Annotated in this window: 49 protein-coding genes and 7 tRNA genes (2 of these 56 running past the window's edge); 49 read left to right on the top strand and 7 right to left on the bottom strand. The window is 32.8% G+C overall.

What is annotated here, in order from left to right:
- From BN863_RS12595 to BN863_RS12585, 3 genes are all read left to right on the top strand, one after another.
- Positions 1 to 1,889 carry the 3' portion of a tetratricopeptide repeat protein gene (locus BN863_RS12595; protein ID WP_038531145.1) on the top strand. The gene continues 1,129 nt to the left of window position 1, outside the view, so the window shows 1,889 of its 3,018 coding nt (coding positions 1,130-3,018); its start codon lies beyond the left edge, outside the window; the stop codon is at positions 1,887 to 1,889.
- Between the two features lie 29 nt (positions 1,890 to 1,918).
- Positions 1,919 to 3,655, top strand: a complete 1,737-nt coding sequence (locus tag BN863_RS12590; RefSeq protein WP_038531143.1) for a TonB-dependent receptor — start codon at positions 1,919 to 1,921, stop codon at positions 3,653 to 3,655.
- 94 nt (positions 3,656 to 3,749) lie between these two features.
- Positions 3,750 to 4,286, top strand: a complete 537-nt coding sequence (locus BN863_RS12585) for a DUF2059 domain-containing protein (protein ID WP_038531140.1) — start codon at positions 3,750 to 3,752, stop codon at positions 4,284 to 4,286.
- Here the strand turns inward: BN863_RS12585 and BN863_RS12580 are convergent.
- Positions 4,276 to 4,980 carry a class I SAM-dependent methyltransferase gene (locus tag BN863_RS12580; RefSeq protein WP_038531137.1) on the bottom strand — a complete coding sequence of 235 codons (705 nt, stop codon included), beginning with the start codon at positions 4,978 to 4,980 and terminating at the stop codon, positions 4,276 to 4,278. The genes BN863_RS12585 and BN863_RS12580 overlap by 11 nt on opposite strands.
- A gap of 69 nt (positions 4,981 to 5,049) precedes the next feature.
- On the opposite strand from BN863_RS12580, the gene BN863_RS12575 reads away from it, so the two are divergent.
- The 3 genes from BN863_RS12575 to BN863_RS12565 are packed head-to-tail and all read left to right on the top strand — an operon-like array spanning position 5,050 to position 7,292.
- Complete coding sequence (locus BN863_RS12575) at positions 5,050 to 5,541, top strand: YkgJ family cysteine cluster protein (RefSeq protein ID WP_038531135.1); 492 nt, start codon at positions 5,050 to 5,052, stop codon at positions 5,539 to 5,541.
- A gap of 3 nt (positions 5,542 to 5,544) precedes the next feature.
- A complete protein-coding gene (locus tag BN863_RS12570; protein ID WP_148304611.1) occupies positions 5,545 to 6,441 on the top strand; it encodes a hypothetical protein in 897 nt (298 codons plus the stop codon).
- Positions 6,442 to 6,443: 2 nt separating this feature from the next.
- Complete coding sequence (locus tag BN863_RS12565; protein WP_038531129.1) at positions 6,444 to 7,292, top strand: sterol desaturase family protein; 849 nt, start codon at positions 6,444 to 6,446, stop codon at positions 7,290 to 7,292.
- Positions 7,293 to 7,452: 160 nt separating this feature from the next.
- Here the strand turns inward: BN863_RS12565 and BN863_RS12560 are convergent, their stop codons facing one another.
- Positions 7,453 to 8,628, bottom strand: a complete 1,176-nt coding sequence (locus BN863_RS12560) for an exo-beta-N-acetylmuramidase NamZ family protein (protein WP_242404029.1) — start codon at positions 8,626 to 8,628, stop codon at positions 7,453 to 7,455.
- 57 nt (positions 8,629 to 8,685) lie between these two features.
- Between BN863_RS12560 and BN863_RS12555 the strand changes: the two genes are divergently transcribed.
- From BN863_RS12555 to BN863_RS12540, 4 genes are all read left to right on the top strand, one after another.
- Positions 8,686 to 9,921, top strand: coding sequence for an ABC transporter permease (locus tag BN863_RS12555; RefSeq protein WP_038531123.1), 1,236 nt, complete (start codon positions 8,686 to 8,688; stop codon positions 9,919 to 9,921).
- Positions 9,922 to 10,247: 326 nt separating this feature from the next.
- Positions 10,248 to 10,979: a GLPGLI family protein gene (locus BN863_RS12550; protein ID WP_084817542.1), complete on the top strand. Its 732-nt coding sequence runs from the start codon at positions 10,248 to 10,250 to the stop codon at positions 10,977 to 10,979.
- Positions 10,980 to 10,992: 13 nt separating this feature from the next.
- Positions 10,993 to 12,924: a carboxypeptidase-like regulatory domain-containing protein gene (locus BN863_RS12545; protein WP_038531121.1), complete on the top strand. Its 1,932-nt coding sequence runs from the start codon at positions 10,993 to 10,995 to the stop codon at positions 12,922 to 12,924.
- Positions 12,925 to 12,999: 75 nt separating this feature from the next.
- Positions 13,000 to 13,623, top strand: coding sequence for a TonB-dependent receptor (locus BN863_RS12540; RefSeq protein ID WP_148304610.1), 624 nt, complete (start codon positions 13,000 to 13,002; stop codon positions 13,621 to 13,623).
- Between the two features lie 21 nt (positions 13,624 to 13,644).
- On the opposite strand, the gene BN863_RS12535 is transcribed toward BN863_RS12540, so the two are convergent.
- Complete coding sequence (locus BN863_RS12535) at positions 13,645 to 14,040, bottom strand: DUF2721 domain-containing protein (RefSeq protein ID WP_038531116.1); 396 nt, start codon at positions 14,038 to 14,040, stop codon at positions 13,645 to 13,647.
- Positions 14,041 to 14,134: 94 nt separating this feature from the next.
- On the opposite strand from BN863_RS12535, the gene BN863_RS12530 reads away from it, so the two are divergent.
- The 25 genes from BN863_RS12530 (at position 14,135) to BN863_RS12410 (ending at position 36,751) form a co-directional block, all read left to right on the top strand.
- Positions 14,135 to 15,409, top strand: coding sequence for a DUF2851 family protein (locus BN863_RS12530; protein ID WP_038531115.1), 1,275 nt, complete (start codon positions 14,135 to 14,137; stop codon positions 15,407 to 15,409).
- 12 nt (positions 15,410 to 15,421) lie between these two features.
- On the top strand, positions 15,422 to 15,649 hold the full coding sequence (locus BN863_RS12525; RefSeq protein ID WP_038531112.1) for a PspC domain-containing protein: 228 nt from the start codon (positions 15,422 to 15,424) through the stop codon (positions 15,647 to 15,649).
- Positions 15,650 to 15,764: 115 nt separating this feature from the next.
- Positions 15,765 to 17,393, top strand: coding sequence for an alanine/glycine:cation symporter family protein (locus BN863_RS12520; protein WP_038531110.1), 1,629 nt, complete (start codon positions 15,765 to 15,767; stop codon positions 17,391 to 17,393).
- Positions 17,394 to 17,402: 9 nt separating this feature from the next.
- The gene (locus tag BN863_RS12515) at positions 17,403 to 18,281 is read left to right on the top strand and encodes a ComEA family DNA-binding protein (protein ID WP_038531108.1); all 879 of its coding nucleotides are present in this window, start codon (positions 17,403 to 17,405) and stop codon (positions 18,279 to 18,281) included.
- A 31-nt stretch (positions 18,282 to 18,312) separates the two neighbouring features.
- Positions 18,313 to 19,479 carry an acyl-CoA dehydrogenase family protein gene (locus BN863_RS12510; RefSeq protein ID WP_038531106.1) on the top strand — a complete coding sequence of 389 codons (1,167 nt, stop codon included), beginning with the start codon at positions 18,313 to 18,315 and terminating at the stop codon, positions 19,477 to 19,479.
- A gap of 50 nt (positions 19,480 to 19,529) precedes the next feature.
- On the top strand, positions 19,530 to 19,976 hold the full coding sequence (locus tag BN863_RS12505) for a DinB family protein (protein ID WP_038531104.1): 447 nt from the start codon (positions 19,530 to 19,532) through the stop codon (positions 19,974 to 19,976).
- Between the two features lie 83 nt (positions 19,977 to 20,059).
- Positions 20,060 to 21,481: a carboxypeptidase-like regulatory domain-containing protein gene (locus BN863_RS12500; RefSeq protein ID WP_038531102.1), complete on the top strand. Its 1,422-nt coding sequence runs from the start codon at positions 20,060 to 20,062 to the stop codon at positions 21,479 to 21,481.
- A 96-nt stretch (positions 21,482 to 21,577) separates the two neighbouring features.
- Positions 21,578 to 21,772, top strand: a complete 195-nt coding sequence (gene rpsU, locus BN863_RS12495) for a 30S ribosomal protein S21 (RefSeq protein ID WP_038531099.1) — start codon at positions 21,578 to 21,580, stop codon at positions 21,770 to 21,772.
- A 111-nt stretch (positions 21,773 to 21,883) separates the two neighbouring features.
- Positions 21,884 to 22,774, top strand: a complete 891-nt coding sequence (locus BN863_RS12490) for a tyrosine-type recombinase/integrase (RefSeq protein WP_038531097.1) — start codon at positions 21,884 to 21,886, stop codon at positions 22,772 to 22,774.
- 39 nt (positions 22,775 to 22,813) lie between these two features.
- Complete coding sequence (gene hpf, locus BN863_RS12485; RefSeq protein ID WP_038531094.1) at positions 22,814 to 23,116, top strand: ribosome hibernation-promoting factor, HPF/YfiA family; 303 nt, start codon at positions 22,814 to 22,816, stop codon at positions 23,114 to 23,116.
- Positions 23,117 to 23,218: 102 nt separating this feature from the next.
- Positions 23,219 to 23,292 (top strand) — tRNA-Thr (locus BN863_RS12480).
- Positions 23,293 to 23,325: 33 nt separating this feature from the next.
- Positions 23,326 to 23,407 (top strand) — tRNA-Tyr (locus BN863_RS12475).
- 65 nt (positions 23,408 to 23,472) lie between these two features.
- Positions 23,473 to 23,545, top strand: a tRNA-Gly gene (locus BN863_RS12470).
- A 9-nt stretch (positions 23,546 to 23,554) separates the two neighbouring features.
- Positions 23,555 to 23,626, top strand: a tRNA-Thr gene (locus BN863_RS12465).
- A 63-nt stretch (positions 23,627 to 23,689) separates the two neighbouring features.
- Positions 23,690 to 24,877 (top strand): elongation factor Tu, encoded by a 1,188-nt coding sequence (gene tuf, locus BN863_RS12460; RefSeq protein WP_038531091.1) that lies wholly within the window; start codon positions 23,690 to 23,692, stop codon positions 24,875 to 24,877.
- Positions 24,878 to 24,938: 61 nt separating this feature from the next.
- Positions 24,939 to 25,011 (top strand) — tRNA-Trp (locus tag BN863_RS12455).
- Positions 25,012 to 25,032: 21 nt separating this feature from the next.
- The gene (gene secE, locus BN863_RS12450) at positions 25,033 to 25,227 is read left to right on the top strand and encodes a preprotein translocase subunit SecE (protein ID WP_038531089.1); all 195 of its coding nucleotides are present in this window, start codon (positions 25,033 to 25,035) and stop codon (positions 25,225 to 25,227) included.
- 20 nt (positions 25,228 to 25,247) lie between these two features.
- Positions 25,248 to 25,802 carry a transcription termination/antitermination protein NusG gene (gene nusG / locus BN863_RS12445; protein ID WP_038531086.1) on the top strand — a complete coding sequence of 185 codons (555 nt, stop codon included), beginning with the start codon at positions 25,248 to 25,250 and terminating at the stop codon, positions 25,800 to 25,802.
- 73 nt (positions 25,803 to 25,875) lie between these two features.
- Positions 25,876 to 26,313 carry a 50S ribosomal protein L11 gene (gene rplK / locus BN863_RS12440; protein WP_038531083.1) on the top strand — a complete coding sequence of 146 codons (438 nt, stop codon included), beginning with the start codon at positions 25,876 to 25,878 and terminating at the stop codon, positions 26,311 to 26,313.
- A 20-nt stretch (positions 26,314 to 26,333) separates the two neighbouring features.
- Positions 26,334 to 27,023: a 50S ribosomal protein L1 gene (rplA, locus tag BN863_RS12435; RefSeq protein WP_038531080.1), complete on the top strand. Its 690-nt coding sequence runs from the start codon at positions 26,334 to 26,336 to the stop codon at positions 27,021 to 27,023.
- Between the two features lie 19 nt (positions 27,024 to 27,042).
- Positions 27,043 to 27,564, top strand: a complete 522-nt coding sequence (gene rplJ / locus BN863_RS12430; RefSeq protein ID WP_038531077.1) for a 50S ribosomal protein L10 — start codon at positions 27,043 to 27,045, stop codon at positions 27,562 to 27,564.
- A 63-nt stretch (positions 27,565 to 27,627) separates the two neighbouring features.
- The gene (rplL, locus tag BN863_RS12425) at positions 27,628 to 27,999 is read left to right on the top strand and encodes a 50S ribosomal protein L7/L12 (protein ID WP_038531075.1); all 372 of its coding nucleotides are present in this window, start codon (positions 27,628 to 27,630) and stop codon (positions 27,997 to 27,999) included.
- Positions 28,000 to 28,123: 124 nt separating this feature from the next.
- A complete protein-coding gene (rpoB, locus tag BN863_RS12420) occupies positions 28,124 to 31,936 on the top strand; it encodes a DNA-directed RNA polymerase subunit beta (protein ID WP_038531073.1) in 3,813 nt (1,270 codons plus the stop codon).
- A gap of 70 nt (positions 31,937 to 32,006) precedes the next feature.
- Complete coding sequence (gene rpoC / locus BN863_RS12415) at positions 32,007 to 36,311, top strand: DNA-directed RNA polymerase subunit beta' (RefSeq protein ID WP_038531071.1); 4,305 nt, start codon at positions 32,007 to 32,009, stop codon at positions 36,309 to 36,311.
- A 122-nt stretch (positions 36,312 to 36,433) separates the two neighbouring features.
- The gene (locus tag BN863_RS12410; RefSeq protein WP_038531069.1) at positions 36,434 to 36,751 is read left to right on the top strand and encodes a DUF3467 domain-containing protein; all 318 of its coding nucleotides are present in this window, start codon (positions 36,434 to 36,436) and stop codon (positions 36,749 to 36,751) included.
- A 194-nt stretch (positions 36,752 to 36,945) separates the two neighbouring features.
- On the opposite strand, the gene BN863_RS12405 is transcribed toward BN863_RS12410, so the two are convergent.
- Positions 36,946 to 38,535 carry a peptide chain release factor 3 gene (locus BN863_RS12405; protein WP_038531066.1) on the bottom strand — a complete coding sequence of 530 codons (1,590 nt, stop codon included), beginning with the start codon at positions 38,533 to 38,535 and terminating at the stop codon, positions 36,946 to 36,948.
- 126 nt (positions 38,536 to 38,661) lie between these two features.
- On the opposite strand from BN863_RS12405, the gene idi reads away from it, so the two are divergent.
- A complete protein-coding gene (gene idi / locus BN863_RS12400) occupies positions 38,662 to 39,183 on the top strand; it encodes an isopentenyl-diphosphate Delta-isomerase (RefSeq protein ID WP_038531063.1) in 522 nt (173 codons plus the stop codon).
- Positions 39,184 to 39,186: 3 nt separating this feature from the next.
- On the top strand, positions 39,187 to 39,597 hold the full coding sequence (locus BN863_RS12395; protein WP_038531060.1) for a 6-pyruvoyl trahydropterin synthase family protein: 411 nt from the start codon (positions 39,187 to 39,189) through the stop codon (positions 39,595 to 39,597).
- Between the two features lie 272 nt (positions 39,598 to 39,869).
- On the opposite strand, the gene BN863_RS12390 is transcribed toward BN863_RS12395, so the two are convergent.
- Positions 39,870 to 40,241 (bottom strand): hypothetical protein, encoded by a 372-nt coding sequence (locus BN863_RS12390; protein WP_038531058.1) that lies wholly within the window; start codon positions 40,239 to 40,241, stop codon positions 39,870 to 39,872.
- 454 nt (positions 40,242 to 40,695) lie between these two features.
- On the opposite strand from BN863_RS12390, the gene BN863_RS12380 reads away from it, so the two are divergent.
- The 3 genes from BN863_RS12380 (at position 40,696) to BN863_RS12370 (ending at position 42,554) form a co-directional block, all read left to right on the top strand.
- Positions 40,696 to 40,965: a hypothetical protein gene (locus BN863_RS12380; RefSeq protein ID WP_038531053.1), complete on the top strand. Its 270-nt coding sequence runs from the start codon at positions 40,696 to 40,698 to the stop codon at positions 40,963 to 40,965.
- A 61-nt stretch (positions 40,966 to 41,026) separates the two neighbouring features.
- Positions 41,027 to 41,100 (top strand) — tRNA-Thr (locus BN863_RS12375).
- Between the two features lie 167 nt (positions 41,101 to 41,267).
- Positions 41,268 to 42,554: an APC family permease gene (locus BN863_RS12370; protein WP_038531050.1), complete on the top strand. Its 1,287-nt coding sequence runs from the start codon at positions 41,268 to 41,270 to the stop codon at positions 42,552 to 42,554.
- Between the two features lie 147 nt (positions 42,555 to 42,701).
- Here the strand turns inward: BN863_RS12370 and BN863_RS12365 are convergent, their stop codons facing one another.
- Both BN863_RS12365 and BN863_RS12360 read right to left on the bottom strand, forming a co-directional pair.
- On the bottom strand, positions 42,702 to 43,895 hold the full coding sequence (locus BN863_RS12365) for a DegT/DnrJ/EryC1/StrS family aminotransferase (protein ID WP_038531048.1): 1,194 nt from the start codon (positions 43,893 to 43,895) through the stop codon (positions 42,702 to 42,704).
- Between the two features lie 88 nt (positions 43,896 to 43,983).
- Positions 43,984 to 44,613 carry an NAD(P)H-dependent oxidoreductase gene (locus BN863_RS12360; RefSeq protein ID WP_038531047.1) on the bottom strand — a complete coding sequence of 210 codons (630 nt, stop codon included), beginning with the start codon at positions 44,611 to 44,613 and terminating at the stop codon, positions 43,984 to 43,986.
- Positions 44,614 to 44,863: 250 nt separating this feature from the next.
- On the opposite strand from BN863_RS12360, the gene BN863_RS12355 reads away from it, so the two are divergent.
- The 9 genes from BN863_RS12355 to BN863_RS12315 form a co-directional block, all read left to right on the top strand.
- Positions 44,864 to 44,948: transfer RNA gene (locus BN863_RS12355), tRNA-Ser, on the top strand.
- A gap of 851 nt (positions 44,949 to 45,799) precedes the next feature.
- Positions 45,800 to 46,363, top strand: coding sequence for an RNA polymerase sigma-70 factor (locus BN863_RS12350; protein ID WP_038531045.1), 564 nt, complete (start codon positions 45,800 to 45,802; stop codon positions 46,361 to 46,363).
- 200 nt (positions 46,364 to 46,563) lie between these two features.
- On the top strand, positions 46,564 to 47,751 hold the full coding sequence (locus tag BN863_RS12345) for a FecR family protein (protein WP_038531042.1): 1,188 nt from the start codon (positions 46,564 to 46,566) through the stop codon (positions 47,749 to 47,751).
- Positions 47,752 to 47,922: 171 nt separating this feature from the next.
- Complete coding sequence (locus BN863_RS12340; protein ID WP_051774772.1) at positions 47,923 to 51,384, top strand: SusC/RagA family TonB-linked outer membrane protein; 3,462 nt, start codon at positions 47,923 to 47,925, stop codon at positions 51,382 to 51,384.
- Between the two features lie 52 nt (positions 51,385 to 51,436).
- Positions 51,437 to 52,996 carry a RagB/SusD family nutrient uptake outer membrane protein gene (locus BN863_RS12335; protein ID WP_084817540.1) on the top strand — a complete coding sequence of 520 codons (1,560 nt, stop codon included), beginning with the start codon at positions 51,437 to 51,439 and terminating at the stop codon, positions 52,994 to 52,996.
- A 17-nt stretch (positions 52,997 to 53,013) separates the two neighbouring features.
- The gene (locus BN863_RS18070; RefSeq protein WP_051774770.1) at positions 53,014 to 53,613 is read left to right on the top strand and encodes a fasciclin domain-containing protein; all 600 of its coding nucleotides are present in this window, start codon (positions 53,014 to 53,016) and stop codon (positions 53,611 to 53,613) included.
- Between the two features lie 11 nt (positions 53,614 to 53,624).
- On the top strand, positions 53,625 to 54,059 hold the full coding sequence (locus BN863_RS12325; protein WP_038531037.1) for a hypothetical protein: 435 nt from the start codon (positions 53,625 to 53,627) through the stop codon (positions 54,057 to 54,059).
- A 48-nt stretch (positions 54,060 to 54,107) separates the two neighbouring features.
- Positions 54,108 to 55,382, top strand: a complete 1,275-nt coding sequence (locus tag BN863_RS12320; RefSeq protein WP_158409011.1) for a thioredoxin family protein — start codon at positions 54,108 to 54,110, stop codon at positions 55,380 to 55,382.
- A gap of 342 nt (positions 55,383 to 55,724) precedes the next feature.
- A protein-coding gene (locus BN863_RS12315; protein WP_038531032.1) for a M16 family metallopeptidase crosses the window boundary here: on the top strand, positions 55,725 to 57,671 show its 5' portion. 861 nt of this gene lie beyond the right edge of the window; the window shows 1,947 of its 2,808 coding nt (coding positions 1-1,947); its start codon is at positions 55,725 to 55,727; its stop codon lies beyond the right edge, outside the window.

Raw genomic sequence — 57,671 nt, 5'->3', positions numbered from 1 at the left:
GTTATTTAACGAAATATCCAGAAACAACAAACCGAATGGAGGTTGAAGGGTTACTGGTCGACTCTTATATAACATCTAAAAATTACGGTGAAGCATTAAAATTACTTGAAAGTAAGAAAGACGCAGTTAGTAAAGAAGCGTATCAAAAAGTGGCGTTTTATAGAGGTCTAGAACTTGTCGAGGAAGAAAATTATACAGAAGCCTTAACGTTTTTCGAACTTGCTTTAAAAGAACAAATCAACCCAGAATATACAGCACGAACCAACTTTTGGAAAGGCGAATGTAATTATAATTTAAATAATTATGCAGAAGCAATAACCGATTATAAAGCCTTTAAACAGTTTGCAAGTACCAATACCGAAGAGGGAAAAATTGTAGACTATAACTTAGGTTATGCTTATTTTAAGCAAAAAGATAACGGCCAATCTACAGAATATTTTAATGCATTCACTCAGAATTATACAGAGGATCAAGTCAAGTTAAATGATGCTTATTTACGTCTTGCCGATGGTTATTTTGTGTCTAGTAAATACAGTCAGGCTATTAAAGCTTACGATGCTGCTATTAATTTAGGAGAAATAGAAACCGATTATGCTGCATTTCAAAAAGCCATTAGTTATGGTTATGCAGGAGATTCTAAGACAAAAGTTTCAGAATTAGAACAATTTGTAAAAGTATATCCAAAATCGAAATTAAGAGACGATGCGATGTACGAGTTAGGAAATGCTTATAACAAATCTAACGATAAAGACAGGGCTGTTGCCATGTATAATCAGTTAAGTTCAGAGTACAGAATGAGTTCCTTAACACCTAAAGCGATGTTAAGAGAAGGACTTATTTTTTATAACGATAACGAAAATCAAAAGGCAATCGAACGTTTTAAAACGGTAGCTGCAAATTATCCAGGTTCACCAGAAGCAATTCAAGCAGTATCTACAGCACGTTTAATATATATAGATATGGGCGAAGTAGATACCTATGCCAGTTGGGTAAAAACATTAGATTATGTAAATGTAACAGATGCCGATTTAGATAATTCAACTTATGAAGCTGCAGAAAAAAGATATTTAGACAACGATGTCGATGCCGCGATAAAGCAGTTTAATGGATATTTAAATCAATTTAAAAACGGGTTACATGCCAACCAAGCTCATTTTTATTTAGCACAATTATATTACAGTAAAGGTTTAAAAGTAAATGCTACACCACATTACAAAGCAGTGGTAGACGCGCAAAGCAGTGAGTTTACAGAAGAGGCTTTAAAACGTTTATCTCAGAGTTATTTAGATGGTAAAAACTGGATTGATGCAATACCTGTGTTAGAACGTTTAGAGTCTGAAGCTACTTTTCCTCAAAATGTGGTGTTTGCTCAATCTAACTTAATGAAAGCTAACTATCAGTTAAGTAAATATAAAAGTGCTGTAAGTTATGCCGAAAAAGTATTAGCTAATGAGACTATAGATAACAAAATTAAAAGTGATGCCAATATAATTATTGCAAGGTCTGCTTTTAATTCTAAAGACATGGCGCGTGCACAACAAGCATATGAAGATGTAAGTAAAGTAGCGACTGGAGAAACAGCTGCAGAAGCGTTGTATTATAATGCTTATTTTAAACATAAAGATGCTTATTTTGAAGAGTCGAATGCTATAGTTCAGCGTTTAGCAAAAGATTACTCAAGTTATAAGTATTATAGTGCAAAAGGGTTGGTAATAATGGCAATGAATTACAAAGAGTTGGGCGATGCTTTTCAAGCGACCTATATTTTAGAAAGTGTAATTGAAAACTTTAAAACGTTTGATGATGTTATTTTAGATGCGAATACTCAGTTGTCTGAAATTAAAAAGGAGCAGGCTAAAACCAATTCCTCAATACAAACCCAAGATTAATAAATACAGTAATAAAATCTACTTATAATATGTATAAGCAATTTCAATATATATTGACATTTATCGTGTTTTTATGTGGGATAAATCTAACTTTTTCCCAAGAGAAAGATACAATTCAAACAGATGTGATAAACGTGGTTAAACCGTATACACCAACAATTTCTGATGCCTTTAAATTAAAATCGACTCCTACCTTAGACGATGATGCAACAACTCAGAAAAAAGAAATAGATTACAGTATCTTATCTGTTCCTGTGGCGTCTACATACATTCCAACTAAAGGGAAAGCAGCAGTAGTCGAGCAAGAAAAACCGACACCTGTTTACGATAACTATATTAATTTTGGTTATGGGTCTTACGGGAATCTTCAAACAGAATTAAATGCGTCTAAAGAATTTAATCGTATTGGTTCTTTTGGAGCACGGTTTGCCCTAGATAAATCTAAGGACGGAATTGAAGATGAGGTTTTAGATGATTCTTTCTCAAAATTGAAAGTAGAACTAGACTACATTAACAGACAGAGAGATTTAACATGGAGTGTTCGTGGAGGATTAAAAGCTCAGGAATACAATTGGTATGGTGTAGACGACCGATATAATATAAGTAAAAATAAAAACAAAGACGTAGAGCATAATTATTACGATTTGTACTTAGAAGGAGATGTAGAATACGACTATACTTATATTAGATCGGCAAGTTTAACCTTAAGACGTTTTTACGATAATTTTGATTCTGGCGAAACTCATTTAGATTTCGATGGTACAGTAAACTTACCTGTTATGGACGAAGAAATTAATACAGATGTAAGGTTCGAGTATTTTAGTGGTCAAGCAGGAACTACATATGCCAACAGCCGTCTTCCAGAATACGGTAACCTGCTACTTGGAGTTTCTCCAAGTTATGAAATTAGACGCGACGACTATACATTAAATGTAAGTGTATCTATGTATTATATGTTAGGAATGGATAGTACAGAAAGTAATTTTTATCTGTTTCCAAATTTAACTGGTTCTTACAGGATTGTAGACGATGCACTTATTGCTTATGGCGGATTTACTGGAGATGTTATTCAGAATACATACCGAGATTTTGTGCATACTAATCCGTTTTTGTCTCCTAGTATTAATGTAAAACCTACAGATAATAATTTTAATGTTTATGCAGGTATGTTAGGGAAATTTACTAATAACATCAGTTATAATGTAAAGGTCGGGTATTCATCAGAGGATGATAAGTTTTTATTTATGAAGAATCCATTTCCAGCAACAGGAGATAGTATGGCGGGGTCTACAAATTATAAATACGGAAACTCATTTCAAGTGGTTTACGACGACATTAATACCTTACAAGCTTTACTAGAAGTAAATGCTGATATGAATAAGAATTTAAAAATCGGATTTAGAGCAGAATACAATAATTACCACACCACTTTAGAAGAAGAAGCGTGGAATTTACCAAGCATTAAAGGATCTTTGTTCGGAGACTATGTGTCCGATTACAAATGGTTTGCAGGAGCTAACTTTTTCTATGTTGGCGAACGTAAAGACCAAAACCTATTACAAACAGGAACAACAACAACATCAGAAATTATTGACGTAAAAGGTTATTTCGATTTAAACCTAAATGGTGGATATAATGTAAGTAATGCGTTTACCGTTTTTGTGAAACTTAATAATTTAACTGCTCAAAATTACGAGCACTGGGATAATTATAATTTACAAGGGTTTCAAGTGTTGGGTGGAGCGACATTTCAATTCGATTTCTAGAACTATAATTTAGTCAGGTAATAAGAAGGGGTTTAAAATATTGATTTATATTTTTTTACTATATTTAATTCAATAAACCCCAAACCTACTTTTTATGAAATCTGTTCTATTTTTATGTATTGGTATACTATTTAGTGTTGTAAATACGTATGCTCAAACAGCAGCGTATACCACTGCTGCAACACAATGTCTACAAAGTAATGGCACTACAGCCTTCTACGAAACAGTCTTTAATACCTGTTTTAAACAAATTCAGGATCAATACATAAAATACGATATTCCTTCAGAGGAGTGGACAGAATTCAAAGCCTTAAAACCTGAAGCTATGAAAACTGTAAACGGTAAATTGGTTACTGCATATTCAGATTTTTTTACTCTTAAAGATATCGAGAATATGAATGCATTATATGCTTCTCAAGCTGGGCAAACCATGATTAAAAATCCGAGTGCCTTAACGAAAAAAGATAAGAAGCAAATCGATAATTTTTACAAAACCTCCACCGGAAAAAAGATTGTAGATTCACAATCGGATATGAAAGAACAAATGCAAGTTATTTCAGATTTTTGGTGTGGTGAGATTTATAAAACGGTTAACGATAAGTTAGAAGCAAAAGGTTACGCTATTCGTTAAGAGTAAGCTTAGCTAAATAATCGAAATGCTCGCCTTCTTGTACGTTCTCACAGTTTAAACCTACAGTAAGGCAGGCATTCTTTAATGTTTCGAAATCTAAATACAACCAGGTTAAAGGCGTTTCTTTTACACCTTTATAACTCATGTAGTAATCGAGTTCGCCGTAGTAATTCGCGTTTGTATCTATCCATAACCCGCCATCTTCATCTTCATACATATATTGAATATCTGATGAGTCAATTAAAATCTGACCTTTAGGTTTTAAAAGCGATTTTAAATGCGATAAATATTTAGTCACGTAGCTTAACTTCTCAAATATACCTGTTCCATTCATCAGTAATAAAATGGTGTCAAATTGCTCGGTGATATCTAATATAGAAGCCACTTCAGCATGATTAACGCCTCGTGTATTACAAACAGAAATAGCGCCTTCAGAAATATCTATAGATTTTACAATTATACCTTTGTTTTGAAGATACAAACTGTGTCCGCCAGCACCACAACCAACGTCTAATACATGACCTTTAACTAATTTTAGAGCTTTTTGTTCTAATTTAGGCATGTCTTTAAATTCACGAAACAAGTAGGGAATAGGTAGTATATCTTCGTCAGAAATATTTGTAGAGGTAATAATATCTTCGGTGTAATTTCCGTTTTGGTAATCTAAAAGGGCTTGTCCTAGAATGTCTTTCATAATTATGATGTATGGATTTTCTTTGTGGTCTAAAAATGATTTATTTTAATTAAATTGTATTTTTACCACATGCAAGACATATTAAAACAACTGCCTCAAGAGGCCAAAGATAAGCATAACGAGAATACTAACTTTTTTAAAAAATTAAAAAAGAAGCCGCCAAAGCAATTAGATTATATAATGCAAGAATTGCATGAGGCAGAATTTAAACGTACCGATTGTTTTGAGTGTGCAAATTGTTGTAAAACCACTGGTCCATTATTTACAGATAAAGATGTAGAACGTATTTCTAAACATTTTAAGATGAAACCCCAACGTTTTATAGAACAGTTTCTACGTATAGATGAAGAAAACGATTATGTGCTGCAAAGTGTACCGTGTACATTTTTGGGTGCCGATAATTATTGTTCTATTTATGAAGTTAGACCAAAAGCTTGTCGTGAATTTCCACATACAGACAGAAAGAAGTTTCAACAAATATCTAATTTAACACTAAAGAATGTAGCCATATGTCCTGCAGCCTTTAATATTGTTGAAGAGATGAAAAAACGAATTAAGTAAATCATGAAAAAAATAGTTGTCTTCTTAATATTTTGTTTTTCAATTGGTATATGTTCTGCTCAAGACTGGATGACCGATTTGGAGGTTGCCGAACGATTGGCTTTAGTACAAAATAAATTATTGGTTGTTGCTTGGGAAGGCTCGTATTTCGATGGTATCCCTATGTATATTAACAATGATAAAGGAGAAGAGGTGTTTGTAAAGAATTTATTCGATGTTCCGGTAGTAGATAGTTTGCTGTGGGCTCATTTTATCCCTGTTATTTTAAAGGAAAGTGAACATTCAAGATTATACGAAAACATTAAAAATAAAAGAAGCACTGCCTACCTAGAAAAGTTTCATGACGATAGTGTAAAGGTCATGGATGCCAATGGTAATATTTTAAATGTTAATGATGAAGGGTATCTGTTTAATGTGTCTAGATTTATCGATAAGTATAGCATGAATATGACCATGTTAAATGAGAAACTGACAAATTATAAACGAAAAAAAGATTTTTATTCGGCATTCTTTCTGTCTGCATCTTATATGGATTTTGCTTTTTATTCTAGAGGAAGTGTACGGCCAGAATTGGTAGACTTAGCATCTATTTATTTAGATGAAGCTTCTGAATTTTTAGATCAAGAAAATTTTGAAAACAAAGAGGTTTTAATGCAACGGGTAAACTTAATGGAAATTCAAAAAGACTTGCTTTTAGAACGTCCTAAAAAAGTACTCAGAAAATTAAACCGGATAAAAGAAGACCAAGTAGAACCTGTAAATAGCAGTTTGCGTTCTTTTTTGTATTTTTCATCTTATAAAATGTTGCAAGATCACGAAAGTGCCGCCGAATGGCAGTCTAAGGTTACATCTATTGATATTAAAAAAGTAATGCAATTAATTAACAGCCTGCAAGAATAAACTTGGAAACGCTTCTTACATATTTTGAAACCATACCATCGCTTCATCGCAGTTTGATTTTAGTGGGTGGAATTACTTTCTTCTGGATGTTAGAGGGAGCAGTACCTTTGTTTCAATTCAACTATAAAAAATGGAAGCATGCCTGGCCAAATTTGTTTTTTACTATAACAACTATAGTCATTAACTTTGGATTAGCTTTTTTGCTTTTAAGAACTTCAGATTGGGTTACAGCCCATTCTTTTGGAATTATAAATTGGTTGCCTAAACTCCCGCTGTGGTTATACGTAATATTAGGCGTTTTACTATTGGATTTTTTCGGAGCCTATTTGGCTCATTATGTAGAGCATAAAGTGAAGCCATTGTGGATGGTGCATTTAGTACATCACACCGACCATAAAGTAGATATTACAACTGGAAATAGACACCACCCTATAGAGAGTGTTATCCGATTTGCGTTCACTCTACTAGGTGTATTTGTTGTTGGAGCTCCAATTGGGATTATCATGATTTATCAATCCTTATCTGTAGTGTTTACGCAGTTAACACATGCCAATATAAAAATGCCTCGTGGTTTAGATAAAGCCATAAGTTATGTATTTGTGTCTCCAGATATGCATAAAGTACATCATCATTACTTATTACCTTACACCGATTCTAACTATGGAAATATATTTTCCATTTGGGATAGGTTATTTGGGACCTATATGGAGTTAGATCGCGATAAGTTAACTTATGGTGTAGATACTTTTCCAGATGAGATTACCAATAGTAATATTAAAGATTTACTGAAACAACCGTTTCATAAATATAGACATCCAACAACAACCGATGCTTCTGAAAAAGTTGATTAGCTTAATAGTATATTAATATAATAGTTAAGTTTATTTTGAATTTTTTTCTTGCTTCAAAATAAGTTGAAATTAACAGCGTTTAAAAGAAATCTCGACTGCGCTTAATCTGATAACTCTTCTTGGAAACTATTTTTTTTCACCTTCAATTTACATTAAGACTCTAATTATACAGCATATATTTTTTACGCATTTTTTTATACCCATCTAATCCCGTTTTCCAAGATTGCTTAATTTCAGTAACACTTAAATTGCCTTCAATTTGCTTTTGTAACTTTTTAGTTCCTGCCAATTTCGTAAAAAAGGAATTGAAAAACTCCGTCTTATTTGTAGTCGAATGGTATGCTTTTATAAGGTAAGATAAGTTAATCTGGTTTAATAGTTTTTCGTTTGTCAAGTCTACACCATAACATAATTTGTCTTTATGCTTTGGGTGTTTCGCACCTAAATTAGATTTTGGAGTGTAGCTATACTCTTGGTTTTTTAAGAACGGAGAACCATAAACCTGAAATTGTGTTTGTGTTCCGCGACCTGCATTTACATTGGTACCTTCAAAAAAACATAAACTCGGATATAAATTTATAGATTGATCATTTGGTAAATTTGGTGATGGCTTTATTGGTAAATGATAAAGCATATCGTGCGTGTAATGTTCTGCTTTTATAATGGTCAATTCGCATTGTATACCATTTTCTAACCATTTTTCGCCATTTATCATTTGGGCATATTCACCAATTGTCATACCATGCACTACAGGAATTGGGTGCATACCAACAAAACTTTTATGTTCTAATTCTAATATTGGACCATCAACATAGCGTCCGTTTGGATTTGGGCGATCTAAAATTAATATCGGGATATTATTTTCAGCACAAGCTTCCATGACATAATGTAGGGTAGAGATGTAAGTGTAAAAACGTGCTCCAACATCTTGAATATCGAAAATAAGAAGGTCTATGTTTTTAAGCTGAGTCGCATTAGGTTTCTTGTTAGAACCATAAAGTGAAACGATAGGTAATTTAGTTTTGGTATCGATACCATCTTTAACAACTTCACCAGCATCTGCAGTACCTCTAAAGCCATGTTCTGGCGAGAATACTTTTGTAAGCTTAACATCTAGCTTAAGTAAAGAATCTACCAAATGGGTGTACGTTTGGTCTGTTTTAAAAATAACTGACGTTTGGTTGGCAACAATTCCAATAGATTTCCCTTCTAATAACGGCAAGTATTCTGGAGTTCTGTTAGCCGCCACAATTATGGTACTATCATTTTGAGTGAGTATATTTTCTTGTTTTAGATTTTCTATTGAAGGTTTGGCTAGACAACCAAAATAAATCATGATGAAAACAAATAATAAAACTGTATTTTTGAGGACATTTAAACGCATACTTATAATTTGAATTACGAATATTTTTTAGCCAAACGCATTATAGGCAGTAAGGCGTATAAAAGTAGTGTATCGGCACCAATAATAAAAATTGGTATTGCGGCAATTGCAATTGGTATAATAGTAATGATGATTGCAATTGCAACCGGAATTGGCTTACAGCAAAAGATTAGAGATAAGGTTGTTGCATTTAATGGTCATGTTGTTATTTCTAATTTCGATAGTAATAATTCTCAAGAAAGCGTAGTTCCTATATCTAACCAACAAGATTTTTATCCAGAATTTACAAGTATCGATGGTATAAATCATATTCAAGGTGTCGCCACAAAGTTCGGAGTGATTAGAACGGCAACAGATTTTGAAGGTATTATAGTAAAAGGCGTTGGTAAAGATTTTAAATGGGATTATTTTAAAGACTTTTTAATAGAAGGTCGTCTGCCAGATTATACTCAAAACAGAAATGAAGATGTGTTAATGTCTCAGTTTATAGCTAATAAAATGGGCTTTAAGTTGGGAGATACTTTTAACACCTATTTTATAAAGGACGATACCAATAAGCCACCAAATATTATTACATATAATATTGTAGGTATTTATAATTCCGGTTTTCAGGAGTTCGATGCCTCTTTTGTTATTGCAGATATAAAACATATTCAGCGCTTAAATAAGTGGGATGAAACTGAAATTGGGAATTTTGAAGTGTTTATAAACGATTTCAATCAAATAAAAGAAATTGGAACGGAAGTCTATAAAAACACGCCGCCAACTTTAAACACCCAAACTATTGTTGAGAAATTCTATAATATTTTCGAGTGGATTAAGATTTTCGATAATAATATTTATGCCATTATCGGGATTATGATTTTAGTCGCGGGTATTAATATGATTACTGCTTTATTGGTTCTTATTCTAGAACGCACACAAATGATTGGTGTTTTAAAAGCTTTAGGAAGTAATAACTGGAGTATTAGAAAACTCTTTTTGTTTAATGCGTCTTATTTAATTGTGCTTGGTTTGTTTTGGGGAAACCTGATAGGTTTAGGTTTATTATTCGCTCAGAAATATTTAAAACTTTTTCCTTTAGATCCTAGTATTTATTATGTAACCGAAGCTCCGGTGTACATAAATCTTAATTATATTATTGCACTTAATGTAGGGACATTTGTGTTGTGTTTAGTAATGCTTTTAGTGCCATCTTATATTATCACTAAAATTTCTCCTGTAAAAGCGATGCGTTTCGAGTAGGTTTCACTGTATCGTTATCTAGTTTATTTTTTTGTTTTCAAATAGAATCATTTCAGATTTTCGACTAAAAGATCTTTAACTTCTTATGTTTTTAATTGACATGTAGAGGTTTTTACGGTTTTTCCGTAATGCAAAATTGTAAATATCTTTATTTTAAGAAAAACTTACATTTCTTTAACAAAATAGAATTAACTATTTAATTAGATTTGAGAAGTTGTAAGTGAATACTTCATTCTTAACAATTAAAATATTACTGTTTATTAAAAGCCAATTATTATGAAATATCTGTTTTTAGTGCTAACCATCTTATGGTGTTCAAATAGTATATCCCAAAATGGACTAGTAATTTACGGGCACAAACAAAGTATGGGGATGGGGGCACCTATAGGAATAGATTATATGCAGCGTTACAATTTAATACAGAGTGTTCGCTTTATATATTCGCGCAAGATGCTTTAGAAGGCGGATCTATAAATAAAACAGAAATTATACGTAAAAATGAAAAAAAAATCTTTGTAAAAAGAAAGTTTAGTTTGCCAGAAGGATTTCAATATTATATAGATCGCAAGACCCAAACCCTAATGTCTAGAGATTTGGGTCTAGTCTATGTTAAAGAACCGATTCCAGAAATGAAATGGGAAATTTCTGAAGACACTAAATCCATAGGTCAGTATACATGCACAAAAGCTACAGTTATGTTTAGAGGTCGGAAGTATACGGCATGGTTTACAACCGAAATACCTTTGCCTTACGGACCATGGAAATTACAAGGATTGCCAGGTTTAATTTTGGAGGCTTACGACACAGATAAAGAAGTCTACTTTTATTTTAAATCCATTAAATATCCATTAGAAACTACAACAGCCATACTAGCTCTAGACCCAACCACAGAACAAAAAGATTGGATATCATTTGCAGAGTACAAACAGGGATTAATTGAAGCTCATAACAGAGCAATTGAAAATGGTAGGATGTTTATGGAAGACTTCGATGCAGAAGAAAGTACAGGAAAAAAATCTATGGCAGGTTCTTATATAGAAGTGTTTGATGAAAATTAAAGCCAAATCCTAAATGGGTAAATATTTGGTATTATGTTTTCTTATAATTTGGTGTAGCCATATAACAGCACAAACCATAAAAGTTGAAGGTGTTTTACGGTCTGAAACAAATGTAGCAATCCCCAATGCAACAGTAATTATATATAAAAATGAAAAAATTGTTGCTTTTGGGTATTCTAATGAAATCGGAGCATACCAAATCCAATTTCAGTTTAAAAACTCAGAGTCGGATACATTAAAACTAGTTGCAAACGGTTTAGGATTCGAGCAACAAGAAAAAACAATTGGATTAGGGAAGGATACCGAATTTACAGTCGATTTTATTTTAAAAGAGAAATTAGAAGATCTTAATGAAGTGGTTTTAGAGGCTTGGGAGAAAATTTCCGTAAAAACAGATACCATTATTTATAAAGTTTCAGCGTTCCAAGATGGTTCGGAACAAGTTCTAGAAGATTTACTTAAAAACATTCCCGGAATTGAAATTGCATCAGATGGGAATATAAAAGTAAATGGTAAAAATATTGATAAATTACTTATTGAGGGTGATGATTTGTTTGATGATAAATATAAGTTACTTACTAAAAACTTAGATGCCAATGTTATTAATGAAGTGGAGGTTCTTAATAATTTTGAAGATAATCCGGTTCTGAAAAAATTTCAAGATTCTGAAAAAGTCGCACTCAACCTAAAGTTAAAAGCGGAGAAGAAAAACGTATGGTTTGGAAATGTAGATGTGGGACTTGGTGTAAAAAATCATTTTAATAGTAGTGCAAATGTAGGATTACTTAAAAAGAAAGTTAAAGTTCTTAATTTAACTAATGGTAATACTATTGGTACTACAGCAACCTCTCAAGTTAAATCTAGCGAAACTATTAATATATCTAGTGCCAACATAGACAAAAAAATAGAAAAGCGTAATAATGAAATTGTTAACGTAGATAATGTGTCCGATACGAACTTCTCTAATAATGAAGATGTATTTAATACCTCATTTTTAAATTCACTTAGTTTTGTCACCAGTTTATCAGATCATACAAAATTAAGGAGTCATACATATTTTACTTTTGATGAAATAGAGAAACAAAATTTAAATCTTACCGAATATTTCATTTCACCAGAATCTATTACATTTTCAGAACAAAATAATATTAAGATTAAAGATATATCTTTTGCGACAGAATTAGAATTGAAGCATTTCTCTAAAAATGAAACTTATTATACGTACGATTTCGCTTTTGAAAATAACCCAACACAAACTAGAAATCATGTATTGTTTAATACAGAACAGATTTCTCAAGTTCAGGATGATGAAAAGTATAATCTGTTCAATCATTTAAATGTCACTAAAAAATTATCTGACCAAATATTATGGTTAACCTATGCGTATTTAGGCATCAATAAAACAAATCAATCCTTAAGTGTTTTTCCAAATGTTTTAAGTGATGTTTTTAATAATGATGATAATACTCAAATCAATCAAAAAAGCGAAACACCTTTAACGTACTATGGTTTAATTTCTGAATTAACTGCAAAGAATAATGTGTCTGAATATGGCGTTGAGTTTTCTGCAACTGTAGATAAAGACGATGTTGAAAGCGCATTTAGGTTTGATAATGCGCCTATAATAGATAGTTTAAGTAATAATACAAGCTATAGAAATACAAAATTTGAAGCCACTTTAAAATATAATTACACCATTTCTAGGCTGTTAAAGTTGAGTAGCTCATTACGGTTTTCTCAAAATTATTTAGAGCTGAATACTGCTAAACAACAATTCTTTTTTGTGAACCCTAGAATTAGGTTACACACTAAAAAAACAAAAATCGGGAATTTTGGAGTGAGTTATAATTATAAAAGTGATTTGCCAAATTCCAGATATTTAACCGAAGATTATATATTAAAAAACTACAGAACATTTACTAAAGGTACAGCTGAAATTCAGTAAATAAACAACCATAGTTTTGGGTTTTATTACACGTTTAATAATTATAAAAAACAGTTTTTAATTAATTCAATGGTTATGCATAGTTTTTCTGATAGGGGATATGGTTTAAACAGTCAGGTTACAGAACAAAGTAATTTTAGTACCTATACGGTTATAGATGGAGGAAGATTTACAAATTATAATTTAAGCATAACAAAATATCTTTCGCCGCTTTCTAGTACTTTAAAAATAAGTACAAATCACAATTGGACAAATACTCCAAGTATTATTAATACTATACCAAGCCCAACTATTAATTATTCTGCGAACTATAGGTTACAAGGGACAACCTATTTTAAATTACCAATCAATTTTAAATTCGGATTCCAATATAATTATGCTAAAGGTGAATTCGATTCACAAATAACTACAAATCATTATTACGAAAGCAATGTAGGTGCTACTTTAAGATTTTCAGATGTATGGTTATGTAAATTCGAGAATACCTATTATTCAATTAATCATAACACCTATTGGTTCTCTAATTTCAATGTGAATTATACGCCAGAAAATAGTCGGTGGTCATATCGTTTGTCTGCTAATAATCTATTAAATGTTAAGGCGTTTCAGAATGTTTATGTTTCAGAATTTCAAAGAAATGAAACGCGTATTAACACCTTACCTTTGTATGTGCTTCTAAATGTAAAGTATCGGTTTTAATAGAATTGGTGTTTTATGGAATTAACTATTCTCAATATCACTAATATGGTGTTCTAATGCTTTTACAGAAATTTGTATTTCCATTATAAGTAATCCTAAGGACACAATTAATAGAATTAAAGCTATTCCAAATATCCAAACCGCAATAGTTTGTTGATTAATGTAAAGTAAAAACATGGTCAAGACACAAAATAACAGACTTGTAATTCCAGCAATTTGCATGGCACGAGTTAGGTAAAGTCGTTTTTTTATATTCTTAATTTGTTTGATATAGCGATCGTCTGGGTTTTGTAAATATTTAGCATGTAAATCTCTTACAACGGCAGCGTAAGCCAAAAATCTGTTGGTATAGGCCAACATAATTAATGAAATTGCAGAGAATAATAGAGCAGGAGTATTTAAGGAGAGTTCGTTCATTGTCTAAATTTTACGTAAATTTAAGAAGTTAGTTCGTCTTTATCAGATTCTTGAAGAGAATTTGGAGGTTTAAATTGAAATTTTACATCTGTATATGCAAGAAGATTTTCTACATTATTTATGGAAGTATAAGAAATTCGATGACAGCGCTTTGCAAACTGTTAAGGGAGAAGCTATTCAATTAATTCAAGTCGGACAGCATAATTTTAATTCTGGACCAGATTTTTTTAATGCACAACTTAATATAGATCATCAGCTATGGGCTGGAAATGTAGAAATACATGTTAAGGCGTCAGACTGGTATGTACACCATCACGAAATAGATCCCGCTTACGATAATGTGATTCTTCATGTAGTATGGGAACACGATGTTGATATTTTTAGAAAGGATAATTCTGAGATTCCTACATTAGAATTAAAAGATATTGTTTCTAAATCGGCACTAAACGGATATCGTCAATTATTTTCTAAAACACAACGTTGGATTAACTGTGAACAAGATTTTGCTACTGTAGACGATTTTATACTTCAGAATTGGTTAGAACGTTTGTTTTTTGAGCGTTTAGAACGTAAGGCAAATGATATGCAGTTGCTTTTAAAAGCATCAAACAACGATTGGGAAGCTGTACTTTTTAAATTACTTGCTAAAAACTTTGGATTAAAAGTAAATGGCGAAGCTTTTTTTAGTTTGGCAGCGTATATAGATTTTAAAATTATAAGAAAAATTCAAAATAAACCAATAACACTTGAAGCTGTGTTGTTCGGCCAAAGTGGATTGTTAGACGTTGAAGTAGAAGATGCATATTTTAAAAGCCTTAAAACTGAATATATGCTGTTGTGTCAGAAATTTGGTTTGACACAGCATCATATTATGCCTTTTCAATTTTTTAGATTGCGACCACCCAACTTTCCAACGATTCGTTTATCTCAATTGGCGCAAGTATATGTTAAAAATAAAAATTTGTTTTCAAAAATTATTGAAGCAAAAACGAAGCAAGACTATTACGATTTGTTTTCAGTACACACTTCATCGTTTTGGGAAACGCATTATACATTTCAAAAAACATCAAGAAAAGTAAATAAGTCTACAACCGAAAATTTTATAGACTTACTAATTATAAATACCATTATTCCTGTTAAATTTAGTTATTCTAAAAATTTAGGTGCAATAAATACTGAAGAGATAATTGCGTTGATTACAGAGGTAGAACCCGAACATAATTCAATTATAGAAAAGTTCGAAAGTTTAAAACCTATTTCTAAATCGGCATTGCAATCTCAAGGATTAATACAATTGAAGAATGAGTATTGTAATAATAAAAAATGCTTGTATTGTGCAGTTGGAAGTGCCATTTTACAACGATTTTAATTATATTGCGACATGAAATTTTTTTATAAGATTTTACATTACTTTCAAAAACGTGGGTTTTACGTTTGTCAGCGTATCGCAGATAGAATAGGTTTGCGGGCAAAAGTGGTAAGAACATCTTTTATTTACCTCACATTTGTAACCGTTGGATTTGGATTTGCTTTATATTTATTTCTAGCTTTTTGGATGCGTATTAAAGATATGCTGTATACAAAACGCACATCGGTTTTTGATTTGTAAGTATAGATAAATTTCATTTTAACAAGTATTGTTTTAAAAAACAGATTATTTTTAGCAACTTGAGACGCTTAAACGGGTTCCCCAACCCAAATATTAACTAACATTTAAATCAATTATGAAGAAGTATCTTCTTTCACTTTTTACTTTAATTCTACCTTTTTTAACATTTGCACAAGAAACAACCTCCCAAAAAATAGACACCTTATTTAAGGATTATACAGGCTGGTTTGTAGATGCAATTTTTTACGAAATTCCATTTACAGATACGTTCCAGTTACCTTGGGTGTTAATAGTATTGGTAGGAGGTGCAATTTACTTTACAATATATTTTAAGTTTATAAATTTTACAGGATTTAAGACGGCTTTAGATGTTGTTCAGGATAAATATCATGATATTGAAAAGCACGGAGCAGATACATTATATGGTGATTCTACGCCAAATGAAGGTGAAAACATAATTGAAACATTAAGAGACGATAGTGCAGAAGGAGAGGTATCTCACTTTCAAGCATTAACTGCTGCATTATCTGCAACTGTAGGTTTAGGAAACATTGCAGGTGTAGCTGTGGCATTGTCTATAGGTGGCCCTGGTGCTACATTCTGGATGATTGTTGCAGGACTATTAGGTATGGCATCTAAATTTGCTGAATGTACATTAGGTGTTAAATATCGTGATGTTGGTGAAGATGGAACAGTATATGGTGGACCGATGTACTATTTAAAGAAAGGTCTTGGAGAAAAAGGAAAAGGATATGGCGGTTTAGGAAAAGTACTTGCAGTGCTTTTTGCCATATTTGTTATTGGAGGTTCGTTTGGTGGAGGAAACATGTTCCAAGCCAACCAAGCTGCTGCTCAATTTGTAAAGTTAGCTGGTATTGAAAATTCTAACGGAGGTCTTTACTTCGGATTAGTAATGGCTGCATTAGTTGCTGTTGTAATTATAGGAGGAATAAAAAGAATTGCATCTGTAACAGAAAAAGTGGTGCCATTTATGGCTGGTATTTATGTGTTAGCATCTTTAATAATTCTAGGAGCAAACTACAAATATATTGGAGATGCTTTTATGTTAATTTACGAAGGTGCATTTTCTGGTTTAGGAATTGCTGGTGGTTTAGTTGGAGTTATGATTCAGGGTATTCGTCGTGGAGCATTCTCTAACGAAGCCGGTGTTGGATCTGCTGCAATTGCACACTCGGCTGTACGTACAAAATACCCTGCAAGTGAAGGAATTGTTGCTTTATTAGAGCCGTTTGTAGATACAGTTGTTATTTGTACAATGACTGCATTGGTTATCATTATTACAAATTTCGATGGACACTTTATGGAATACGGAACAGAAATTACTGAAGGTGTTGAATTAACAGCAACGGCTTTCGATAGTGTGATTCCTCACTTCTCAGTAGTGTTAACTATTGCAGTAATCTTATTAGCCTTTTCAACTATGATCTCTTGGTCGTATTACGGAATGCAAGGTTGGGTTTACCTTTTTGGAAAAAGTAAACTTGCAGATTTAACATATAAAGTATTATTCTTATTTTTCGTAGTTGTAGGAGCTTCAATTAGTTTAGGTGCGGTGATTAATTTCTCCGATGCCATGATTTTTGCTATGGTTGTACCTAACATTATTGGTGTGCTATTACTTACACCTGTTGTTAAAGCCGAATTAAATAGATATCTGAAGGCGATTGCTAAAAAAGAAGACGCTATAGAAGATGGTGCTACCGATTTTTCAGATCATATGTAATATAGTATAATGAACATATTTAAATCCCATATCACGTTTAGTAAACAACAGCGATATGGGATTTTTTTATTGTTATTAATTATAGTAGTGCTTCAGGGTGTATACTATCTCTGGGATAAAACTGAACCTGTTCCAGAAATTCCTGAACAGGATTTAATCATTTTTCAAAACGAAATAGATACTCTTAAAGCTATAGAGATTGAAAAGTCTAAGCCCAAATTGTATCCGTTTAATCCAAATTATATCACCGATTTTAAGGGCTATACACTTGGAATGACCAATGAAGAAATTGATAAGCTTCATAAGTATAGGAGTCAGGAAAAATGGATTAATTCTGCTGCAGACTTTCAGAAGGTTACAGGAGTATCAGATTCGCTACTAGGAGTGATCTCTCCATATTTTAAATTCCCTGATTGGGTAAACGAGAATGTATCTAAGGCTAAAGTCCATAAACCTAAATACAATCGAGCATTAACTTTTAGTGAAAAGGCAGATTTAAATACAGCCACTGCATTACAGCTACAAGCGGTGTATGGTATAGGCGAAAAACTATCTCAACGAATAATAGCACTCCGAAATTCTTTTGAAGGCGGTTTTATTTCCGACCTTCAACTTCAAGATGTGTACGGTTTATCTCCAGAGGTAATTGAAAATTTAAAGCAGAAGTTTACAGTTAAAACACCAAGAGTGGTCGAAAAGGTAAATTTGAATACAGCATCTACAAACGATTTGGTTCAAATACAACATATTGATTATCCGTTAGCTAAAGAAATTTTAGAGTACAGGACACTGCATGAAAGCTTTAAGGATTTAGATGAATTGTTGAAAGTAAAGGGTTTCCCGCTTCAGAAATTAGATATAATTAAACTATATTTGGCAATCAATTAATCCTGTAATCTGGGATTAAAACATATATTATATGAATACAATGTACTTCACAGAAGAACATGAGTTGTTTAGAAAAAGCTTGCAAGATTTCTTAAAAAAAGAAGTCGTTCCTCATATTGATAAATGGGAAGAAACGGGAACTATAGAGCGCTTCATTTGGAAGAAATTTGGAGATATGGGATTCTTCGGAATTAATTACCCAGAGGCTTATGGTGGTTTAGATTTAGACCTTTTTTATACGGTTATATTTTTAGAAGAGTTACAAAAAATAAATTCTTGTGGTTTTGCTGCTGCAATGTGGGCTCATGCGTATTTAGCTATGACGCATCTTAACAAAGAAGGAGACGAGGCTATAAAACAAAAGTATTTAGTGCCAAGTATATCGGGAGACAAGATTGGCTGTCTGTGTATTAGTGAACCGTCTGCAGGAAGTGATGTGGCTGCAATGCGCACAACAGCAATTAAGAATGGAGATACTTATGTTTTAAACGGATCGAAAACCTTTATTACTAATGGGGTTTATAGCGATTATTTAGTCGTGTCTGCAAAGACCAGCCAAGAAGAGTCACATAAGGCAATTAGTATTTTTGTAGTCGATAGAAATACGCCTGGTATTTCTGCAACCAAATTAAATAAATTAGGATGGAGAGCATCAGATACAGCTGAAATTGCTTTCGATAATGTGGTAATTCCAGCCTCTCAATTAATGGGAGAAGAAGGCAAAGGTTTTCCATATATTATGCAACATTTTGCTTTAGAGCGTTTAATTATGGGTGTAAATGCGCATGCTCGAGCAGAATATGCTTTGGAATACGCGCAACAATATATGAGTGAACGTACGGCATTTGGAAAAACGATAGATAAATTCCAAGCTTTACGCCATACGTTTGCCGATTTATACTCGGATATGATCCTTTGTAAAACCTTTAACTATGCTGTAACGTATAGATTAAATAAAGGTGAGTATGTGGTGAAAGAAGCAACTATTTCTAAATTGAAATCGACTAAAATGGCTGATGAGGTGATTTATCAATGTCTTCAGTTTTTAGGCGGATATGGTTATATGGAAGATTACCCACTAGCCCGATTATTACGTGATAGCCGTTTAGGACCTATAGGCGGAGGAACTTCAGAAATTTTGAAGGAAATTATTGCGAAGATGGTTTTAGATAAAAAAGATTATAAGCCTGCTACCTAATACCAAATACAGTGGTTCTCCTTAACTTGTTAAAAACGCCTAGATAACCGATGAATAAAAATGAGTTAATTCAGTTTTTTGAAAGAGATTTGAAACAGTTAATTACTGAATTAGAACTTTATAGTAAGGAAGAAAATATTTGGAGAGTAGAAAAAAACATTTCTAATTCGGCGGGTAATTTAACGCTTCATATAATTGGAAACTTACATACATTTATTGGAAAAGAAATTGGGAAAACGGGGTATGTTAGACATAGAGAACTTGAATTTACCCAAAAAAACGTTCCAAGACCAAAACTGATTAAGGCTATTAATGAGACTATTGAAATGATAAGGAAATCTTTAGTAGGACTTACTGACGAAGAATTGAAAATGGATTATCCTATTATGAAGTTTCCTAAAGTAGAATCAAATGAATACCTACTAGTTCATTTGATGAATCATTTGAGCTATCATCTTGGACAAATAAATTATCATAGGCGATTGATAGGTGAATGAAAAGGGTTATAAACATGATATGTTTATACTGTCCGGCAGCCAATACAGTAATATTTTAATAATAAAATTATAACAGATCAAACATGGATGTCTACAACAAAACATATAATTTAACCATTTTAGTTTGTCTGTTTTTTTTCTCTACCTATGCACAGACAGAACTTAAAAATAAGATTGTAGATTTCTCTACAATGGTTCCTATAGAAAGTGCGAGTATTTACATTAAAAATACAACCACAGGTACAATAAGTAATGCCGACGGAAAGTTTGTGCTATTGGTGCCTAGTTCCATGGAGAACGATACGCTTGTTATTTCATCTATTGGTTATAAAAGTTTTAAGGTACTTGTAAAAGATTTCGATAATTCTGAAGAGGTGTTTCTAGAAGAAGATATTGCGTCTTTAGACGAAGTATTACTAGTCGCAGATACACGACCAAAAACAGGGAACGATATCGTACTTAAAATGATAAGCCGTTTACCAGAAAATCTTCCTGACTTCCCATATTTAGAGAAAGGATTTTTAAGGCATAAAGAGCGTAATAAAAAGGAGTTTAAATGGTTAATAGAAAGTGCCATTACGCTTTACGATTCTAGTGCGCAATCTTCAGCTTCAGAAAATTTAAAAATTAATGTGGACGAGATGCGTAAGAGTTACGATTTGCGCGATGTAGATAGTTTACTGGCATATACGGCCTATTTAAAGCAACACGGTAAGAAAAATTTTCAAGCTAAAAATTTAAGACGAGATACTATTGAAAAGGCTTCATTGGTAAAAGCCATTAAGTGGAATGATATACGTACAAACGGACTCCAGAACTTCTTCGGCGGAAAATTAAATCTGCTTAGAAATACAAGAAGTCCTAGGGCTTTATTTGGAGAAAAGGTTCTAGATTATCATCAATTTGAATTGGATACTGTTTTGGTAGATAATGAACGTAAGATTTATAAAATTAAGATTTCAAAAGGAGCAGATGATATTAATTTAGAAACTCAAGGTATTTTTAACGATGGTTACATAGCCAATGGTTGGTTATATGTGTATTGGGATACGTATGCAGTTAAAAAAATTGAATACGAATTAATAGCAGATTCTGAAGCTCAGAAAACCAGAAGCAGAATCCTGTTCGATACGCAGATAAATCATAAATTAACAGTGACTTATATGGAGTACGGCGGTAAGATGTATGTTAATTATGTGTCTTACGAAACTCCAAAATTGGTAAATGTGGGGTCTAAAGTTTCTAAATCTGATGATAAAGAAGCGGAACAACGTGTTAAAGACGAGCGGTATTATAAAACGATTCAAGAAATTCTGTTTACAGAAATTATACTAGATTCAGAAGAAATTCAATCGACTTTAGGTCAAGATTGGAATTCTAACATATTTGCAATAAAGCCTTATAATAAGACCTTTTGGGACCATTACAATACGCTTTTGGAAAGTGAAGAAGACGAAAAATTAATTCAAGATTTAACTAAAAGATCATCCCTTTTCAAGGACTAAATGTCTCTTTTAAAATATTTTATTTTTTTGGTAGGATAATTTAAATTAATTTTTACTTTTGCAGCCCGAATGCTAAAAGAGAGGAGGTTAAGGACTATGTTAAGAATACCAATTAAAGAAGGAGAAAATATAGATAGAGCGCTAAAGCGTTACAAACGCAAGTTTGATAAGACTGGTACAAGACGTCAATTACAAGCACGTAAGCAGTTTTTAAAACCTTCTATCGAAAATAGAAGACAAAATCAAAAAGCACAGTATGTTCAAGGTTTAAAAGATCAAGAACAAATTTAAGCTTAACACGTAATACTTTAAAATCCTGCAATTGCAGGATTTTTTTTGCGTTTTATTTAACGACTTCTCATTTTAAAGGTGTTATATTAGCAATTACACTATTGCTGGCTTATGATGTTTTCCGCGTTTACAGACTATTTGTTATTAGAGAAAAACTACTCTGCATTAACTGTTAATGCCTATAAAAAAGATTTAAATGATTTTTTAGAGTTTATCATTTCCGAATACCAACAAGATACAATACAAGACATTAATTATCCTCAAATAAGACGTTGGATTATTGTTTTGGTAGAAAGCGGTATGTCTAACAGAAGTATAAATAGAAAAATTTCTGCATTAAACTCATATTATAAATTCTTACTCAAGGTTGGGGATCTTGATCACAACCCATTACGTAAACACAAAGCTTTAAAGGTTAAACAGAATATTCAGATTCCGTTTTCAGAAAAAGAAATGAAAACGGTTTTAGACGATTTTCCGCACGTATCAGATTTTGAAGGTGTTAGAAACCGATTAATTATAGAGTTGTTTTATTCTACAGGTATTCGTCGTATCGAGTTAGTACAATTAAAGTTAACCGATTTTAATCTTTCAAACAAAACTTTAAAGGTATTGGGCAAGCGTAATAAAGAGCGCTTAGTGCCTCTATTGCCATCGGTAATAGAGATTCTTAAACTGTACATAGAAAAGCGTAAGGAGTTGCCTACTATAAAAAATAGTACGTTTATGTTTTTAACCAAAAAAGGCGTTAAAATTTATGAAACACTTGTTTACAGAATAATAAATAGCTATTTTAGTTTAGCATCTTCAAAAGTAAAAAAGAGCCCGCATATTTTAAGGCATTCTTTTGCAACTCATTTACTCAATCAAGGTGCAGATTTGAATGCCGTTAAAGAACTTCTTGGGCACTCTAGTCTTGCGTCTACTCAAGTATACACGCACAATAGTATAGCAGAATTAAAAAAAGTGTATTTAAATACACATCCCAGGAATAAGAAATAGGACGAAACCACCTATTGTTTAATATTAAATTTAATAAGTATGAAAGTAAACATTCAATCAGTTAATTTCAATGCAGATCAATCATTGATAGATTTTATTCAGAAGCGTATGGATAAGTTAGATATGTTTTATGATAAGGTAGTCAGTTCCGATGTTTATTTAAAAGTGGAAAACACTAGCGATAAAGAAAATAAAATATTTGAAGCCCGTGTAAATGTTCCAGGAGATAGCTTGGTCGTGAAAAAACAATGTAAATCGTTCGAAGAGTGCGCAGATAGTGCAACTGCATCGTTAGAAAGACAGTTAAAAAAGCGTAAAGAAAAGTTAAAATCATATTTATGATAAAATTATTTGAAAAAATGTTTTGAATAAAAGAATAAATATATACATTTGCAGTCCGTTAGAAATAGCGGACTTTTTTTGTCAAAGAAAAAAGTATAAAAAGCCGATGTAGCTCAGCTGGCTAGAGCAGCTGATTTGTAATCAGCAGGTCGTGGGTTCGAGTCCCTCCATCGGCTCAAGTTCTTTTAAAGAGTGAATAATTTATAATTGGGGAGATACTCAAGCGGCCAACGAGGGCAGACTGTAAATCTGCTGACTACGTCTTCGCAGGTTCGAATCCTGCTCTCCCCACATTATTTTTGTAATGGTAACATTCTAAAAGTAGTGATAATTATAAGTAAAGGAATTAAAATAATGCGAGAGTAGCTCAGTTGGTAGAGCGTCAGCCTTCCAAGCTGAATGTCGCCGGTTCGAACCCGGTCTCTCGCTCAATTTTAAGCCGGTGTAGCTCAGGGGTAGAGCGTTTCCTTGGTAAGGAAGAGGTCACGGGTTCAATTCCCGTCATTGGCTCTATAAAAGCATAAAGTAGAATACACTAATATTATTATATAACTAAGATTAAATTTTTAAAACATGGCAAAGGCAACTTTTGATCGTTCCAAACCACACTTAAATATAGGTACAATTGGACACGTAGATCACGGTAAAACAACATTAACTGCTGCTATTACTACTGTACTAGCTGCTGCAGGACTTTCAGAAGTAAAGAACTTCGATCAGATTGACAACGCTCCAGAAGAGAAAGAAAGAGGTATTACTATTAATACATCTCACGTAGAGTATCAAACAGCTAACCGTCACTACGCTCACGTTGACTGTCCAGGTCACGCGGATTACGTAAAGAACATGGTAACTGGTGCTGCTCAAATGGATGGTGCAATTTTAGTAGTTGCTGCAACTGACGGACCAATGCCTCAAACTAGAGAGCACATCTTATTAGGTAAACAAGTAGGTATTCCATCTATCGTTGTTTTCATGAATAAGGTCGATTTAGTTGATGATGAAGAATTATTAGAATTAGTTGAAATGGAAGTTAGAGATTTACTTTCTTTCTATGACTATGATGGTGATAACGGACCTGTAATTGCTGGATCTGCTTTAGGTGGATTAAACGGTGATGCTAAATGGTCTGAGAAGATTATGGAATTAATGGAAGCTTGTGATACTTGGATTAAAGAGCCTTTAAGAGAAGTAGATAAAGATTTCTTAATGCCTATCGAAGACGTATTTTCTATTACAGGTCGTGGTACAGTAGCAACTGGACGTATCGAAACTGGAGTAGCAAAAACTGGAGATCCTGTTGAAATTATTGGTATGGGTGCTGAAAAGTTAACTTCTACTATTACAGGTATCGAAATGTTCCGTCAAATCTTAGATAGAGGTGAAGCTGGAGATAACGCAGGTATCTTATTAAGAGGTATTGCTAAAGAAGATATTAAAAGAGGAATGGTTATTACTAAGCCAGGATCTGTAACTCCACACGCTAAATTCAAAGCAGAAGTTTATGTTTTGAAAAAAGAAGAAGGTGGACGTCACACTCCATTCCACAACAACTACCGTCCACAGTTCTACGTACGTACAACTGACGTAACAGGTACTATTAACTTACCTGATGGAGTTGAAATGGTAATGCCAGGAGATAACTTAACAATTACTGTTGACTTACACCAACCAATCGCAATGAATGTTGGTTTACGTTTCGCTATCCGTGAAGGAGGTAGAACTGTAGGTGCAGGACAAGTAACTGAAATTTTAGACTAATTTTAAGTTTAATACAATAAAAAGTTAAGGTGTTTCATTCTTGAAATACCTTGACTTTTATACGGGCGTAGCTCAGTTGGTAGAGCACTGGTCTCCAAAACCAGGTGTCGTGAGTTCGAGTCTCTCCGCCCGTGCTAATAAAGTTTTGAAAAATAATGGCTGGATTTGTAAATTACGTAAAAGAATCATTCGGAGAGTTAAAGCATAATGTGTCTTGGCCTACTATGGCAGAAGCACAAAGCTTAACTATTTTGGTAGCTGTATTTTCTACACTATTCTCTCTAGCAGTATGGGGAGTAGATACCGTATTCAGTAAGGTTATATCATATTACTTTCATTTAATCAACTAAAAAAGTTAAAATAAGTTTTTATGTCTGAAGTAAGTGCAAAAAAGTGGTATGTTGTTAGAGCTGTAAGTGGTCAAGAAAATAAAATTAAAGCATATATCGAGAATGAAATTACTCGTTTAGGCTTACAAGATTATGTAGATCAAGTATTAGTTCCTACAGAAAAAGTAATTCAAATTCGTAATGGAAAGAAAATAAGCAAAGAAAAAGTTTATTTTCCTGGTTACATTATGGTTCAAGCTAATTTAACAGGAGAAGTACCTCACATTATTAGATCGGTTACTAATGTAATTGGATTTTTAGGTGAAACAAAAGGAGGAGACCCTGTGCCATTAAGACAGTCTGAAGTAAACAGAATGTTAGGTAAGGTTGATGAGTTAACTGTAGATACAGAAACTACTGTTGCAATACCTTATAATATTGGTGATACAGTAAAAGTTGTTGATGGTCCATTTAATGGATTTGATGGAACTATTGAAAAGATAAATGAAGAAAAGCGTAAGCTAGAAGTAATGGTTAAGATTTTTGGAAGAAAAACACCATTAGAGTTAAGCTATATGCAAGTAGAGAAAGTATAATTAGTGTTACAAAGATACCGATGTGTTATACAGCTTCCAATTGTAGAAGCATATCAAAATTAAATTATTAAAAATGGCAAAAGAATTAGGTAAAGTAGTTAAGTTACAAGTTCGGGGAGGTGCAGCGAATCCGTCGCCACCGGTTGGACCCGCTTTAGGAGCTGCAGGTGTTAACATCATGGAGTTCTGTAAGCAATTCAATGCTAGAACGCAAGACAAGGCAGGTAAAGTATTGCCAGTTGTGATTTCTGTTTACAAAGACAAATCATTTGACTTTGTAATTAAGACTCCACCAGCGGCAGTTCAGTTATTAGAAGCAGCCAAGTTGAAGAAAGGTTCAGGTGAACCAAACCGAAAAAAAGTAGCTAAAGTTTCATGGGATCAGATTAAAACTATTGCTGAAGACAAAATGCAAGATTTAAATGCATTCGAAATCGAATCAGCAATGAAAATGATCGCAGGTACCGCAAGGTCTATGGGAATTACCGTAACCGGAAACGCGCCAAATTAATCTAGAAAAAGAAATTTAAAATGGCAAGATTAGCAAAAAAGCAAAAAGAAGCTGCAGCAAAAATTGAAAAGGGTAAATTTTACTCTGTAAATGAAGCTTCAGCATTAGTAAAAGATATAACAAATGCAAAATTTGATGCGTCTGTAGATATCGCTGTTCGTTTAGGAGTAGATCCTAGAAAAGCAAACCAAATGGTTAGAGGTGTAGTATCTCTTCCTCATGGTACAGGTAAAGACGTAAAAGTTTTAGCATTAGTAACTCCAGACAAAGAAGCAGAAGCTAAAGAAGCTGGAGCAGACTACGTAGGTTTAGACGAATTTCTTGATAAAATCAAGAGTGGTTGGACAGATGTAGATGTAATTATTACTATGCCAAGTGTAATGGGTAAATTAGGACCATTAGGACGTATTTTAGGGCCTCGTGGATTAATGCCTAACCCAAAGACAGGTACAGTAACTATGGATGTTGCAAAAGCAGTAACAGAAGTTAAAGCTGGTAAAATTGACTTTAAAGTTGATAAAACTGGTATCGTTCATGCAGCTGTAGGTAAAGTATCTTTTAGTCCAGAGCAAATTGCAGGAAACGTAAACGAATTATTATCAACATTAATGAAATTAAAGCCAACTGCGGCTAAAGGAACTTATGTAAAGAGTATCTTTATGTCTAGTACTATGAGTCCTAGTATTGCTGTTGACTCTAAAATTGGTTAATTAGTTAAAAACTTTTATTATGACAAGAGAAGAAAAATCACAAGTAATCGAAGAATTAACTGGACAATTAGCCGAGAATGCAAATATCTATATTGCAGATATTTCTGGATTAAACGCAGCTAAAACTTCAGACTTACGTCGCGCTTGTTTTAAAGCTAATATTAAATTAGCTATAGTAAAAAATACATTACTTGAAAAAGCAATGGAAGCTTCAGATAGAGAATTTGGAGATTTACCAACTGTTTTAAAAGGTAACACTTCTGTAATGTATTCTGAAACTGGAAACGCTCCAGCTAAAGTAATCAAAGCTTTCAGAAAAAAATCTGAAAAGCCTTTATTAAAAGGTGCTTTTATTGAAGAAGCTGTTTACATTGGAGACGACCAATTAGATGCCTTAGTAGATATCAAATCTCGTGAAGAGTTAATTGGAGATATCATTGGATTATTACAATCGCCTGCTAAGAATGTTGTATCTGCACTTCAATCAAGTGGAGGTAAACTTTCAGGTATCTTAAAAACATTATCTCAAAAAGAGGGATAGTATTACATAGTACGCATTATTACACACACATATTATTATTAAAATTTATTAAAACGATAGAAAATGGCAGATTTAAAAGATTTCGCAGAACAATTAGTTAACTTAACAGTAAAAGAAGTTAATGAATTAGCAACTATATTAAAAGATGAGTACGGTATTGAGCCTGCTGCTGCTGCTGTAGCTGTAGCTGCTGGACCTGCTGGTGGTGAAGCTGCTGAGGAAAAAACTGAATTTGATGTAATCCTTAAAGCCGCTGGAGGTTCTAAATTAGCTGTAGTAAAGTTAGTTAAAGAATTAACTGGATTAGGATTAAAAGAAGCTAAAGGTTTAGTTGATGACGCACCAAGCGCTATCAAAGAAGGTATCTCTAAAGATGAAGCAGAAGCTTTAAAAGCATCATTAGAAGAGGCTGGAGCTGAGGTTGAGCTTAAGTAAGCTTAGTTACCAAACAACATAAAGGTTTAGGTCTGGAGTCGTACTCTATGACCTAAACCATTTTTGCGTATATAGCATTTAGATACGCTTCCAATATTATTTTTAATCAAAATTTCGTCCATTGATGTTAGAAACACAAGCTGAAAGATTAAATTTCTCGTCTATTATTAATAGAACAGACTATCCAGATTTCTTGGATATTCAGATAAAATCCTTTCAGGATTTTTTCCAACTTGAGACAAAATCTGAAGAAAGAGGTAATGAAGGTTTATATAACACCTTCATGGAGAATTTCCCAATTACAGACACTCGTAATCAATTTGTTTTAGAATTTTTAGATTACTTCGTGGATCCACCTAGATATTCTTTAGAAGAGTGTATTGAAAGAGGACTTACTTATAGTGTTCCACTTAAAGCAAGGTTAAAACTTTATTGTACAGACCCTGAACATGAGGATTTCGAGACCATTGTTCAAGATGTGTACTTAGGTACAATACCTTATATGACACCTAGTGGTACTTTCTGTATTAACGGTGCAGAACGTGTTGTAGTGTCTCAATTACACCGTTCTCCTGGAGTATTCTTTGGTCAATCATTCCACGCGAATGGGACTAAGTTATATTCAGCTAGAGTTATTCCATTTAAAGGTTCTTGGATTGAATTTGCTACAGACATTAACAGTGTTATGTATGCATATATCGATCGTAAGAAAAAATTACCTGTAACTACCTTATTCAGAGCTATTGGTTTTGAACGTGATAAAGATATTCTTGAGATTTTTGATCTTGCTGAAGAAGTTAAAGTATCAAAATCCGGTTTAAAGAAATATCAAGGACGTAAGTTAGCTGCACGTGTACTTAATACTTGGCACGAAGATTTTGTTGATGAAGATACTGGTGAAGTAGTTTCTATTGAACGTAATGAAATTGTATTAGATCGTGATACTGTTTTAGATAAAGATAATATTGAAGAAATTCTTGAAGCGAATGTAAAGACTGTCCTTTTACATAAAGAAAGCGCTCAACAAGGAGATTATGCTATTATCCATAATACGCTTCAAAAAGATCCAACAAACTCTGAAAAAGAAGCTGTTGAACATATCTATAGACAATTACGTAATGCTGAGCCGCCAGATGAGGAAACAGCACGTGGTATTATAGATAAATTATTCTTTAGTGACCAACGTTACTCTTTAGGAGAAGTTGGACGTTATAGAATGAACAAAAAATTACAGTTAGATATCGGTATGGATAAGCAAGTGCTTACCAAAGAAGATATTATTACTATTATAAAATATTTAATCGAGCTTATCAACTCAAAAGCAGAGATTGATGATATTGACCACTTATCTAACCGTCGTGTACGTACAGTAGGTGAGCAATTATCTCAACAATTTGGAGTTGGTTTAGCACGTATGGCACGTACTATTCGTGAGCGTATGAATGTACGTGACAACGAAGTGTTTACACCTATAGATTTAATTAATGCGAAGACCTTATCTTCAGTAATTAATTCGTTCTTTGGTACGAACCAGTTATCTCAATTTATGGATCAAACGAATCCTCTTGCAGAGATTACGCACAAGCGTCGTCTTTCAGCATTAGGACCTGGAGGTTTATCAAGAGAAAGAGCAGGATTTGAGGTACGTGACGTTCACTATACACATTACGGTCGTCTTTGTCCGATTGAAACTCCTGAAGGACCAAACATTGGTTTAATTTCTTCACTTTCTGTATATGCAAAAGTGAATTCAATGGGATTCATCGAGACTCCTTATAGACCTGTTACCGATGGTGTTGTAGATATCGTTAATGAACCTGTTTATTTAAGTGCAGAAGAAGAAGAAGAAAAATTAATTGCACAGGCAACTGTTGTAATTGATGAAAATGCTAAAATTGTTCATGATAAAGTTATTGCCCGAATGGAAGGTGATTTCCCAGTTATAGAACCAACAGCACTTCATTATACAGATGTTGCACCAAACCAGATTTCATCTATATCGGCTTCGTTAATTCCGTTCTTAGAACATGATGATGCTAACCGTGCATTGATGGGATCTAACATGATGCGTCAAGCTGTACCATTATTAAGAGTAGATTCTCCTATTGTAGGTACAGGTTTAGAACGTCAGGTTGCTAAAGATTCTCGTGTATTAATAAATGCAGAGCGTGAAGGTACTGTAGAGTATGTAGATGCTAACGAGATTACTATTCGTTACGATCGTACCGAAGATGAAGCAGCTGTAAGTTTTGATGCTGAAACTAAAACTTATCCTTTAGTTAAGTTTAGAAAAACGAATCAAGGAACTTCTATCAACCTAAAACCTATCGTTAGTAAAGGAGATAGAGTACAACAAGGTCAAGTACTTTGTCAAGGTTATGCAACCGAAAAAGGTGAATTAGCATTAGGTAGAAACATGAAAGTAGCCTTTATGCCTTGGAAAGGGTATAACTTTGAGGATGCGATTGTGATTTCTGAAAAAGTTGTTCGTGAAGATATCTTTACTTCAATACATATCGATGAGTATTCTTTAGATGTACGTGATACAAAATTAGGTAATGAAGAGTTAACTAATGATATCCCTAACGTATCTGAAGAAGCAACTAAAGATCTTGATGAAAACGGAATGATTCGTATTGGAGCAGAAGTAAAGCCTGGTGATATCCTTATTGGAAAAATCACACCAAAAGGTGAATCTGATCCTACTCCAGAAGAAAAATTATTACGTGCTATTTTTGGTGATAAAGCAGGAGATGTAAAAGATGCATCTTTAAAAGCTTCTCCATCTTTAAATGGTGTAGTAATTGGTAAAAAATTATTTGCTCGTGCGGTTAAAGACAAACGTAAGAGAGCTAAAGATAAAGAAGATATTACGCAATTAGAAGCGATTTATTATGCAAAGTTCGAAGAACTTAAAGCAGTATTAATCGATAAATTATTTGCTTTAGTAGGTGGTAAAACAGCTCAAGGTATCTTTAATGATTTAGGTGAAGAAGTTTTACCAAAAGGTAAAAAATACACACTTAAAATGTTAAACTCTGTTGAAGATTATACACACTTAACATCTGGTGTGTGGACAACAGACGACCATACTAATAAATTAGTTGCTGACTTAATTCACAATTACAAGATTAAAGAAAACGACTTACAAGGGTCATTAAGACGTGAGAAGTTTACAATTTCTGTAGGAGACGAGTTACCAGCAGGTATTATTAAATTGGCTAAAGTTTACATCGCTAAAAAACGTAAACTAAAAGTAGGGGATAAAATGGCAGGACGTCACGGTAACAAAGGTATTGTTGCACGTATCGTTCGTCAGGAAGATATGCCTTTCTTAGAAGACGGAACACCTGTAGATATTGTATTAAATCCACTTGGGGTACCATCTCGTATGAACATTGGTCAGATTTATGAAACTGTTCTTGGTTGGGCAGGTCAGAAATTAGGTCAGAAGTATGCAACACCAATTTTTGATGGTGCAACTATCGATCAAATTACTGAATTAACAAATAAAGCTGGAGTTCCAGAATTTGGACATACTTATTTATATGATGGTGGAACTGGTCAACGATTTGATCAAAAAGCAACCGTTGGAGTTATTTATATGATTAAGTTAGGTCATATGATTGACGATAAGATGCACGCACGTTCTATTGGACCATACTCTTTAATTACACAACAACCATTAGGTGGTAAAGCACAATTTGGAGGTCAGCGTTTTGGAGAGATGGAAGTATGGGCACTTGAAGCATATGGTGCTTCTGCAATTCTAAGAGAAATATTGACAGTTAAATCTGATGACGTTATTGGTAGAGCTAAAACTTACGAAGCAATCGTAAAAGGAGAGCAAATGCCAGAACCTGGATTACCAGAATCGTTCAACGTACTTATGCACGAATTGAAAGGTTTAGGACTAGACATTAGATTAGAGGAATAATATATTGCCCATCAGGTTTATTTTAACCTGATGGGCTAAGTTTACAAATAATTCGATATCACCATATATTATGGCAAGAAAACAAGATAAGAATACAATAAAGAGGTTTAATAAAATCTCAATTGGTTTAGCATCACCAGAGTCTATTTTAGCAGAGTCTAAAGGTGAAGTGCTTAAGCCAGAAACTATCAATTATCGAACTCATAAACCTGAACGAGATGGTTTATTCTGTGAGCGTATTTTTGGTCCTGTAAAAGACTACGAATGTGCTTGTGGTAAATATAAAAGAATACGTTATAAAGGTATAGTATGTGACCGTTGTGGTGTAGAAGTAACAGAAAAGAAAGTACGTCGTGATAGAGTAGGACACATTAACCTTGTTGTTCCTGTAGCACACATTTGGTACTTCCGTTCTTTACCAAATAAAATAGGGTATTTATTAGGATTACCATCTAAGAAATTAGATATGATTATTTACTACGAACGTTATGTAGTAATTCAGCCAGGTAACGCTAAGAATGCTGAAGGTGAACCATTACAAAAAATGGATTTCCTTACCGAAGAAGAATATTTAAATATATTAGAAGAACTTCCTCAAGACAATCAATATCTAGAAGACACAGACCCAAATAAATTCCTAGCGAAAATGGGGGCTGAGTGTTTAATAGAGCTTTTAGCACGTATCGATTTAGATGCATTATCTTATCAATTACGTCACAAAGCAAATACTGAAACATCTAAACAACGTAAAACTGAAGCGTTAAAGCGTTTACAAGTTGTTGAAGCATTACGTGAGTCTAACTTGAACAGAGAGAATCGTCCAGAATGGATGATCATGAAAGTTATTCCTGTAATTCCACCAGAATTACGTCCGTTAGTGCCATTAGATGGTGGTCGTTTTGCTACTTCAGATTTAAATGATTTATATCGTCGTGTAATTATCCGTAACAACCGTTTAAAGCGTCTTGTTGAGATAAAAGCACCAGAAGTTATTTTACGTAACGAAAAACGTATGTTACAGGAATCTGTAGATTCGTTATTCGATAACACGCGTAAAGCTTCAGCGGTAAAAACAGATTCTAACAGACCTTTAAAATCGTTATCAGATTCATTAAAAGGTAAGCAAGGTCGTTTCCGTCAGAACTTATTAGGGAAGCGTGTCGATTATTCAGCACGTTCTGTAATTGTTGTAGGACCAGAAATGAGATTGTTTGAATGTGGTTTACCTAAAACCATGGCAGCAGAACTTTACAAACCTTTCGTAATTAGAAAACTAATAGAAAGAGGTATTGTAAAGACTGTAAAATCTGCAAAGAAAATTATAGACAAAAAAGAGCCAGTAGTTTGGGATATCTTGGAAAACGTTCTTAAAGGACATCCAGTATTACTAAACCGTGCTCCTACGTTACACCGTCTAGGTATACAAGCATTCCAACCTAAATTAATTGAAGGAAAAGCAATTCAGTTACACCCATTAGTGTGTACTGCATTCAACGCCGATTTTGATGGTGACCAGATGGCTGTGCATTTACCATTAGGACCAGAAGCTATTCTAGAAGCGCAAATGTTATTATTAGCGTCTCATAGTATCTTAAACCCTGCCAATGGTTCGCCCGTAACTGTACCTTCTCAGGATATGGTACTTGGTCTTTACTATATGACTAAATTACGTACCTCTACTCCAGAAGTGCCAATTAAAGGTGAAGGCTTAACATTCTATTCTCCAGAAGAAGTAGTTATTGCTTTTAACGAGAAACGTGTAGACTTAAATGCTGGTATTAAAGTAAGAACATACGACTTTAACGAAGCAGGAGAAAACGTATTACAAATTATTGAAACTACTGTAGGTCGTGTTTTATTTAACGATAAAGTACCGCATGCAGCTGGATATATAAACCAAGTCTTAACTAAAAAATCATTAAGAGATATTATTGGTAATATCTTAAGAGTAACTTCTGTTCCTGAAACAGCAGACTTCCTTGATGAGATTAAGACATTAGGTTACATGTTTGCATTCCAAGGGGGACTATCATTTAGTTTAGGTGATATTATTATCCCACCAGAAAAGCAAGGTATGATTGATAAAGCCAATGGCTTAGTTGATGGTATTATGGGTAACTATAACATGGGACTTATTACTAACAACGAACGTTATAACCAAGTTATTGATATTTGGACATCAACGAATGCTGAATTGACAGAATTGTCTATGAAACGTATTCGTGAAGACCAACAAGGATTCAACTCGGTGTTTATGATGCTTGACTCTGGAGCAAGGGGATCTAAAGAACAGATTCGTCAGCTTACAGGTATGCGTGGATTAATGGCGAAACCTAAAAAATCTAATGCAGGTGGAGGAGAAATTATTGAAAACCCGATTCTTTCTAACTTTAAGGAAGGTCTTTCAATTTTAGAATACTTTATCTCTACTCACGGTGCGCGTAAAGGTCTTGCCGATACCGCTCTTAAAACTGCCGATGCGGGTTACTTAACTCGTCGTTTGGTAGATGTATCTCAAGATGTTATTGTTAACAGTGAAGATTGTGGTACATTAAGAGGTGTAGACGTTACAGCTTTAAAGAAAAATGATGAAATTGTTGAATCTCTTGGAGAGCGCGTAATTGGACGTGTATCTTTATACGATGTCTTCAATCCATTAACAGAAGAATTATTAGTAAGCGCTGGCGAATTAATAGATGATGATACAGCAGATAGAATTAACCAATCACCATTAGATAGTGTAGAAGTACGTTCTGCATTAACTTGTGAGGCTAAGAAAGGTATCTGTGCTAAATGTTACGGTCGTAACCTTGCAACCAATAAAATGGTTCAATTAGGTGAAGCTGTTGGTGTTGTTGCTGCTCAATCTATTGGGGAACCAGGAACACAGTTAACACTACGTACTTTCCACGTTGGAGGTATTGCGGGTAACATTTCAGAAGATAATAAGCTTATTGTTAAGTTTAATGGAGTTGCAGAAATCGAAGACCTTAAAACAGTTAAAGGTGTAGATGGAGATGGAAATGCAGTGGATATTGTTATTTCTCGTACTTCAGAATTAAAACTTATCGATAAGAAAACAGGAATCACTTTAAGTACCAATAACATACCTTACGGTTCTACAATCTTTATTGATAATGGAGCTGAACTTTCTAAAGGAGATGTTGTTTGTCAGTGGGATCCATATAACGGTGTAATTATTTCAGAATTTGCTGGTAAAGTACGTTACGAAAACATCGAACAAGGGGTTACTTACCAAGTAGAAATTGATGAACAAACAGGATTTCAAGAAAAAGTAATTTCAGAATCAAGAAATAAGAAGTTAATCCCAACACTTCATGTAGATGGAGCTAACGGAGAAACAATACGTTCTTACAACTTACCAGTAGGAGCTCACTTAATGATTGATGATGGTGAAAAGATTGGAGTTGGTAAAATTTTAGTGAAAATTCCTCGTAAATCTGCAAAAGCAGGGGATATTACAGGAGGTTTACCTCGTGTTACCGAATTATTCGAAGCACGTAACCCTTCTAACCCAGCAGTTGTAAGTGCTATAGATGGAGTTGTAACTTTCGGTAAAATTAAGCGTGGTAACCGTGAAATTATCGTAGAATCTAAATTAGGAGATATTAAGAAATACCTAGTTAAATTATCTAATCAAATCTTAGTACAAGAGAATGATTTCGTAAAAGCTGGTATGCCACTTTCTGATGGTTCTATTACACCAAACGATATATTAAATATTAAAGGCCCTTCAGCTGTACAACAGTACTTAGTGAACGAAGTTCAAGAAGTATACCGTTTACAAGGGGTAAAAATTAACGATAAGCACTTCGAAGTTGTTGTAAGACAAATGATGCGTAAAGTTAGAATTATCGACTCTGGAGATACTATTTTCTTAGAAGATCAATTGGCTCATAAAGCTGACTTTATTGAAGAAAACGATAAAATCTTCGGATTGAAAATTGTTGAAAGTGCAGGTGATTCTACAAATCTTAAAGAAGGTCAATTAATTTCTGCTTTCCAATTAAGAGACGAGAATTCATTATTACGTCGTGAAGATAAAGAGATTGTAACTGCTAGAGACGCACAGCCAGCAACGGCTACGCCAATCTTACAAGGTATTACAAGAGCTTCACTTCAAACAAAATCATTTATCTCGGCAGCATCTTTCCAAGAGACTACTAAAGTTCTTAACGAAGCCGCTGTAGCAGGTAAGATTGATACACTTGAAGGTCTTAAAGAAAATGTAATTGTAGGACACAAAATTCCAGCTGGTACTGGTATGCGTAAATACGATCATATTATCGTTGGATCTAAAGAAGAGTTTGATGAAATGATGCAAGCTAAAAAACAAGAAGTAAATTTTAACTAATATTGATATTCCCGTGCAAACGGGAATATTTTTATCCCAACGCAGGTTGGGTTTCTTAAAACATTTTAAAAATCCTGCCCAATTTTATTGAGTAGGATTTTTTATTATAAAAACAAAAAGATATGGCTGACGAAAAAGATCCTCAAAAACAAGGACAAATTAATATAGAACTAGACGAGAAAATTGCTGAAGGAACATATTCTAATTTAGCAATTATTAACCATTCTGTTTCAGAGTTTGTAGTAGACTTTGTAAGCATAATGCCAGGGACACCTAAGAGTAAGGTTAAATCTAGAATTATATTAACACCACAGCACGCTAAACGCTTATTAAAGGCATTAGCCGATAATGTTAACCGTTTCGAAAATGCTCATGGTGAAATTAAAGATTACGAGCAACCTCCAATTCCACTAAATTTTGGCCCAACAGGGGAGGCTTAATAGATTGATTATTTACAAAGCATTAATAAGGAATCCTTGGGGTTGCTCGAAATAGTTTTTCATAGCAATCTCCAATTCCACTAAATTTTGGCCCAACAGGGGGAAGCTTAAAAAACAAAAAATCCCATTGATTAGTTCAATGGGATTTTTTTTTAACACATGTTTAAAAGGTGTCTATATATTTTAAAAAGAATTTAATCAAACTCCGATGTTAAGTGGAATTTAATATTAGGATATTTCTGTTCAGTCATTTGTAAAGAGAACTGAGAGTCGGCTAAAAATACCAACTGATTTCTTTTGTCTTTGGCTAGAAAGCGCTGTTTAACACGCAAGAATTCTTTAAACTCGTCGCTCTTTTTATCTTTTGGTTCTACCCAACATGCTTTAAATACATTCAAGTTTTCGTAAGTACATTTTGCACCGTATTCGTGTTCTAAACGGTATTGAATAACTTCGTACTGTAAAGCTCCAACCGTACCAATAACTTTTCTTCCGTTAAGTTCTAAAGTAAATAACTGGGCAACACCTTCATCCATCAACTGGTCGATACCTTTATTAAGTTGTTTAGATTTTAATGGGTCTGCATTGTTAATGTATCTAAAATGCTCTGGAGAGAAACTTGGAACACCTTTGTAATGGATAACTTCCCCTTCTGTAAGTGTATCTCCAATTTTAAAACTTCCAGTGTCCTGTAGTCCTACAATATCTCCAGGATACGAAATATCTACAATCTCTTTTTTTTCAGCAAAAAAGGCATTTGGACTCGAGAACTTTACCTTTTTATTACTTCTAACGTGTAAATAAGGTGCGTTACGCTTAAATTCTCCAGATACAATTTTAACAAAAGCCAATCGGTTTCTATGGTTTGGGTCCATATTGGCGTGAATTTTAAATACAAATCCACTAAATTTATCTTCGTCTGGTTGCACTAAACGTTCTTCACTCTGTTTTGCTCTTGGCTTTGGTGCGATGTCTACGAAACAATCTAATAATTCGCGAACTCCAAAATTATTTAAAGCAGAACCAAAAAACACAGGTTGAACCTGACCTTGTAAATATTCTTCTTTATTGAATTGAGGATATATACCATCAACCAATTCAATTTCTTCTCTTAAGGTATTAGCTGCTTTTTCTCCAACAATTTTATCTAACTCTGGAGAGGCTAAATCAGAAATTTCAATAGTTTCTTCAATATCTTTTCTACTATCCCCACTAAAAAGATTTACATTCTTTTCCCAAATGTTATAAATCCCTTTAAAGTCGTAACCCATTCCTATAGGGAAACTTAAAGGAACAACTTTCAAACCTAGTTTTTGTTCAACTTCATCTAACAAATCGAAAGCATCTTTACCTTCACGGTCCATTTTGTTTATAAAAACAATCATTGGAATGTTCCGCATACGGCAAACTTCAACTAATTTCTCAGTTTGTTCCTCGACCCCTTTTGCAACATCAATTACAACAATTACACTATCTACAGCGGTAAGTGTTCTAAACGTATCTTCGGCAAAATCCTTGTGTCCAGGAGTATCAAGAATATTAATTTTTATACCATTATATTCAAAAGCCAATACAGAAGTAGCAACAGAAATCCCACGCTGACGCTCAATTTCCATAAAGTCACTCGTTGCTCCTTTTTTAATTTTATTACTTTTTACGGCTCCTGCTTCTTGAATTGCACCACCAAAAAGAAGTAATTTCTCAGTTAACGTAGTTTTACCGGCATCGGGATGCGATATAATTCCGAAGGTACGACGTCTGTTTATTTCACTTTTAAAACTCATAATAATTCTTGAAAATAGGACGCAAAGATACTATTATTAGTAAGAAAAATATTAATTGAAGACATGGCTTTTTAATTTTATCTTCACATTAACGTATTTTATAATTTTACTTGGTATTTTTACAATATGATAGAAGAAAACGTAATATTAGTTGACGAAAACGATGAGCCAATCGGGCTTATGCCAAAACTAGAAGCACATGAAAAAGGCGTACTACATAGAGCCTTTTCTGTATTTGTATTTAATGATAAAAACGAGTTGATGTTGCAACAACGGGCATTAGATAAATACCATACTCCAGGACTATGGACCAATACGTGTTGTAGCCACCAGAGAGAAGGTGAATCTAATGTAGAGGCGGGTAGAAGACGTTTAGAAGAAGAAATGGGCTTTGTAACTGCTTTAGAAGAGCGAACCTCTTTTGTATATAAATCGCCTTTTGAAAATGGATTAACAGAGCATGAATACGATCATGTATTAGTAGGGTATTACAATGGTGAACCTAAAATTAATCCTGAAGAAGTTGCCGATTGGAAGTGGATGACCTTAGATGCTGTTAAAAACGACATTAAATTGAATCCAGATAATTATACGTCTTGGTTTAAAATTATTTTTGATAAGTTTTATGAATTTATAAATGTATCCTAATCCATGATAGCAAAAGTTAGTAGACAAGGGTATTTTAATGCGGCCCACAGATTATATAGAAAAGATTGGACAGACGAAAAAAATCAATTGATTTTTGGACGATGTAATAATCCAAATTATCACGGTCATAATTATGAGATTATAGTAAGTGTTACTGGCGAAATAGATCAAGAAACAGGATTTGTAATCGATTTAAAAATCTTAAAGCAACTTATTAAAGACGAAGTGGAAGAAGCTTTCGATCATAAAAACTTAAATTTAGATGTACCTGAATTCAAGGATTTAAATCCTACAGCCGAAAACATTGCTGTTGTTATTTATAATAAACTCAAGCCTAAGCTTAACGACTATTTAGATTTAGAAATTACGCTTTACGAAACGCCTAGAAATTTTGTTAGTTATTCGGGAAAGTAAATCAATCCGGGTTTGCTTTTGGATCTCTTTGTAATGGTATGATTTTACATAACAAATTACAATTATTCGGAAGGTAATATTATAGCACAACTTAAACGATTAAGTTACTGCGCACAAAATAGAAGGTAATCTGTATATTTAAAAAAGGAAGACTATTTTAAAGTCTGTACACTTCTGTAATAATACATATGTTATTAAACAACGTCTAGAGAAGTTAAGTTGTTAACTTTTATACAAAAAAAAATCCCGGGTGTAACACTCGGGAATTTTATTTAACAAGCTGTTTTTGTTTCCTTAAAATAATTTTTATCTAAAGTAACACCAAACAGAGCACTACAAATGGTTTCATGATGATTGGTAATTGGCTTTGGTTTGGTAACGATAACATTAACCAAATAGCCATTATCATGTTTCTTTATTAATTGTGCTTGTATGGTTAATTCATCATCTATAAATGCATTTTTATGCATTTTAAATTTCACATCTGAAAGATCAGGTGCGTCTTGTAAATAAAACTCTTTAATTGGATAAGAGGCAACGGTTTTAATCTTGTTATAAAGGTTATGCGGTAATAAAAATCCGTTTGCGTTACTTATGCTTTCTGTTACAGTAAAAGGTACGTTGGTGTATATATTTGTATTCATAATGTTGTTATTTAAGGGTATATTAATGTGGGTCTCAATTCGTAATAGTGGTACGTACAAAACATGACGTTAATTCGATTGGAAAGCGCAATAAGCTTCTGGTTTTTCTGTGTAATAGAAATTAAGTTTTTCATGATATTAAAATTTAAATTAGTAATAGGTTAAAAATAAAAAAGGTGCCTTTAAAAAAGCACCTTTATTGTTTATCGTTATATTATGTAATAGTTAACTATATTCAAGATGCACCACGAGCTTTGCTATAAAGCATAAAAATGACAATCGATTTCCACTGTTGTGAAAAACGATTACAAATTTGCTTAGTAATGGCTTTAGTTACATTCATGTAATAAAAGTAATTATTATATTTTATATGAGCAATATTTATTTCGTATTTATAATCAATTATATTTTGAATTAATGTAATTTTGCCAACTAATAAATACAATTTTATATTATGGCAAATGTTAGAGACCTAAAAAAAGATATTAATTATGTTTTAGGCGATATTATTGAAGTTGTTTACATGTGGGAATATTCCAATACTGACAAAGATACTAAACAAAGTCAAGCTATTATTGATGAAGCAATTGTTGTTTTTGATGAATTAATTACCAAAGTAAACGATAAGAACGTTGAAGATACTAAAGCTCATTTTAAGGCAATTAACAACGAATTAGAGACAAGAGGTCGTGCGTTAATTGAAAAAATTAATAATTTAAATTAAATTTTTTTGAAAAAGATTTGCAGATATTAGAAATAGCTCTATATTTGCACTCGATTTTCAGGCCGATGTAGCTCAGCTGGCTAGAGCAGCTGATTTGTAATCAGCAGGTCGTGGGTTCGAGTCCCTCCATCGGCTCTTTAAAAGTTCAATGTTTTACATTGAACTTTTTTTTTGCTTCATAGTTTCCTTACCTTTTAATATTGACTTAATTTTAAAATTTAAAAGAAGTTTAATTTTCTAGTCTGTTAAGGTAGTTTCGTTAGTTAGACAGGTCTTCTTACCTAATCTAATCCTAATTTCAAATGAATAAAAAAATAAGTTTAAAAGATGCCATCTCCATTGGAATAGGAGGTATGGTTGGAGGCGGTATTTTTGCTGTACTCGGTCTTGCCGTATCCTTAGCAAAAGGAGGTACACCTATAGCATTTCTGTTTGCGGGTTTAATCGCGTTGTTAACGGCGTACTCGTATGCTAAGTTATCTATGAAGTATCCTGAAAATGGAGGTACTGTTAAATTTATTCATCAGCAGTTTGGAAACGGTGTTTTTGCAGGTGGAATAAATAATCTACTTTGGATTAGCTATATTGTAATGTTAGCACTCTATGCATCTGCTTTTGGATCTTATGGTGTAGCATTGTTATCTATAACAGGAGACAAAACTATCGATACTCATATATTGCAATCGGCCATTATTGTTATAGCGCTTCTTATTAATTATTTAAGTGTAGCTCTGGTTAGTCGCATTGAATCTGTCGCTGTAGTTATTAAGTTACTTATCCTAATTGCTTTTATAGGCGTTGGGATTTACGGATTTTCTTCACATCCAGAACATTTGGAACAATTGTCACCATCTCATTGGGAGAGCCCTTTTTTGTTGTTATCAGGCGGTATGGTAATTTTTGTGGCTTACGAAGGATTTGAATTGATAGCAAACTCAATATCCGATTTAAAAGATCGAGAAAAAAATACTACAAAAGCCTATTTTGGAGCCGTTGGTTTTGTGGTTGTGTTGTATGTTTTAATAGCCATTGTAACTGTGGGGTCGTTACCGTTTAAAGAAATTGCAGATGCTCAAGATTACGTTTTAGCAAAAGCAGCAGAACCCACTCTAGGTCAAGTAGGATTTACAATTATTACTATAACAGCATTAATTTCTACGTTTTCGGCTATAAATGCTACTGTTTTAGGAAGTGGTAGAGTGAATTACGATATTGCTGTAGATCAAGAACTTCCAAAATATTTCTGTCATCAGTTTTGGGGTAAACCTATAGGATTATTAATTACGGCTATCTTATCTATTGCTTTAGTGAATGTATTTAATTTGGAAAGTATCTCCACAGCGGGAAGCTCAGGCTTTTTACTTGTGTTCTGTATTGTTAATTATATTGGTTATAAAAAACACGCAGAATTAGGCTCTAATAAGCTTATTCACGCCATTGCAAGTGCGCTTTGCTTCCTAGCTTTTATAACCCTAATCATACAGCAATTTTCGGGCAATACAATAGGTGTTTTTATTTCACTTGGTATTATTGTTTTTTGCTTTGTAATGGAATTTATTTATAAACGTGTTTTGATTAGAGAGCGCTAACACAAATACATTTCAATTTGAACACTAGATGTAAATCTTTTACTTAAAGAATGTGTTGTGTAAAGAGTATCAAAAAAATTATATCAAAAAAGTAAGCCACGCTCTGTTGTAATACAGGGCATGGCTTTTATAATATGTGTGTATTTATTATAATACGCTTTTAATGGCCTCTACCATTTTTGAAGCTCTTAATTTTACTTCATCTTCAGTCCAAGATAATTTGATTAAACAAGAGATGTTTCTCGCAATATAATAATCAGATTGTTTAAAGTTATTAATATCTATCTTGCTTAATGCGTCTTTGGTAGGCGCAGGCATAGGGAATAGACTTTTAGCATCTTTTAAATGCTCCCATTTTCTAACATAATGCCAATTGTTGTTGTAGTAATGAAAACAACCATCTATTCCAGCTTCTTTTAAAACTGTCATTGCAGACGTTGTTGTTTCTAGGTCTGTTAAAAAGAAATTTAAAAAGGAATAATTTTCTACACCTTCCTCGGGAATTGTTCTAAACGTAAGTTCAGGAATCGTGCTTAAAGCCTCTTTTAATATGGTATAATGTTTTTTCTGAATAGCAATAAAATCTTGTAATCGTCTAACTTGTGCTAGTCCTACAGCAGCATGTAATTCCGAAATTCTAAAATTATATCCTAAAAACGGATGACTTTCAGCGCCACGATCCGAACCAACATGATCATGTCCATGGTCGCTGTAATGATCTGCCCAAGTGGCATAGTCGTCGTTGTTTGTAATGATGGCTCCACCTTCAGCAGCAGTAATTGTTTTTACAAAATCGAATGAAAAGCATCCCACATCTCCGTAACTTCCTAAGGCTTTTCCTTCGTAAGTTCCACCAATAGCTTGACAAGCATCTTCAATAAGTTTTAAGTTATGAGTGTCGCAAATCGCTTTAAGTTCTTTTAAACGTGCCATACCGCCGCACATATGTACAGGCATAATCGCTTTTGTTTGTGGAGTAATGGCGTTTTTAACGGCCTCAATATCTAGGGTTAAAGTATCGTCAATATCAACAAGAATAGGAATAGCGCCTAGCATTAAAACGGCTTCAAAACTTGCTACAAAGGTAAATGTAGGAAGTATAACTTCGTCGCCAGCACCAACACCAGCAATAGCTAATGCTACGGATACAGCAGCTGTACCACTAGACACCAATTGCGCATGCTTAACTTGCATTTGGTTTTCTAATTCCGTTTCTAATTCTTTAGCTTTCCAATGGTTATTTCTCATGGCATCAAAGCCATAACGCATTAAAATTCCGCTATCTAGTACATCGTGTACTTCTTTTTGTTCTGCACTTCCAAAAAGTTCAAATCCAGGCATGAGGTAAGTTTAAAGTTGAATTCAAACTTACGATTAATGCAAGGAATAAAAAAGAAGAGAAAACGAAGATTCGTTATCTTTTTTAGGGTTATATGTGAATAATACTATCTGCTATGGGTTTTCTAACTTTTTTTAATTCAGAAAACAAATCGTCTGAAGCACGATATCCAATAGGAAGCACTAAAACAGATTTCAATCCTTTTTCCGATAACTTCAAAATACGATCATAGGTATCGGGTTTAAAACCTTCCATTGGGCAGGCGTCAATGTGTTCTAAAGCACAAACGGTTAACATATTTCCTAAAGCTAGATAAGCCTGTTTAGTCGCCCAATTCTCAATTTGTATTTGCTCTTTATTTTCAAAATCAGAAATTAAAAAATCTTTAAAAGGTTTTAAAACGGCATCTGGAGTTTCGCGTAAATCTTGCACACGGTTAAAATAATTTTCTACAAATACAGAGTCTATTGTTGTTTCTATACAGAATACTAAAACATGAGACGCTTGAGCTATTTGCTCTTGGTTCATAGAAGCTGCTACTAATTCACGTTGCAACGTTTTATTGTTAATTACTACAAGTTTTACTGGTTGTAAACCATAAGAGGTCGCTGTTAAATTAAATGCTTCTAATAATATTTGTAGTTTATTGTCTTCAATCTGCCGTGTATTGTCGAACTTTTTTGTGGCATATCGCCATTGCAACTGTTTTATAATATCCATATACTGATTTAATAGGCTCCAAAAATAGGATTTGAAACCGACTTTATTTCATTTAGTATTGAATAATTATTGAAAAGAATGACACTACCGAATAAAATTAAAAGAAAAATACGAATTCAACTCTTTGACATTTAATTTATTATAATTTTTGTGTAAAAATATTTTAATTTTTTTTAGTTTTTATTTGAAATAAACGAAAAAGCGTCTTATATTTGCACCCGCATTCAGGGAATACCTGATGAGGCACTCAGGAGAATTGGCAGAGTGGTCGAATGCGGCAGTCTTGAAAACTGTTGAGGGTCACACCTCCGGGGGTTCGAATCCCTCATTCTCCGCTAAAACCCCGTAACAGTAATGTTATGGGGTTTTGTTTTTTTTAAGTATAGTTAGTCTAGTTTTTAATCTATTCTAAATTCTTTCGGGAATAATGAGTTTTTAATATTCAATTAGTAATTAACTGATAAATACTTCTTTCTCTGAATATATTGTATGTTAAATGCAATATAAACTTTCTGAACAAAATGATTTAGTTTTAAAGGTCACCAATCAAGGGCTGTTTTAATGATATTCTCTATAGACACTTCGTTTTTCTTATCAAAATCATTGTCACAAAAAAATTAAGGACTATAGGAATAAAAGCCTTCTTAAATTTTTATTAAATATCCAGTTAAATTCTGTTTGAGTTCTAAACCAAGTTTTTTTCTAAGTCTCTAACGAGCCAGTTCTACACCTCTGGTAGAAATATGCATTACTTCAGCAATTTATTTTGCCGACATATTTAATAACAAATAAATCGATAAATCTAGTTCTCTAGAAGAGATGTTTGGGTGTTTTTCTTTTAGTCTTTTTAAAAAATCGAAATGTACATTTTTTATATGTTTTTCTAAATCTCTCCAGCCGTTATCATTATTAATCTCCTTATTGATACTGCGTATTAATATTTCTAATATATCTTAGAAAACACTTGGTTTATTGATTAATGATTTCTTTTAAAAAGAACATTTTTATTTATGATTCAATTATTATAGACGTGTCAATTTATTAATATAAAAAAAAACATAAAACACTTTCCTTAATTCAGAAATTAAAGCAATCCAATAAGGAGATTTAGCATATATTAGCAAAAATTTAACCTTAAATTAACTCGTAAGAATTCCTAGTATTCGATTGATAAATAAAAATAATAATGTTTGATTCTGATATTGAAATTATAAAAGGTTTAAAGAAAGACGATAAGAAAGCATTAACTGTATTGTATAAAAATTATTGGAAAATACTTTATATATCTTCTTATAATTTACTGAAAGATAAAGAAGTGTGTGAAGAAATTATACAAGACGTTTTTATTGATGTATGGAATAAAAGGAAAGAGTTAGAAATAAGAGTATCTTTTAAAAGTTACCTTTATGCATGTGTAAGATATAAGGTTTTTGCAGAGTTTAGAAGCAACAAAATCATGCGAGTAGAGTTGTTTGAAGAACTCGATAAACGTATGCAGTATACAACTCCAGAAACTAAAATGATGCATAAGGAATTAAAGTATCACATTGAATTAGTTGTTGATACTTTACCAGAAAAATGTAAAAGAGTTTATGTGTTAAGCAGAAATGAACACTTAAGTCATAAAGAAATATCCGAACAATTAGGTATTTCTATTAAAACAGTAGAAAATCATATTACTAATGCTCTTCGGGTTTTGAGAGCATCTTTAGGTCAAGTTTTATTCGTAGTTCTTTTTATTAACTCTTGATTATATTCTACCAATCTCAGATGTAAATTTACACTGCATTTTTATCAACTTTTCATTCTTATAGTTAAATATTTTCAAGCTTTCATTTGTCTTTTGTTAGATATTATTCGATAAAATTAGAAAATAATTGAATTTCGTTTAGGGGGTAGTCTTCTTTTTAGACACTTACCTTATATAACGTTTAATATTTAGCTTAACTGATGAAAGACAATCAATATAAAATTCAAGATTTTCAAGACCTAATTGAAAAACATCTTGAAGGTAAAATTACTATTGAAGAAGTTAAAAAGCTTGTTAATTATTACGAGAGTTTTCAAGAAACACACGAATGGGTTGAAGAATTAGGGGCTGAAAGTAAGTTGGAAAGCAAAATGCTTATTAATATTTTAGAAACTATTCAAATAGAAAAACCTTCTAAAGTAATTCCTTTATATAAAAAATCATTTTTTAAATATGTCGTTGCAGCTTCTCTGATTGCTATAAGTTTTGGTTTAACTTATTTTAATAATTTAAAATCATCAGCCCAAATTACAGAATCTAATTTAAAAGAAATTAAACCTGGCTATCACAAGGCAACTCTTGTCCTAGCTAATGGTGAACAAGTTGATTTAGAAGCTCACCAAAATGAGATGATTAAATCTTCAACATCAACCCAAATAAATAATAAAAATAATACTCTAGAATACCTCATTGTAGATAACAGTAACAATGATAGTAAAAAAGCGGTAGGAGTAAATACATTATATGTTCCTATAGGCGGTATTTACAAGCTAATCCTTCCTGATGGTTCAAAAGTATGGTTAAATTCAAATTCAACGCTTAAGTATCCTGAAGTATTTAATACTTCAGAAAGACGAGTTACCTTAGAAGGTGAAGCATATTTTGAGGTAGTTAAAAATAAAGGAGAGTTTATTGTGTCTACAGAAAAACAAGATATAACTGTATTGGGTACAGAATTCAATGTAAGTGCTTACAAAAAAGATGATTTTTTCTCATCTACACTGGTTGAGGGAAAAATAGAGTTGTCTTCAGACGATACTAATAGTGTTGTGCTAAGTCCAGGTCAGAGAGGATATTTAAAGTTTGATAATTTTAAGAGAGTATATGTAAGTGAAGTTGATGTAAGAAATTATAGTACTTGGAAAGATGGTATTTTCTATTTTGAGAACGAAGATCTTGCTACCATTTTAAAGAGAGCGGGAAGATGGTACGGTTTTGAAACAAAATTTGAAAACTTAAACGATATAAAAGATATTCTCTTTACTGGTGTTGTGAAAAAAGATGCACCTGTTAAAGATTTATTAGAAATGATTTCAGAAACTTCCGGTATAGGATATCAAGTACATAAAAGGAACGATAAAATTATAATAGAAGTGAAAGTTAAGTAGTAATTAAAATAAAAACCGGATAGTTTTTGGCGATCCCATCCGGTTTAAAATGTGTTAACCAATCGTGTAATTAAATTAACAAATCTAATGATGCAAATGTATGAAAAAAAATCTTTCGTGAGGGAGAAGCAAGGCTTCCTCTTACGTCATAAAAGCGAAATTGTGAGGATTATGAAACGGTCTATTTTTATTTTTGCTCTTCTGTTTTTTAACGTAGCGGCTTTTGCTTATGCCCAGAAAATTAATTTAAAAAAGGGAAAAGTACCGCTTCATGAAGCCTTAAAAGAAGTAAGAGAACAAGCCAATGTTGAGTTGTTTTATAGTAATAAAGGGCTCGATTTAAATAGGTTAGTAGAAGCTAATTTTTATAATGTTGATTTTGAAGATGCTATTTCTAAATTGATAGGAAAAAACTTCGAATTAAAAAATCAAGGCAATCAATTGTATTTAATTGTTCCTGCTAAAACGGTTCAACAAGATATTTTAACTGTACGTGGTGTTGTACAAAATCAGAAAGGAGAAAAGTTACCTGGTGCTACAGTAAAAGTAAAAGGGACTTTGAATGGTGTTTCTACTAATATTGAAGGAAAATTCGTTATTGAAGTACCCGTAGAATCGGGTATAACTTCAAAGCTAGTTGTTTCTTTTGTTGGGTATAAGAATTCTGAACTAACTATAGGTGAAAATACCAATTTATTAGTAACGCTTGAAGAGGATATAAATTCTTTAGATGAAGTTACTGTAGTAGCTTATGGTGAGAGAAATCAAAAAGAACTTATTAATTCTGTGGCTTCTGTAAAGGCAGATGCTATTAAGGATATGCCAGCTGCAAATCTTGAGAATCTTATGCAGGGGCAGATGGCGGGTGTAGCTGTAGTTAACCAATCTGGAGCTCCTGGAGGTACAGGTTCAATTGTTAGTATTCGAGGTCAAAATTCGTTACGGGTAACAGGTCCAGATGGTACGGTTTTAAACGATGGTTCGCCGCTGTATGTAGTAGATGGTATCCCTATTATTTCAGAAAATAATACAGACTTGTCTGTAAGCGGATTAGCAGATATTGATCCTTCTACAATTGAATCTATGGAGGTGTTAAAAGATGCATCAGCTACAGCTATGTATGGCTCTAGAGCTAATAACGGTGTAATACTTATAACTACAAAAAAAGGTAAAACAGGAAAGGCAGAAATTAAAGCTAATGTGTCAACAGGATATTCTATTCTACCTAAAACACCTGTACAAACTTTAGGGAATGCTGAGCGTCAATTTGCTATTAAATTTATTAAAGGAGCTACGACAGCGTATTATGACTTTGCAACTAGAACATATATTGTACCTCAATCATATGAAGATTCATGGAATAAGTATGGAACATTTGACTGGTTCTGGGGTAATGGTGTTAGAAATGGTGCATATCAACCTGCTGTACAGGATAGTCTAAATTCATATTATAATAATAATTCAAACTGGTGGGATTACTTTTTCCAAACAGGAAAAACTACTAATGTAAATCTTCAAGTAAATGGGGGTACCGAATTATTTAGATATAATGTTTCAGCAGGGCACTATAAAGAAGAAGGTATAATGCCTGGATCGGCTTTTAAGCGATATAATTTAACTGCAAACTTGGATCTTAATCCAAGAAAAAACCTATCAATTACTTCAACAAATTATTTTGCTTATACCAACAGAGGTATAGGAGGTAGCAGTAATAATGGTGCTGCTTATATGGTTGGTTCTCCAATTTCGGTTTCTTCATTAAGCTCTATAGATAATCCTATAGCTATAGAACAGGCTAATAGAATTGCAGATACAGAACAAAAAAATAATACCTATAGATTACGTTCTGGCCTGCGAATTGGATTAGATTTAGCACCTGGTCTAAAATTCACATCATCACCTGCTGTAGATTTATCTCTTGCAACGAGTAATATTTTTATTCCATCTTATTTAGATGATCAATATGGGTTATCTAAAGTTTCTGCGTATAACACAATGGGGGTTATGTTGAATTGGGAAAACTTATTGAATTATAATAAAACCTTTAATGAAAAACACAACTTTGAACTCTTGTTAGGACAAGGGTATACCTCTAGAATTAATAATGCTAGTATAGGTTATGGTAGCGGAATGTCTAGTAATGATATTCATTACGTACCTCAAATTCCAGCTTCAAATGCTGTAATAGAGCAAAATGGTGTTTCAATTTTTACAAGAAACTATTCTTCTACCTATAGTAAAACGGTTTTACTGAGTTATTTCGGTAGAGTGGCGTATAATTTTAATGAAAAATATTTATTTGAAGGTACTATAAGAAGAGATGGTTCTAGTACGTTTGGCGATGGTAAAAAATGGGGAACATTCCCATCACTAGCTGCAGGATGGAATTTTTCCAGCGAAAATTTTATGAATGATGCATGGTGGTTGTCTTCTGGTAAGTTAAGAGCATCATGGGGTGTAACGGGGATACAATTTAACGACCCATATTTAGCACAAGGTACCGTGTCCGATGCCAGTTCGCCATACTTTCTAAATGTTCCTGGTTTAGCTCCAGATCAAGTGTCTTATGATAATTTAAATTGGGAAGAATCTCAACAATACGATATCGGTTTAGATGTTAATTTATTTGATTATCGTGTAAAGATTGTTGCAGATTATTATTACAAATATAACAAAGACCAAATCTATAATGCTCCACTTCCTGGTGATGTATATTTTAAAGATAAAACATGGAGAAATACCTTTTCAACGTCTAATCAAGGTATTGAGTTCGCGGTTCAAGCTGACATCTTTAGAGATACAGAGGTTAAATGGACAAGTAGTTTTAATATAGCAAGGAACTATAATAAATTTGAGGAAAGCTATAACAATCGAGATGTAGACAATTTTATTTTAGGAAATCCTTTATTTGGGTTTAATGTATATGTCCAAGATGGATTTATTGAAAGTGAAGAAGATATTCCTGTATACTACAATGTTGATGGTTCTGTAAATTTACAAAATCAAGGGAGTAGTTTGTACCCAACTCAGGTAGGAATGAAAAAAATTAAGGATTTAAATGACGATGGCCGTATTAATGAATTAGATAAAGTATATAAGGGGTCTCCATTACCAAAAGCAACTGGAGGTTTTAATAACCGTATAACTTGGAAAAACTTCGATTTAAACTTTTTATTTACTTATACACTTTCTAAATCACTTATTAATGCCGTGCCATATTCATCTTATCTAAATAGTAGAGACCCTAGTGTTGGCCCTTTATTATTAGATGTTAATAATGCCGAATTTTGGTCACAACAGGGGTTTGATAATGCGAATGGCGATTACAACCCAATGTTCCCTTCTGCTAATTTAGGATATAGTCCTCAAGCTGATCCTATGGTAGATACTAATATTGAAACGGTTAATTATTTAAGGTTAAAACGTTTAAATATCTCCTATAATTTTAATCAAGATTGGATGAAAAATATTGGGTTAGAATCTACTCGTGTGTTTATTACGGCAGAAAATCTATTCTTAATTACTAATTATTCAGGACTAGATCCTGAGGCTGTTAATATAACAGGGGTCGATAATCTTGATAGTTATCCGTTACCTAGAGTATTCACTTTAGGTTGTTCAATAAATTTCTAATAGAATAAAAGATTTTAATCCATCTTTTATTAAAAAATAAAAAAATAAAAAAATGAAACAGTATTTAATTCTTTTAATATGTCTCGCAGGAATGCTTAATTCTTGCGCAGATTCACTAGATATAACTCCAGAAGATAGACAGTCTATAACCAATGCATTTGATGATGACGATGAGTTAATGGGGTTTTTAATCAGTATCGAAGGGTATATTCAACGTGTTATAAAAAATGATTCGCATCAGGCCATGGGGGCGGCAGCAGATAGATGCGATAATTCGGGCTATTCAAATTTAAGAGACCTAGTACCTGCTACTGTAACCTCTTCATTTTATAGTGATTGGTCACCGTATTACGATATTATATATCTATGTAATTTAATGTTAGAAAATGTTCATCAAGCTGAAGGAAACATATCTCAAGAACGAATAGATTTTTACATAAGTCAAGCTAAATTTTGCAAAGGATGGATGTATTTTGAATTAGGACGTATTTGGGGGAATGCTATAATTACAACAAGTACTAATAATTTTGAACCCTATGCTAATAGTACAGATTACGAGGTTATTGCTGAGGCAATTAACAATATGGAAGAAGCTTATGAAATGCTAGGTAGTTATGGCGAATTAACAGACAACAATGGTGAATTGCTACTTTCAAAACAATACGGTACTAAAGGAGCAGCTGCAGGTTTGTTGGCACATATATACGCTTGGCAAGGTAGTATGGCCGAACTTTATAATTGGCCAGGAATTTCTTCTTCAGAGGCTTACGAGCAATCTATAAAATGGTCAACTAAATTAATATCTGGAGAAGACTCTGGATTATATAACCTTGCAATAGATATTCCTACCATGCTAGAACAAAATTTTTCTGGCTGGGAGCCTTCAACTCGATTAATGGCGAGTGAGAGTATTTTAGAAGTTCAACGTTTTTATTTAGAGGATAATTCTGTAGGATATATTAGTCCTATCATAGAGAGGTATGTAACTTGGCCTGTAGATTATAACGACGGTACATCTACTATTGAAGGTGCAGCCGTAACCTTTAAGTTTGAAGCTTCTACAATACAAAATATGTATAAAGGAGAAGATGAAAGAAAAGAAACCTATTTCTATAAAGTAGATTCTATGGCAACAGCAGGACATCAATTTTCCTATCCTTATAAGGTTAGTAATGGTGTATTTAGAGTTGTAAGTCAAACCACTGGAATTACTAGAATGACAGGGTTAGATTGTAATAATATTTACATTAGACTTGCAGGAATTTATCTTTTAAGAGCAGAGTGTTATGCTAAATTAGGTAATGAAGCAAATGCTATAACCGATTTAAATACAATTAGAAATAGAGCTAAAGCAGAGCTTTATCCAGCCGAAGGAGATGCAGACATACAGTATGCTATTTTTAAAGAAAGAGAGAAAGAACTTTTAATGGAAAATGGTAGGTATTACGATGTGTTAAGAAATAATTATATCGATACAGAATTACCTCCTGCTTTTGCATTATTAAGTGATCAAGATATTCAAGATGGAGCTCTATATCTAAATATTGGAGAGGCTGCATTTACAAATAATACGCTTTTAAAGCAAAACATATACTGGTACAGAGTACAATAAAAAATAAAAATAAAAAGATGAAAAAAATATTAGTATATCTCCTTGTTATCTTCTCAGCTTTCAGTTGTACTACGCAGGATAACCTTATTGACAGTGGTTTAGCTAATGGAGAATTGTCAGATAAAACCATTTACGAGTATTTATTAACAGATGATTACAATTGGGATCTTACTGTACAAATGATAGAACATGCAGGATTAACAGATGTGTTTAATGGAATTGACCCAAACTATCCTCAGGTGATGTTCATGGGATTAACTTCTCATTCAATCAGAAAATGGATTTATACTCAGAATTTAGAATCGGTAAGTCAAACAGACCCAGAAGTTTGTAGACAGATTTTGTTAAATCACTTATTTGAAGATGTTTATTTAAGAGATGAAATTCCTTTAATTCAAGATGGAGGCGTTTATATTACTTCTATAGGAGGAGCTGAAATTCAGCTGTTTACAGAAGAGGATATAGATTTAATTTATGGTGTTGGTCCTGTGCTTGTTAAATTTAACTCTGCAGACGGTACGAGTATAAGATTTGCTCAAATTGCTTCGGCCGATATACATCCTTCAAACGGAATTGTGCACTCTATGCACTATGATTACATTATTGACAAACTTTAAAAAGAAATTAAATGAAAAAATCAATTATATACATATTAATAGTCTTCATAGGTATTTTAAATATTGGATGCAGTGACGAAGTTGGATATTTAGATATTGAAAATGCTGAATATTTACCAAATACATTAACTATAAGAATGGAGTTAGATACTTATTTGGATGCATTGAGAATTGAAAATCAATCACCATGGGTGTCGCAAAAAATTAGTGGAGTTTTAGGTACAGAACCTTTAGTTTTTAGTGTCGAGACCGTGCGTTCAGAAAATGTGAATCAGGCTGGTGTTGATTATTTTTTAAATCATGTTTCAGTTCAAGGCTTAGGACAAGTTATATATCCACTAAATACAGATACTACTCCTGGTACTTATATTGTTAGTATCCGTATTGATAATGCGGGCGATTACTCTGGAGTTGTTGAAGATGCATTAACTATAACAGTTGAATAAATTAAATTAAAACAAATGAAATTAAATAAAATAATAATATATGTTGTGATGTTAAGTTTAAGCTTCTTCACAAAAATTAATGCTCAAGGAATAAACTTTTTTGAGGGAACTTATGAAGAGGCGTTAGCTGAAGCAGGCAAGAGAAATGTACCATTATTTATAGATTTTTATGCCGATTGGTGTGCACCTTGTAAAATGATGGATAAGCAAGTATATGTAGATACAGAACTAGGTAAATATTATAATGAAAATTTCGTCTCTGTAAAATTAGACGTCGAAAGTGAAATTAATGCTAACCTTGTAAAGGAGAGAGAAATTACTTCAATGCCAACATTGTTATTTGTAGATGCTCAAGGAAACTCACTATCTAGAGTTAGTAGTGCTCTAGATATTCAAGAATTAATGGACATGGGCCAGACTGTAAAAGGAGACGTGAAAAATTTTGAAGAAATTTATGATGAATATAAGGAAGATAAAGATGATTTAGTAGTTATGGGGGAGCTTTTAGCTAAAGCCCCCAGTTTTGTAACAATCCAAACAGGAGCTAATAAACAAAAGTGGATTACTAGAGTCAATAAAATTTTTGAAGAATATATTGATAAAAAAATTGTAATGAAAAATGGTTTAATTAATAAATCAGACTACTCTACGATAACTACTTTTTATAAAACACAGGGAACCAATGATAGAGTGATTGAATATATGGTTGCTAACTTCGACCAATATCTAGCAGATGTTGGAGAGCCTGTAGCTTTTTATATAATTAGATATAATACAGAGTTGGCAGAAGAACTAGCAAAAAATGGTGATACAAGTTATATGACTCATGTCGAGCGTATAAAAGGAGATATGAAACCAGTATATAGTGTGGTTAAAAATAATGACATTACTTCTCAATACGAAATGGCTAAAGCAAATTGTGATGCTCTTTATGCTTTATACCAAGATAAAGATGTTGATACCTATATCACTTTAAAAAATAAATATTTTGAAATTCAAGGAGAAGATGTCTCTTCAATGGGACTAGCTCGAGCAGCTCAAATGATGTATGAATCTGCTGGTAATAATATTACTAACGAACAACACGAACAAGCTATTAGTTGGATTACAAAATCATTAGAATCAAATGATATGCCTATTATGAATCGTATTAATGTTATCGCTTTACTGGGAGATGTTTATAAAAAAACAGATAATCGTGAATCTGCAGAAAAAGCTTATAATCAAGCGTATTTAGAAAGTGCTCAAATAGAACAATTACGCTCTCAGAGATATATTCAACTACTTCTAAAACGAAAAATTGAAATGTTGAAATTAGAGTAAAATTATGATTCTTATGCCTATTGTACTTTCAATATAATAAAAACTGAATAGTATAATAGGTTTTTGTACAATCTGAATAAAAAATATAATAGATATTATACACCTAAATTTAAGAGGTGTAGATACTGTATGTTTAACATTTAAACAAAATAAAGCAAAGGTTTTTAACTTTATTATAGCATTTACTTTATAAGCCAAAATCTTTCTAGTTTATTATTTAGTATAGATTATTTTGAATTAGTCATTTTACTAAAGTTATGAAAGATCATTCAAGGGTTATTATTACGATAACCCTTTTTTATTTAAAATCTTCTTTAATTTTTAAAAATTTAAAAAAAACTCATGAAATATTTATTTTCATTATTCATTACTATATCGGTTAGTTTTTTAGGGAATAGCCAAAATTTAAATTTAGACAATCCTTTACCTGTAGACTCAAGTATTATTAAAGGTGTATTGCCAAATGGGATGACTTATTATATAAAAAGTACAGATGTTGTTAAAGGTGCAAGTAGTTATTATATTATTCAAAATGTTGGGTCTATTTTAGAGAATGATAATCAACAAGGTTTAGCTCATTTTTTAGAGCATATGGCTTTTAATGGGACGCAAAATTTTCCAGGAAAAAGGATGCTAAATACACTGCAGGCCCATGGTGCTGTTTTTGGAAAAGATATAAATGCTTATACATCTTTCGATGAAACTGTTTATAATTTAACTAACATTCCGAATGAGGATGGAATGGTAGACACTTGTTTAACAATTTTAAATGATTGGTCTAACTACTTGCTGTTATCAGATGAAGAAATAGATGCAGAACGCGGTGTAATTAAAGAAGAATGGAGAACAGGACAAAGTGGTCAAAAGCGTTTATATGAAAGTTCAATGCCTGTAAAATTTAATAATTCTAAATATGTAAATAGATTGCCAATAGGGCTAATGTCTGTTGTTGAGGGATTTGATTATAAGGATTTACGCGACTTTTATCATGATTGGTATAGAACAGATTTGCAAGCAATAGCAGTTATTGGAGATTTCGATGTAAATGAAATAGAATTAAAAATTAAAAATAAATTTTCAAAAATACCTGCAGTTAAAAATTCGAAGGAAAGGTATTACGTGAACATTCCAGAACATGAAAAGTTGTTATATAGTTTTGGTACAGATCCAGAAGTATCTAGATCATCAATTTCTCTTGGCATACGTCATAAAAAAACTTTAAAACCAGAAACTATAGCCGATTTTAAACAATCACTTTTAGAGTCTTTAGCCGTAAATATGTTGTCTTCTAGAATTTCAGAACAAGTTCAAGACCCAAATGCTAGTTTTTTATCTGCAAGTACGGGATATAGCACAATGGTTAGAACTTCTAAAGTGTTTAGCATGAGTGTGTATCCTAAGCCAAATCAACAACAACAAGCATTTAAAGACGTGTTAATTGAAGTAAATCGTGCCGTTAAATTTGGTTATAATCAGTCAGAAATAGATAGAAATATAAACTTGTTTAAAACGTCATACGAAAATCAAATTTCTATGTGGGCTACTCGTAGCCATAAAAGTATTGAAGGAACTATTCAAAGTAATTTTTTGAATAATAGTACAATGACAGATATAAATAAAGAGTATGAATTAGCTAAAGTATTGTTAAATCAAATTACAGCACAAGAGATTCATAATACTATTAAGAGGCTTTATTCTAAATCTAATAGATTTATTAATGTAATTGGTGTTGATGGGCAAAACAATTTAACTGAAACAGAAGCTATTCAAATTATAAAAGAAGTTGAAAATGATTCTAATTTAACCCCATATACAGAAGTTTTAGACAAAAAAACAATTGTTTCTAGTTTAAAAATTGTGCCAGGCAAAATTGCAAGTGTTGAGGTTGATAAAGAGGTTGAAGCTACAACATATGTTTTAAGCAATAATGTCAAAGTGCATTATAAATTTGCCAATAAACAGAAAAATATAGTGTCTTTAAGTGCTGTAAGTTATGGGGGTAAAACTTTAATAAACGATGAAGATTTAGCATCAGCAAGTGTTATAACATCTCTAGTGTCAAATTCTGGAGTAACAGATTTTTCAGCTATCGAGTTAAAAAAGTTTTTAGCAGGTAAAACGGCTAGTGTAAATCTGAATATTGGAGAATTTACAGAAACGGTTATAGGTGGTTCAAATACTAAGGATGTAGAAACAATGTTACAGCTAGTTCATGCGTATTTTGTAAAACCGCGTTTCGATGAAAATGCATATCAAGTTCTCGAAAATAATATAGAAAATTATCTAGTT

Origin of the sequence: Formosa agariphila KMM 3901 (assembly GCF_000723205.1) — a bacterium.
GTDB lineage: Bacteria > Bacteroidota > Bacteroidia > Flavobacteriales > Flavobacteriaceae > Formosa > Formosa agariphila.
Note: the sequence above shows the minus strand (reverse complement) of the source record. Positions and strands in the feature narration are given on the sequence as shown.

Bases quoted from the DNA above. Each gene is read 5' to 3' on its own strand.
- BN863_RS12590 (WP_038531143.1), top strand. From the start codon at position 1,919: ATGTATAAGCAATTTCAATATATATTGACATTTATCGTGTTTTTATGT.
- BN863_RS12585 (WP_038531140.1), top strand. From the start codon at position 3,750: ATGAAATCTGTTCTATTTTTATGTATTGGTATACTATTTAGTGTTGTA.
- BN863_RS12580 (WP_038531137.1), bottom strand. From the start codon at position 4,980: ATGAAAGACATTCTAGGACAAGCCCTTTTAGATTACCAAAACGGAAAT.
- BN863_RS12575 (WP_038531135.1), top strand. From the start codon at position 5,050: ATGCAAGACATATTAAAACAACTGCCTCAAGAGGCCAAAGATAAGCAT.
- BN863_RS12570 (WP_148304611.1), top strand. From the start codon at position 5,545: ATGAAAAAAATAGTTGTCTTCTTAATATTTTGTTTTTCAATTGGTATA.
- BN863_RS12560 (WP_242404029.1), bottom strand. From the start codon at position 8,628: ATGATTTATTTTGGTTGTCTAGCCAAACCTTCAATAGAAAATCTAAAA.
- BN863_RS12545 (WP_038531121.1), top strand. From the start codon at position 10,993: ATGGGTAAATATTTGGTATTATGTTTTCTTATAATTTGGTGTAGCCAT.
- BN863_RS12540 (WP_148304610.1), top strand. From the start codon at position 13,000: ATGCATAGTTTTTCTGATAGGGGATATGGTTTAAACAGTCAGGTTACA.
- BN863_RS12535 (WP_038531116.1), bottom strand. From the start codon at position 14,040: ATGAACGAACTCTCCTTAAATACTCCTGCTCTATTATTCTCTGCAATT.
- BN863_RS12530 (WP_038531115.1), top strand. From the start codon at position 14,135: ATGCAAGAAGATTTTCTACATTATTTATGGAAGTATAAGAAATTCGAT.
- BN863_RS12525 (WP_038531112.1), top strand. From the start codon at position 15,422: ATGAAATTTTTTTATAAGATTTTACATTACTTTCAAAAACGTGGGTTT.
- BN863_RS12520 (WP_038531110.1), top strand. From the start codon at position 15,765: ATGAAGAAGTATCTTCTTTCACTTTTTACTTTAATTCTACCTTTTTTA.
- BN863_RS12515 (WP_038531108.1), top strand. From the start codon at position 17,403: ATGAACATATTTAAATCCCATATCACGTTTAGTAAACAACAGCGATAT.
- BN863_RS12510 (WP_038531106.1), top strand. From the start codon at position 18,313: ATGAATACAATGTACTTCACAGAAGAACATGAGTTGTTTAGAAAAAGC.
- BN863_RS12505 (WP_038531104.1), top strand. From the start codon at position 19,530: ATGAATAAAAATGAGTTAATTCAGTTTTTTGAAAGAGATTTGAAACAG.
- BN863_RS12500 (WP_038531102.1), top strand. From the start codon at position 20,060: ATGGATGTCTACAACAAAACATATAATTTAACCATTTTAGTTTGTCTG.
- rpsU (WP_038531099.1), top strand. From the start codon at position 21,578: ATGTTAAGAATACCAATTAAAGAAGGAGAAAATATAGATAGAGCGCTA.
- BN863_RS12490 (WP_038531097.1), top strand. From the start codon at position 21,884: ATGATGTTTTCCGCGTTTACAGACTATTTGTTATTAGAGAAAAACTAC.
- hpf (WP_038531094.1), top strand. From the start codon at position 22,814: ATGAAAGTAAACATTCAATCAGTTAATTTCAATGCAGATCAATCATTG.
- tuf (WP_038531091.1), top strand. From the start codon at position 23,690: ATGGCAAAGGCAACTTTTGATCGTTCCAAACCACACTTAAATATAGGT.
- secE (WP_038531089.1), top strand. From the start codon at position 25,033: ATGGCTGGATTTGTAAATTACGTAAAAGAATCATTCGGAGAGTTAAAG.
- nusG (WP_038531086.1), top strand. From the start codon at position 25,248: ATGTCTGAAGTAAGTGCAAAAAAGTGGTATGTTGTTAGAGCTGTAAGT.
- rplK (WP_038531083.1), top strand. From the start codon at position 25,876: ATGGCAAAAGAATTAGGTAAAGTAGTTAAGTTACAAGTTCGGGGAGGT.
- rplA (WP_038531080.1), top strand. From the start codon at position 26,334: ATGGCAAGATTAGCAAAAAAGCAAAAAGAAGCTGCAGCAAAAATTGAA.
- rplJ (WP_038531077.1), top strand. From the start codon at position 27,043: ATGACAAGAGAAGAAAAATCACAAGTAATCGAAGAATTAACTGGACAA.
- rplL (WP_038531075.1), top strand. From the start codon at position 27,628: ATGGCAGATTTAAAAGATTTCGCAGAACAATTAGTTAACTTAACAGTA.
- rpoB (WP_038531073.1), top strand. From the start codon at position 28,124: ATGTTAGAAACACAAGCTGAAAGATTAAATTTCTCGTCTATTATTAAT.
- rpoC (WP_038531071.1), top strand. From the start codon at position 32,007: ATGGCAAGAAAACAAGATAAGAATACAATAAAGAGGTTTAATAAAATC.
- BN863_RS12410 (WP_038531069.1), top strand. From the start codon at position 36,434: ATGGCTGACGAAAAAGATCCTCAAAAACAAGGACAAATTAATATAGAA.
- BN863_RS12405 (WP_038531066.1), bottom strand. From the start codon at position 38,535: ATGAGTTTTAAAAGTGAAATAAACAGACGTCGTACCTTCGGAATTATA.
- idi (WP_038531063.1), top strand. From the start codon at position 38,662: ATGATAGAAGAAAACGTAATATTAGTTGACGAAAACGATGAGCCAATC.
- BN863_RS12395 (WP_038531060.1), top strand. From the start codon at position 39,187: ATGATAGCAAAAGTTAGTAGACAAGGGTATTTTAATGCGGCCCACAGA.
- BN863_RS12390 (WP_038531058.1), bottom strand. From the start codon at position 40,241: ATGAATACAAATATATACACCAACGTACCTTTTACTGTAACAGAAAGC.
- BN863_RS12380 (WP_038531053.1), top strand. From the start codon at position 40,696: ATGGCAAATGTTAGAGACCTAAAAAAAGATATTAATTATGTTTTAGGC.
- BN863_RS12370 (WP_038531050.1), top strand. From the start codon at position 41,268: ATGAATAAAAAAATAAGTTTAAAAGATGCCATCTCCATTGGAATAGGA.
- BN863_RS12365 (WP_038531048.1), bottom strand. From the start codon at position 43,895: ATGCCTGGATTTGAACTTTTTGGAAGTGCAGAACAAAAAGAAGTACAC.
- BN863_RS12360 (WP_038531047.1), bottom strand. From the start codon at position 44,613: ATGGATATTATAAAACAGTTGCAATGGCGATATGCCACAAAAAAGTTC.
- BN863_RS12350 (WP_038531045.1), top strand. From the start codon at position 45,800: ATGTTTGATTCTGATATTGAAATTATAAAAGGTTTAAAGAAAGACGAT.
- BN863_RS12345 (WP_038531042.1), top strand. From the start codon at position 46,564: ATGAAAGACAATCAATATAAAATTCAAGATTTTCAAGACCTAATTGAA.
- BN863_RS12340 (WP_051774772.1), top strand. From the start codon at position 47,923: ATGAAACGGTCTATTTTTATTTTTGCTCTTCTGTTTTTTAACGTAGCG.
- BN863_RS12335 (WP_084817540.1), top strand. From the start codon at position 51,437: ATGAAACAGTATTTAATTCTTTTAATATGTCTCGCAGGAATGCTTAAT.
- BN863_RS18070 (WP_051774770.1), top strand. From the start codon at position 53,014: ATGAAAAAAATATTAGTATATCTCCTTGTTATCTTCTCAGCTTTCAGT.
- BN863_RS12325 (WP_038531037.1), top strand. From the start codon at position 53,625: ATGAAAAAATCAATTATATACATATTAATAGTCTTCATAGGTATTTTA.
- BN863_RS12320 (WP_158409011.1), top strand. From the start codon at position 54,108: ATGTTAAGTTTAAGCTTCTTCACAAAAATTAATGCTCAAGGAATAAAC.